The organism is Undibacterium sp. Rencai35W (assembly GCF_049340185.1).
Lineage (GTDB): Bacteria > Pseudomonadota > Gammaproteobacteria > Burkholderiales > Burkholderiaceae_D > Undibacterium.
The window spans coordinates 403,701-461,371 of sequence record NZ_JBMPPC010000004.1 but is presented as its reverse complement, the minus strand read 5'-3'; the positions used below and the strand labels follow the sequence as shown (position 1 = coordinate 461,371).

At 51.4% G+C, this 57,671-nt stretch carries 43 protein-coding genes (2 of these 43 cut by a window edge); 19 read left to right on the top strand and 24 right to left on the bottom strand.

The window, feature by feature from the left end:
• Both ACO0K3_RS11505 and ACO0K3_RS11500 read right to left on the bottom strand, forming a co-directional pair.
• Positions 1-945: the 5' portion of a dicarboxylate/amino acid:cation symporter gene (locus ACO0K3_RS11505; RefSeq protein WP_422984693.1), read on the bottom strand. Its footprint begins 366 nt before the window's first position; 945 of the gene's 1,311 nt are visible here — the first part of the coding sequence; the start codon lies at positions 943-945; the stop codon falls past the left edge of the window.
• 213 nt (positions 946-1,158) lie between these two features.
• A complete protein-coding gene (locus tag ACO0K3_RS11500; RefSeq protein WP_422959289.1) occupies positions 1,159-2,646 on the bottom strand; it encodes a PLP-dependent aminotransferase family protein in 1,488 nt (495 codons plus the stop codon).
• A gap of 221 nt (positions 2,647-2,867) precedes the next feature.
• Between ACO0K3_RS11500 and ACO0K3_RS11495 the strand changes: the two genes are divergently transcribed.
• Both ACO0K3_RS11495 and ACO0K3_RS11490 read left to right on the top strand, forming a co-directional pair.
• Positions 2,868-3,194, top strand: a complete 327-nt coding sequence (locus ACO0K3_RS11495; protein ID WP_422984691.1) for a hypothetical protein — start codon at positions 2,868-2,870, stop codon at positions 3,192-3,194.
• Between the two features lie 213 nt (positions 3,195-3,407).
• Positions 3,408-3,737, top strand: coding sequence for an antibiotic biosynthesis monooxygenase family protein (locus ACO0K3_RS11490; protein WP_422984689.1), 330 nt, complete (start codon positions 3,408-3,410; stop codon positions 3,735-3,737).
• A 55-nt stretch (positions 3,738-3,792) separates the two neighbouring features.
• Here the strand turns inward: ACO0K3_RS11490 and ACO0K3_RS11485 are convergent, their stop codons facing one another.
• From ACO0K3_RS11485 to ACO0K3_RS11470, 4 genes are all read right to left on the bottom strand, one after another.
• Positions 3,793-4,644 (bottom strand): hypothetical protein, encoded by an 852-nt coding sequence (locus ACO0K3_RS11485; RefSeq protein ID WP_422984687.1) that lies wholly within the window; start codon positions 4,642-4,644, stop codon positions 3,793-3,795.
• 230 nt (positions 4,645-4,874) lie between these two features.
• Complete coding sequence (locus tag ACO0K3_RS11480; RefSeq protein ID WP_422984685.1) at positions 4,875-5,498, bottom strand: chromate transporter; 624 nt, start codon at positions 5,496-5,498, stop codon at positions 4,875-4,877.
• Complete coding sequence (locus ACO0K3_RS11475; protein ID WP_422984683.1) at positions 5,499-6,074, bottom strand: chromate transporter; 576 nt, start codon at positions 6,072-6,074, stop codon at positions 5,499-5,501. It abuts the gene before it with no gap.
• A gap of 516 nt (positions 6,075-6,590) precedes the next feature.
• Entirely contained in the window at positions 6,591-7,088 is a 498-nt protein-coding gene (locus tag ACO0K3_RS11470; RefSeq protein WP_422955125.1) for a phage regulatory CII family protein, read from the bottom strand.
• 134 nt (positions 7,089-7,222) lie between these two features.
• On the opposite strand from ACO0K3_RS11470, the gene ACO0K3_RS11465 reads away from it, so the two are divergent.
• The 3 genes from ACO0K3_RS11465 (at position 7,223) to ACO0K3_RS11455 (ending at position 9,845) form a co-directional block, all read left to right on the top strand.
• Positions 7,223-8,143 carry a hypothetical protein gene (locus tag ACO0K3_RS11465; RefSeq protein ID WP_422984681.1) on the top strand — a complete coding sequence of 307 codons (921 nt, stop codon included), beginning with the start codon at positions 7,223-7,225 and terminating at the stop codon, positions 8,141-8,143.
• An 8-nt stretch (positions 8,144-8,151) separates the two neighbouring features.
• Positions 8,152-8,964 carry a DUF2491 family protein gene (locus tag ACO0K3_RS11460; RefSeq protein WP_422984679.1) on the top strand — a complete coding sequence of 271 codons (813 nt, stop codon included), beginning with the start codon at positions 8,152-8,154 and terminating at the stop codon, positions 8,962-8,964.
• 101 nt (positions 8,965-9,065) lie between these two features.
• A complete protein-coding gene (locus tag ACO0K3_RS11455) occupies positions 9,066-9,845 on the top strand; it encodes a hypothetical protein (RefSeq protein WP_422984677.1) in 780 nt (259 codons plus the stop codon).
• Positions 9,846-10,019: 174 nt separating this feature from the next.
• Here ACO0K3_RS11455 and ACO0K3_RS11450 read toward each other — a convergent pair whose 3' ends face one another.
• From ACO0K3_RS11450 to ACO0K3_RS11440, 3 genes are all read right to left on the bottom strand, one after another.
• Positions 10,020-10,946: a methylglyoxal synthase gene (locus tag ACO0K3_RS11450; RefSeq protein WP_422984675.1), complete on the bottom strand. Its 927-nt coding sequence runs from the start codon at positions 10,944-10,946 to the stop codon at positions 10,020-10,022.
• A 49-nt stretch (positions 10,947-10,995) separates the two neighbouring features.
• Positions 10,996-12,303: a bifunctional diguanylate cyclase/phosphodiesterase gene (locus ACO0K3_RS11445; RefSeq protein ID WP_422984673.1), complete on the bottom strand. Its 1,308-nt coding sequence runs from the start codon at positions 12,301-12,303 to the stop codon at positions 10,996-10,998.
• Positions 12,304-12,390: 87 nt separating this feature from the next.
• A complete protein-coding gene (locus tag ACO0K3_RS11440; protein ID WP_422984671.1) occupies positions 12,391-14,124 on the bottom strand; it encodes an HD-GYP domain-containing protein in 1,734 nt (577 codons plus the stop codon).
• Between the two features lie 885 nt (positions 14,125-15,009).
• Here ACO0K3_RS11440 and ACO0K3_RS11435 point away from each other — a divergent pair.
• Positions 15,010-16,038 (top strand): SphA family protein, encoded by a 1,029-nt coding sequence (locus tag ACO0K3_RS11435; protein ID WP_422984669.1) that lies wholly within the window; start codon positions 15,010-15,012, stop codon positions 16,036-16,038.
• A 56-nt stretch (positions 16,039-16,094) separates the two neighbouring features.
• Positions 16,095-16,703 carry a chalcone isomerase family protein gene (locus tag ACO0K3_RS11430; protein WP_422984667.1) on the top strand — a complete coding sequence of 203 codons (609 nt, stop codon included), beginning with the start codon at positions 16,095-16,097 and terminating at the stop codon, positions 16,701-16,703.
• Between the two features lie 248 nt (positions 16,704-16,951).
• Here the strand turns inward: ACO0K3_RS11430 and ACO0K3_RS11425 are convergent, their stop codons facing one another.
• Complete coding sequence (locus tag ACO0K3_RS11425; RefSeq protein ID WP_422984665.1) at positions 16,952-18,910, bottom strand: CocE/NonD family hydrolase; 1,959 nt, start codon at positions 18,908-18,910, stop codon at positions 16,952-16,954.
• A 148-nt stretch (positions 18,911-19,058) separates the two neighbouring features.
• The gene (locus tag ACO0K3_RS11420) at positions 19,059-19,718 is read right to left on the bottom strand and encodes a GGDEF domain-containing protein (RefSeq protein WP_422984663.1); all 660 of its coding nucleotides are present in this window, start codon (positions 19,716-19,718) and stop codon (positions 19,059-19,061) included.
• Positions 19,719-19,850: 132 nt separating this feature from the next.
• On the opposite strand from ACO0K3_RS11420, the gene ACO0K3_RS11415 reads away from it, so the two are divergent.
• Positions 19,851-20,789 carry a 1-aminocyclopropane-1-carboxylate deaminase/D-cysteine desulfhydrase gene (locus tag ACO0K3_RS11415; RefSeq protein WP_422984661.1) on the top strand — a complete coding sequence of 313 codons (939 nt, stop codon included), beginning with the start codon at positions 19,851-19,853 and terminating at the stop codon, positions 20,787-20,789.
• 181 nt (positions 20,790-20,970) lie between these two features.
• Positions 20,971-22,308, top strand: a complete 1,338-nt coding sequence (locus ACO0K3_RS11410) for a glycosyltransferase (RefSeq protein WP_422984659.1) — start codon at positions 20,971-20,973, stop codon at positions 22,306-22,308.
• Between the two features lie 10 nt (positions 22,309-22,318).
• Here the strand turns inward: ACO0K3_RS11410 and ACO0K3_RS11405 are convergent, their stop codons facing one another.
• Positions 22,319-22,684, bottom strand: a complete 366-nt coding sequence (locus tag ACO0K3_RS11405) for a hypothetical protein (protein ID WP_422984657.1) — start codon at positions 22,682-22,684, stop codon at positions 22,319-22,321.
• A gap of 224 nt (positions 22,685-22,908) precedes the next feature.
• Here ACO0K3_RS11405 and ACO0K3_RS11400 point away from each other — a divergent pair, with 224 nt between their 5' ends.
• From ACO0K3_RS11400 to ACO0K3_RS11390, 3 genes are all read left to right on the top strand, one after another.
• A complete protein-coding gene (locus ACO0K3_RS11400) occupies positions 22,909-23,361 on the top strand; it encodes a DUF4399 domain-containing protein (protein WP_422984655.1) in 453 nt (150 codons plus the stop codon).
• 121 nt (positions 23,362-23,482) lie between these two features.
• The gene (locus ACO0K3_RS11395; RefSeq protein WP_422984653.1) at positions 23,483-25,228 is read left to right on the top strand and encodes a diguanylate cyclase domain-containing protein; all 1,746 of its coding nucleotides are present in this window, start codon (positions 23,483-23,485) and stop codon (positions 25,226-25,228) included.
• Between the two features lie 393 nt (positions 25,229-25,621).
• Positions 25,622-28,456: an ATP-binding protein gene (locus ACO0K3_RS11390; RefSeq protein WP_422984651.1), complete on the top strand. Its 2,835-nt coding sequence runs from the start codon at positions 25,622-25,624 to the stop codon at positions 28,454-28,456.
• A gap of 196 nt (positions 28,457-28,652) precedes the next feature.
• On the opposite strand, the gene ACO0K3_RS11385 is transcribed toward ACO0K3_RS11390, so the two are convergent.
• Together ACO0K3_RS11385 and ACO0K3_RS11380 are read right to left on the bottom strand one after the other, a co-directional pair.
• Positions 28,653-30,962, bottom strand: a complete 2,310-nt coding sequence (locus ACO0K3_RS11385) for a DEAD/DEAH box helicase (RefSeq protein ID WP_422984649.1) — start codon at positions 30,960-30,962, stop codon at positions 28,653-28,655.
• Between the two features lie 306 nt (positions 30,963-31,268).
• A complete protein-coding gene (locus tag ACO0K3_RS11380) occupies positions 31,269-33,296 on the bottom strand; it encodes a serine hydrolase domain-containing protein (RefSeq protein ID WP_422984647.1) in 2,028 nt (675 codons plus the stop codon).
• Positions 33,297-33,900: 604 nt separating this feature from the next.
• Between ACO0K3_RS11380 and ACO0K3_RS11375 the strand changes: the two genes are divergently transcribed.
• Positions 33,901-36,276: a phosphoketolase family protein gene (locus tag ACO0K3_RS11375; RefSeq protein WP_422984645.1), complete on the top strand. Its 2,376-nt coding sequence runs from the start codon at positions 33,901-33,903 to the stop codon at positions 36,274-36,276.
• A gap of 20 nt (positions 36,277-36,296) precedes the next feature.
• On the opposite strand, the gene pgm is transcribed toward ACO0K3_RS11375, so the two are convergent.
• From pgm to ACO0K3_RS11345, 6 genes are all read right to left on the bottom strand, one after another.
• Positions 36,297-37,946 carry a phosphoglucomutase (alpha-D-glucose-1,6-bisphosphate-dependent) gene (pgm, locus tag ACO0K3_RS11370; protein WP_422984643.1) on the bottom strand — a complete coding sequence of 550 codons (1,650 nt, stop codon included), beginning with the start codon at positions 37,944-37,946 and terminating at the stop codon, positions 36,297-36,299.
• Entirely contained in the window at positions 37,943-40,096 is a 2,154-nt protein-coding gene (gene tkt / locus ACO0K3_RS11365) for a transketolase (RefSeq protein ID WP_422984641.1), read from the bottom strand. The genes pgm and tkt overlap by 4 nt, the downstream gene beginning before the upstream one ends.
• A 110-nt stretch (positions 40,097-40,206) precedes the next feature.
• Positions 40,207-40,881: an HAD family hydrolase gene (locus ACO0K3_RS11360; RefSeq protein ID WP_422984639.1), complete on the bottom strand. Its 675-nt coding sequence runs from the start codon at positions 40,879-40,881 to the stop codon at positions 40,207-40,209.
• Positions 40,865-41,962, bottom strand: coding sequence for a phosphogluconate dehydrogenase (NAD(+)-dependent, decarboxylating) (gene gnd, locus ACO0K3_RS11355; protein ID WP_422984855.1), 1,098 nt, complete (start codon positions 41,960-41,962; stop codon positions 40,865-40,867). Before gnd ends, ACO0K3_RS11360 begins: the two co-directional genes overlap by 17 nt.
• Before the next feature lie 109 nt (positions 41,963-42,071).
• Entirely contained in the window at positions 42,072-42,575 is a 504-nt protein-coding gene (locus tag ACO0K3_RS11350; RefSeq protein ID WP_422984637.1) for a DUF1269 domain-containing protein, read from the bottom strand.
• A gap of 84 nt (positions 42,576-42,659) precedes the next feature.
• Positions 42,660-43,313, bottom strand: coding sequence for a BON domain-containing protein (locus ACO0K3_RS11345; protein WP_422984635.1), 654 nt, complete (start codon positions 43,311-43,313; stop codon positions 42,660-42,662).
• Between the two features lie 301 nt (positions 43,314-43,614).
• Between ACO0K3_RS11345 and ACO0K3_RS11340 the strand changes: the two genes are divergently transcribed.
• The 5 genes from ACO0K3_RS11340 to ACO0K3_RS11320 all read left to right on the top strand — a co-directional run bounded on the left by ACO0K3_RS11340 (position 43,615) and on the right by ACO0K3_RS11320 (position 50,470).
• Complete coding sequence (locus ACO0K3_RS11340; protein WP_422984633.1) at positions 43,615-44,031, top strand: cupin domain-containing protein; 417 nt, start codon at positions 43,615-43,617, stop codon at positions 44,029-44,031.
• A 482-nt stretch (positions 44,032-44,513) separates the two neighbouring features.
• Complete coding sequence (locus ACO0K3_RS11335; RefSeq protein WP_422984631.1) at positions 44,514-46,193, top strand: M20/M25/M40 family metallo-hydrolase; 1,680 nt, start codon at positions 44,514-44,516, stop codon at positions 46,191-46,193.
• 149 nt (positions 46,194-46,342) lie between these two features.
• The gene (locus tag ACO0K3_RS11330) at positions 46,343-46,585 is read left to right on the top strand and encodes a hypothetical protein (protein WP_422984629.1); all 243 of its coding nucleotides are present in this window, start codon (positions 46,343-46,345) and stop codon (positions 46,583-46,585) included.
• 101 nt (positions 46,586-46,686) lie between these two features.
• Positions 46,687-48,306: a M28 family peptidase gene (locus ACO0K3_RS11325; RefSeq protein ID WP_422984627.1), complete on the top strand. Its 1,620-nt coding sequence runs from the start codon at positions 46,687-46,689 to the stop codon at positions 48,304-48,306.
• A 58-nt stretch (positions 48,307-48,364) separates the two neighbouring features.
• Positions 48,365-50,470: a M13 family metallopeptidase gene (locus tag ACO0K3_RS11320; RefSeq protein WP_422984625.1), complete on the top strand. Its 2,106-nt coding sequence runs from the start codon at positions 48,365-48,367 to the stop codon at positions 50,468-50,470.
• Between the two features lie 442 nt (positions 50,471-50,912).
• Here the strand turns inward: ACO0K3_RS11320 and ACO0K3_RS11315 are convergent, their stop codons facing one another.
• Both ACO0K3_RS11315 and ACO0K3_RS11310 read right to left on the bottom strand, forming a co-directional pair.
• Entirely contained in the window at positions 50,913-54,158 is a 3,246-nt protein-coding gene (locus tag ACO0K3_RS11315; protein WP_422984623.1) for an efflux RND transporter permease subunit, read from the bottom strand.
• Positions 54,159-54,160: 2 nt separating this feature from the next.
• Positions 54,161-55,351 (bottom strand): efflux RND transporter periplasmic adaptor subunit, encoded by a 1,191-nt coding sequence (locus ACO0K3_RS11310; protein WP_422984621.1) that lies wholly within the window; start codon positions 55,349-55,351, stop codon positions 54,161-54,163.
• 284 nt (positions 55,352-55,635) lie between these two features.
• Here ACO0K3_RS11310 and ACO0K3_RS11305 point away from each other — a divergent pair, with 284 nt between their 5' ends.
• Entirely contained in the window at positions 55,636-56,184 is a 549-nt protein-coding gene (locus tag ACO0K3_RS11305) for a GNAT family N-acetyltransferase (protein ID WP_422984619.1), read from the top strand.
• Positions 56,185-56,219: 35 nt separating this feature from the next.
• Here ACO0K3_RS11305 and ACO0K3_RS11300 read toward each other — a convergent pair whose 3' ends face one another.
• Both ACO0K3_RS11300 and ACO0K3_RS11295 read right to left on the bottom strand, forming a co-directional pair.
• The gene (locus tag ACO0K3_RS11300; protein ID WP_422984617.1) at positions 56,220-56,429 is read right to left on the bottom strand and encodes a hypothetical protein; all 210 of its coding nucleotides are present in this window, start codon (positions 56,427-56,429) and stop codon (positions 56,220-56,222) included.
• Between the two features lie 1,147 nt (positions 56,430-57,576).
• Positions 57,577-57,671 carry the 3' portion of a PEP-CTERM sorting domain-containing protein gene (locus tag ACO0K3_RS11295; RefSeq protein ID WP_422984615.1) on the bottom strand. Its footprint extends 556 nt past the window's final position, so only the last 95 of its 651 coding nucleotides appear in the window; its start codon lies beyond the right edge, outside the window; its stop codon occupies positions 57,577-57,579.

Sequence of the window (57,671 nt, the reverse complement as noted above, 5' to 3'; positions counted from 1 at the left end):
TACAGCAGCCATGGTCAGATAAATAGATGTGCCGTCAAGATTGAATGAATACCCTGTTGGAATCACCAGACCGACTACGGATTTTTTTACACCAAGATTTTCCAGCTTGGCGATCATGCCTGGCAAGGCGGATTCTGAGGACGAGGTACCGAGTACGATCAGTAATTCTTCCTTGATGTATTTAACGAATTTCCAGATGCTGAAGCCATGTACTTTTGCAATCGTACCGAGTACAACAAACACAAAAATCAGGCATGTTGTATAGAAAGCCGCCATTAGTTGCGCCAGCGGTAGCAGTGAGGCGATACCGAATTTACCGATCGTATAGGCCATCGCGCCGAAGGCACCGATAGGCGCGACTTTCATGATGTAGCCGACGATCACGAACAGCACATGAGAGAATTTTTCGATCACATCAAATACCAACGTGCCGCGACCACCAAAGCGATGCAGGGCAAAACCGAATAAGACCGCGATCAGCAGGACTTGCAAAATCTCCCCTTTGGCAAAGGCATCCACGAGTGTCGTCGGAATAATCGACATCAGGAAGTCTGTCGTCGTCTGCATCTTGCCAGGCGCCGTATAGCTGGCGATTTCTTTGGTACTCAGGGCTGACGCATCAATATGCATACCAGCGCCAGGCTGCCAGAGGTTGACCACGATCAGGCCGACGATCAGGGCAAGTGTGCTGACGACTTCAAAATACAGTAAAGCCATGCCACCGGTTTTGCCGACTTTTTTCATGTCTTCCATGCCGGCGATGCCGACGACGACTGTGCAGAAAATGATCGGTGCAATCATCATCTTGATCAGCTTGATGAAGCCATCGCCGATCGGCTTCATGGCAGCACCAGATTCTGGATAATAGTGACCCAGCAGCACGCCGATGATGATGGCAGTGATGACCTGGAAATAGAGGGAACGGTACAGCGGCGGTTTTTTCATCTGGTGTCTCCAGTGTTGTTATCGGTTGCCGCTGACAGGGGTTTGTTACAAGCTTGTCGCGACAGTGTGGTCGGGAACGGATCCCTGAACTGCCGCCATTATGAAAACTTCGTGACATCATGCCTATTGTGGGTTTCCACACGTGTTACTGCGGAAACTTCGTATCAGAGCACAAGTGATTGTGCAAACAGATCGTGCAGGTCGTCAGCTGGCTCAGGCGGCGATATGCAGGCTCTGCTGTGCCAGCCTTGTGATGATCTGGCCTAAGCTGCGTAAAGCGCTGTCGAGTTCGTCCGAATAATGCATGCCGCAGTTCAAACGTAAAAAATGGTTAAAACGATTTGAATTGGAATACAACAGACCCGGTGATACCAGTATCCCCTGCTCCAGCGCGGCGTCGAATACCGCTTTGGACGAGAGTTTGTGCGGCATTTCTACCCACACCGAGATGCCGCCGTCCGGCACGGTGAGTCGGGTTCCCTCTGGAAAATAGGCGGCAATCCCTTCAGCTATCCGTTCTCGTTGCTGGGTCAGAATATGACGCAGGCGACGCAGATGTCGGTCGTAGGCGCTGGAGTTGATGAATTCTGCCAGAACAATTTGCGACCACTCTTCGTTGTAGCGGGTTTGTGCATATTTCAACATGCTGACCCGCGCATGCCAGCGTCCGGCGACCATCCAGCCTATGCGCAGGCCGGGAGCAAGAATTTTATGCAACGATGCGCAATAAATGACGTTGCCGGTTTTATCCCAGTGCTTGGCGCTGGTCAGAGCGTTATCGACGTTTGCCAGTGCACTGTAGGAATCATCTTCGATCAGCGGGATATGTTGCGCTTCGCAGAGTTCAACCAGCCGCTGTTTATGGCTGTCCGGCATGATGCTGCCCAGCGGATTTTGCAAATGCGGCACCACCACCACGGCTTTGATGTTGTCGTAAGTCTGCATCGCCAGTTCCAGCGCTTCTATCGAGATACCGGTTTGCGGACTGGTCGGGATTTCCAGTGCCTTCATGCCGAGGCTTTCCAGCACTTGCAACAAACCGTAGAAGGTCGGCGATTCGACCGCAATAATGTCGCCGGCCTGAGCGACGGCGCGCAGCGCCAGATTCAGTGCTTCAATACAACCGAGCGTCACCACCACATCGTCGGGCGCAATGCTGACACCCATACCGAGCGCCCGTTTGGCGAGGGCAGTTTTGAGTTCTTTATTGCCACCGGGAGAGATCGCCTTGGTCAGCAATTGCGGCCGCTGACGCAGCGTACGTATCGCCAGGTTTTTGAGTTCTTCTTGCGGGTACATATCCGGTGCGCCAGTCGCTCTGGCCAGATTTACTTTTATCGGCCTCTGTCCCTGTGCAATGATGGCTGATACCCGCTCGTGTATCCCGACAAACTGTGCTGGATCGATCGGCGCATTGACAACAGGCTCCGCCACCGGCACCAGACTCACGCGGCGTGGTTGACGGACAAAATAACCAGAGCGCGGACGCGCCTCCAGCCAGCCTTCGGTTTCTAACTGGCGACACATTTGCAACGCGGTCGACAGGCTGACATCGTGTAATTGCATGAGCTTGCGCACCGACGGCATACGTTCACCGGTGGCCAGCGTACCGGCCTTGATGGCTGACAGATAATGTGCTGCCAGACGCCGATACAGAGGCAACTCCTGAGCCTGCGTCTGAAATGTGTGGTGTTTGTTCATGCAGTGATCATGCGCCCGGTCATACGGACTGAACAGATACAGTTGATCTAAATGCATACAATAACAGATGCAAAAATCTCTGTTTGCACCGATGCAGTTAGTACTTTCTTGTGCCTGTTATGTTCACACGGCTTTCCCTATTCTGATCATCATCTGTCTCCATCACGCTGACAGACTCATTTACATGATTATTCACATGATTTCCAGAACAGGAGTACCTCATGCACATCACTACCTTGCAGTCCGCACAGTCCTATCAGACCTACTTATTCCAAGGGTCACAACTCCATCTGAACGTCGGTAGCATCGTCATCAAAGAGGCACCTCTCAGTCTGGATGCTTGTGCTTATGTGCCGCAGATTGTTCTGACCGAGGGGGCAACTTATACGGTACAGCGCAGCGGCTGGCTGCAAATCTGTGCGCAAAAACGCTGTGAATTTTTGATCGAATTACCCGAAACAGGCATGAGGGTATTGCTACTGGCACGGATGAAGCAGACTGCGCTCAAAGCTATTGCTGTCGTCACGCGCCGCCTTCGTCTGGGTTAAGTCGCTTGATTGAGTTTGAGGAATTAAGCAATGATGCGGCAACTGGTTCACCTACATGATCTTGTAGGTGTGCTTAGTGCGCGATCAGTAAGAATTCGGTGAGAGTTCAGTCGGAGAACGCGCACTCCTGCATAATGAGTGTAGCAAGGCCAGCAAGATCATTCTCTGCATGACAATCAACATGCAAATCACCGTCTATCCTTGAGGAGAACGATGTACTCCGCATCATTTATCTACGAAGTAAAAGGTCTGGACGATGAATACCATCGTTTGGATCAACTGATCGAAGAAGTCGCCCATACCTTACCGGGTTTTCTCGGTGCCGAAGTCTGGCACTCGCCGGATGGTAAGAGAAATAATGCGATTTATTACTGGAAAGATCTGGATACGCTGAAAGCATTTTCAGAGCATCCCCGGCATATGGAAGCCAAGCGTCAGTATGCCCGCTGGTATGCGGGCTTCCACATAGTGATTTCTGAAGTGATACGGTCTTACGGCGACGCTGCGTTTGGGCATATCACGTCGGATCAGCGGCAGGAGTAACTGTCGTATTGTTTATATGGCGCAACCCGGATATTTTTGATCCGGCCATACTGCCTCAGCGTTCGTTCGGATTACCGAAAAACTCTTTCATCATGAAGTTCTCTAGCTCGGCTGTGTCTTGCGGACGGGCGGACAGGTTGATGACGCGACCAAGGCGGCGTGAATCCCAGCTGAAGTCGCCCTGGTATTCTTCACGGATCAGTAGAATCATGCGGCGGATGATTGCCAGTTCGATATTGCCGCCCAGACCGGCATCGACTTCGATGACTTTTTTGAAGCTGTTTTGCCGGCTCGGTTTCCAGCCCCGGAAAGAGAAGGTCGCCATGCGCGTGCTCTTGCTGAGGATCTGGAACACCCCGCTGGTACCTTCGCGGTTATTCGCTTGTTGCATACTGCGGCGGACATTGGCTTCGGCAACTTCTTGCGGGCTCATGCCGCGTGGTCCCTGGCGTGCAGCTTCATTCTCTTGAGCCGCAGCTTCTTCGGCAGCACGGCGACGTTCGCGGGCGGCGGTCAGCATGCTCATCATGTCCGGCTGCTGAATGGCATCGGGCAGCGGCGTGGGTGTTGGCGGTGCGTCGGCTACGGCTTCTTGCGGTGGTTGCGGTTTGGTGATCGGTTTTGGTTTAACTGCCGGACGTGGTTTAGGCTGTTCTTTTTGCTTTTCGATGTTCGCCATTTTGGTCATCGTATCTTTATCCAGCATCAGTACGATGGCGCTTTCAGGCTGTTCCTTGTCGCCTTCTTTTTTTACTGGCTTGTGGGTCAGGATGAAGTAGAGCAGTAGCGCATGGATCAGCAGCGCGAGCAAAACCGCCAGACCATTGGCTGGGCGGAAACGGATATGCAGATGGATTTCGCCCGGTTCAGCTAATTCCTGTTGATTGCTCTCGACGTAAAACTTCATGTAGTGATAATGCCAGACCTAAGATAAACCCAATTCAGAAGCGGCAAGGATAACCGATTGCCGCCTAAACACATGTAACAAAATTTATCGACAAAATTGCTGATAAAGTTGCCGGTAAAGTTGCCGGTAAAGTCACTGCTAACGGCATCACTACAGTCATCAATAACATCAGCAACTAAGGTAGATGTAGACCGCTAATGAGAAGCTGAACGAGCCCTGATTCGCCTCCATCAAACTAGCCCGAACCAGCCAAGAACCGCGCCCAGTGCCAGCAGCCATAACAGATGCAAACGGGTGCGCCAGACCACCAGGCAGCAGACCGCAGTCAGCAGCCACAAAGGCCAGTCCTTAGCCGGGATATTGTGCGCGGCGGCCATGATCCAGCCAGTTGCCAGCAAGAGTCCGACCACGATCGGTGCCATACCTAATTTGAATGCCCGCACACCGCGCAAATCACGATTCTTATGACCCCAGTTCGCCGCCATGTAGGTCAGCGTTGTGCTCGGTATCATGATGCCGCTCATGGTCACAAGCATGCCGAGCAAGGCGTTCCAGCTATTGCCGGTGTTCATGCCGACATTCCAGCCCATCAAGGCGATGAACAGTACGTTGGGACCGGGTGCAGCCTGCGCCAGCGCAATGGAGGAATTGAATTGCGCATCGGTCAGCCAGTGTTGTTGCGTGACCAGATACCGGTGCATGTCGGGTAAGGTAGAAATCGCTCCGCCTACCGACAGCATCGATAGCATCATGTAATGCAGCAGGAGATTGAACCAGTCGCCTGCTTGCATGCTGAAATGCAAGGCGGGAGCGATTGCGCTGTTTGCCAGACCGGTGATCGCAGGACTACTCATTTATTTCCCCAGGCGTTGATATGCCAGTGTGCAGGCAATGCTGCCCAGACCCAGCAGAACATAGGCCAGCGGCAGATGCAGCAAGGCGACCCCGACGAAGCACAGCGCACATAACAGCACGCAGATCGTCAGTCCGATGGGATTGGATTTGAGCGCCGGAAACAGACGCAGGCCGGACGCGAGAATCAACCCGGCGGTAACAGCGCCCATGCCGCGCAGTGCGCCGGTAACACCCGGATGATCGGCAAACTGCGCATATACCAACGCCAGCAATAAGATGATCAGTAAAGGAATGGTGAGCATGCCTGCCAGCGCCGCCATGGCACCGGCCAGGCCAAAATACCGGTTACCTATCATCATCGACAGATTCACCACATTCGGTCCCGGCATGATCTGCGCGACGGCCCAGTCTTCGATGAACTCTTCGCGGCTTAGCCAGCGTTTTCGTTCGACCAATTCCATCTGCACGATCGCCTGCACTCCGCCAAAGCCTTGCAGCGCGAGTAAGGTGAAAGAAATAAATAAATCGCGGACAGAGGCTGGTTGCGGGCGGGGTACGACGGGATCTGGATTCATAAACTAAGCGTTGACGCTGGAGATAAGACTTAAACCGGAATTTTCCATTTTTTCTTTAGACACGCCCCAAATAAGATTTGAGTGCTAACTGCGCATTGGTGCTTTTGTTGAGGTTCTTGCTTGCTCATAATCAGCCATGAGCGTCCCATTTACGCCAAATTCACCAAATTCACGCCAAAACTATCTTGACAAATGCATCCATCATTTTCTCAAATTCTCATGCACAATTCCGGTTAAAAAAAGCGCAAACTACGACGGCAATGAAGGCAGTAAGATCGAATTTTTACTATACTCCCCCTTATGACTATATAAAACAAGCCTAATCCGCAAGTTTTACGTAGGATTTAAAAATATACTGATATGGAGTATATTTTTATGTAGGAGTAAGAAATAACGATAATCCCTCATTGTAAAGCAGCGTTGACCGGCTCGTCAGACGCGTATTTCTTTTGCAAATCGTTGGGTCCTACATGCCAGGATGCGGACCAGGACAATGCACGCAAGATAAAAACAGTTTTACTTTTTATGGTCTTCCCGCTTGTGGTGCGCACGGATTCTGGCACGCCATTCTCCCAGCGCCGTCAGCGCGCCCTGAAATTCGCGTTCAATCAGGTCGGCTTCTGCTACCGTAATGACCCCATCCATCAAGGCATCGGACACCACCTCGGCGACACTGCCGACCTGGCTCATCACGCGACAGACGGTTTGTGATAAATCGTCGTCGCTGATCTGATCCGGTTCCGGCACCACAAAAGCGGCCATCCCGTGCCGTCCTAGTAAGGCATGCAAGGGTAGCAGCGCATCTTTGACCCCTGCCTGACGACATAGTTCGACGATTTGCGATAACTCTTCAAACGACGGGTAATGCGATTCGATGCCCGGTGCGAGTTTATTTCGCAACACATTCACCGACACTTCCAGGCGCGCAGCCAGCGCTTCTAGCCCGCCGGGATAGGCACGCGCCACTTTATACAGAGCGTCATGCTGATTCATATCCGAGTACTTACGCGTCATGGTGATTTTCCCTTTTTATTACCGATGCGATTTGTCTTTTTGCTCACTATGCTTCGTTTTAACAAATCTTCACACAATGTTTTGAGTGAACAGATTGTACAGAGTTGCAGATAACTTAACCACGGACGCACGCAATGAACTTACTGAAAACCCAGCTCAGCAAAGCGATGATCACCAGCCTGATCGTCCTGATGCCGGTGATCTCGATCAGCCATGTCGCGTATGCCGGTACGGCGAGTCGTTCGAGCGGTTCCTCACATAGTTTTAAAGGTGGATTCTCTTCGCAAAAAAGTGCGATGAGCCGCAGCAGTAATAGCGGCACGATCAGTGGCAGCAACGGCAATGTCGCTACCGACCGCAAAGCGGGCAACAGCAGTTTCGGTAGTTTTGGCTCGTCATCTACGGCAACACCGGCAGCACCGGCCAAATCGACCTCAGCACTGAACCGTGATATGGACAATAGCCGCTCGCAAGCGACTGCGATGAAAAACCTTGATGCCCGCAATGGCAAAAATAATGATGCGGAGCGCAACCTCAGCGTGACGGGCAAGCCTTTAGAGCCGGTACGAACCGGCTTCGGCAACACGACACCCGCAGCGCAATCAGGTGCAGGCGCGAATGCCAACTGGACCGGTAATACAAATGCGGGCGCTGCGGCAACACCAGCTATATCAGCAGTACCGCAGACCATCATCGTCCAGCGTGAACACAGTTCGATGGGCGGTATGTTCATGGGCTTTATGCTGGGTCAGGCCATGAGCCGTCCGCATACCACCGTGAATGTAGATAACCGTCCGCGTGACACGCTACCCATGGACAGCAACAACACCAATCGCAACAGTCAAACCCCCGATGCGACGAATAAAGGAGGCACAGATCAAGCCACAGTTGCCAAAGCTAAACCAGAGGAATCCGAGTCCTTCGGATGGACATTGTTACGCACTACGCTCTGGGTAGCCTTACTAGGCGGGCTGGGTTGGATGATCTACCAATGGAGGCAAGTCAGCAAACGTCGTCAGGAAATTCGCAGTAACTACACTTTAGGAAAGGTATAAACCGCATCATGGCCTGGAAAGATGCCTATCAATATGCCGGAAAATTATTCGGCAAACATAGCAATACCACAGTTGCCAGTGCTGAAAGTCAGCATCAGCAGGCAGCACGTGAAGATGTGAACCTGCCTTTACGCGCCCGCATCGGCGGCGTTGTGAACTTGCAAAAAACACCGTTCATCCGTGCAGTAAGCCAGGGGTCGCTGATCAGTATGCCGGAAGAGAAAGACGCATTGATCCGGGCCATCAGCCGGGTACGTCTGGACATTGCCGGTAGCCTTTACCGCTATTACCTGCTGACCGGTGATCAGGATGATAAAGAGTGTTTTATCCAGTTGTATCAGAACGATGCAGGCGATATTTCTGAGCTCATGTACTACAGCCGCCTGACTCGTCTGATCCCCGAAAGTAGTGAAGATCAGGAAGCCTATTCGGGATCAGCGGGTTACGGCCTGGGTGACCGTAGTTATACCTTATGGCGTGAGCAGCTCACTGGCTTGGCCTGGGATGAGGCCAGTCTGGATAGCATTTTCGGTGATGCCGGTCATCTCGACTACAGCCGTGACGCCGGTGATCCGCTGAGTGATTTCGTCGCACCGTTCCAGGCTCAGGAAAGTCGGATCGACGACGCCAGCGGTCAGCATGGACTGATACAGGACCTGATCTTTATGCCGTATAGCCGTGCACTGGAAGGACAGCGCGAGAGTTTATTAATTAGTACCGAGATCGTCAGAAGTCAGGATGGTGACAGCAATCGCCGTCAGATCCACGTCGATTTCATGATAGGGATTCCAGTAGAACTGGATCGGTTGCTGATCCAATAAACGGCATATCAGCAATCGTTACGTAGCAAGGCAACACAGCAGCAGAGCGGTCAATTTTTACAATACAACGTAGTACCTTTAATTCCTTGAGAGGATACAAAATGAGCAATTTGAATGGTTGGGGCCTGACAGCACGCTTGATCTCCAAACACTTTGGCGTATTAGGCGACAAAGTCTCCGAAGCGATTGCCAATTTCGACCCGGAGACCGCAACAGAAGCAGACCGTGATCGGCTGGCTGACACACTTAGAGAAAGCGCCCAAAAACTCGCGACAGCACGCGCCGCCTTTGACAAAGAACATACCGACGTTGTCAAACTGCGCGAGCTGATCGCCAACGATGAAAAAGCCTCCGGCACTTTGGCCGAACGGCTGGCATCTGGTCAGATTTCGGAAGCAACCGTCAGCTTGTTTTGCGATGAGCTCGAAGCCAACAAATCGCGTTTGCCGTTAGAGTTGCAAGAAGAAATCGACGCACAAGAGTATATGAACGAATTACAAAAAATCGTTGATGCCTTGTCTAAACAATTAGCGGATTTCGATGCGGCAGCAAAGAAAGCCTTACAAAACCTGGCTAGCGCCAAAGCGCAAAAAGATTTGCAGGAATTGCGTGTAGAGCGTCAAGGTCAACTCGCGAATTTGTCTGGAATGAAAGGACAATCAAGCGCGCTGAACGCCCTGACCCGTCGTGCACAAACCGTCAGCAACGAGGCAGCAGGAATGCGCATCGTGGCCGACATCGGTCAGAAGCCACTTGATCAGGCAGCAGAGATTGAGGCTATCCGTAAATCGGTGAGTCAGGCAGATACCGCTGGCGAAACTACCTTGCAACGCTTACAGCGCTTGTCGGGCAAACCTGCTGAGGTCAGTGCAGCAGCCTAGTTGTCTCAGGCGGCATGCCTAGTTGAGTCATTTTCTGAGGTGATTTGAGATTATTGGAGTTTGGTTGAGCTTGGTTAAATGAGGATGCAATTCGTAAAAACGGATTGCATCTTTTTTATATCGTCATTGAGTGTTGCATCATCACTGCCTGCGCTGACGCCTTGGAATGAGTGGTCAGCTCCGAGGGTGAGCGGCGCGTTGGGTCAGCAAGCTGAGCCAGCGATCACTGCCATCGGCATCGCTGATCACGGTGGCGTAGGCAGTTACCGTGCGTGCCGCGCGCTCCAGCAACTGAATATCTGCTTCATGCTGACGGGCGACGTGGGGATCTTCGAGAAACAGGATGCGGCGTATTTGCTTATCCAGTACCAGCTCGGCAATCTGTGCATCACCGCCCAGAGGGCCGGAGAGGAAAGGCTGGACCCAGTGCTTGCCCGCTTCCTGCCCTTTGATTTTTTGTGCGAGCTGATTCAATAGTCCACCCGTAGTACCGGTGGCATAACGATGGGCAAACTGATCGAGTAGCGCAAAGTGTTTTTCGGCGAGCGCCAGCATGCGGTTTTTCATGGCATCGTGGGCGATCAGCGCAATACCTTCGCTGGCAAATGCGAAGCTGGAATCCAGGCTGGAATCTAAGCTAGTATCGACCGGTGCCTGCAGCGCATAGGCCTCAAGCTCCAGCCATTCACGCGCGGCTGCCAGCGTCGATAAAAAGGGTTTGCCATGAATGACGCATTGGCGCTTGAGAGCCAGCGCTTCCGGGAAAATTGAAGAAGGATCGACCGGATCGATCAGATAAATGACCGCATCGACAGCACGTGCCGGGTCACTGTCGACGACGCGCGAGACCAGCTTCATCAAACCGCCTTCGCGGCCATAAGGGAAGCGCTCATGAGCAGGACAGCACTCGAGTAAGCCATGCGAAATAATTGCATCTAAAGTGCGGCCGACGATGATCATTTCTGGCTGCAGGATTTGCAAAGCGGCTTTTGCACCGCGCAATAATTGCACTAAAGCGGAGTCAGGTGCATCCTGATGACCACGATTGGCAATCAGCCCGATGCGCAGGCGGCGTGTAGAACGTGTGAGATCTTGGGTCATAAGACAGAGCTGAAGAAGCGGGAGAAAAAGAGTGAACTGAACTGATCAATTAATCGTCAGTGGCCTGCGCATGAAAGCGTTCACGCCAGCCGAGTATATGTTCGGCGGGCATGGGTTTGGCGAAAAAATAACCTTGCACCTGATCACAGCCCAGAGCATCTAACTCTGCCAGGGTCTCAGCAGTTTCTACTCCCTCAGCAATGACCGGCAAGCCGAAGTTATGCCCCAGATCGATAATACTCTGCACGATCTGTTTGTCCTGCACCGAGCTTGCCATTCCATGCACGAACATACGGTCAATCTTCAACTCATCAATCGGGAAGCGACGCAGATAGGCGAGTGACGAATACCCTGTTCCAAAATCATCAATCGATAAATGGAAACCGAGTTTTTTTAATTCAAATAGCAGGTCGGTACTATGTTCTATGTCGTGGATAAATGCACTTTCGGTAATCTCCAAACCGATTGCCGATGCTGGCACGTCCCAGATATTCAACACGCGTTGCAGGATTTTGGGGAGCTGTTCCAGCTCCAGCAGACGGGTCGATAAATTGACCCAGATCAGTACCTCAAGCCCTGCGGCCTTCCAGGTGCAGTAGTCGCGCATGACATTGTTCAGCACTCTGAGTGTCAGCGATTCAATCATGCCAGTGCGTTCTGCGACATCGATCAGAATATTTGTCGGCACCGTTTGTGGATGATCGCCAGGCCAGCGTACCAGTGCTTCGACAGAAATCATGCGACGTGAGGCCAGATCGACTTTCGGCTGGTACACCACCATCAAGCTATTGGCGTCTAAGACTTCACCCAGCATTTTCGGCAGATCGGCAGCGATGACCTGATTGCTCTCTTCCGTCGCGGCCATCAGGAATTTCAGATTCGCAGCATGCGCATGTTTTTGCGCTGTGTCTGCGGCACGTAATAAAGCAAATGCCGAATGCGTATGCATAGGTGCACAGGCAATGCCGATGCTTGGGGTTAAAAATACGGTGTGTTCATTGACCTTGATCGGTACATTCAATTCGCTGAGCAATCTGTGTACAGCCAGTACAGACAATGCTTCGGACGACAGTTGCGGCAGAATGAACCAGCATTCGTTTTCATTGACAAAGACAAACTTATCTTTACTGCGTAAGACCGGATGGACGCGCAGTAAAAACTGTTGTTTCACTTCCTCCGCATATTCATCAAGCAGGAGTGCAGCAATCCGGTCCGAGCGTTGCAGCGACATGACCAGTACGGCCACTGACGAGGTTTCATGCGCGGCCGTCATTTCTTTTTGTAATTCTGAAAAAAACACACTGACGGATGCGAGTTCAGTCAGGGATACGGCCGGCGTGGTTGCTGAGTTAGACATGCAGAGTGCCTGATGAGGTCGGTTTAGCCTGATTGCGCTTAGATGAAGTTGATCGGATTTGTTGGGCCTGAGGGTTTATCAGAACGATTAAGCCTGATAATAATCGCGGCAAGCCAGACCATACGCACCGTCAGGCAAACCGCGCAATATCTTCATTCTCTCATTTTCTGAGACATTTTCCTGCAACATTAAGTCCATCAGACCAGGTTTTGCCAATAAACTTTTATCTGCCGCAGTGAGCAAAAGTATTTTCGGTTCCAGCCTGCGGATTTTATTGTGCTCAAGCACGATACCTACTTCGCCGGTGGATAGTTCTATCATGCTGCCTACAGGAAAAATCCCGATAGCCTGAACAAATTCTTCGACCAGCGGCGCATGTAATTGTGTCCCCGCCAGTTTGAACAATTCTTTCATCGCATCAAATGCGGAACGTGTAATGTCATAAGGACGTGCCGAGGTCATCGCGGCAAAACTGTCGGCAATCGCCGCCATACGGCCAAAAATACTGATCGCGTTACCCGTCAGACCGTTCGGATAACCGCTACCGTCCAGGCGCTCATGATGTTCGCTGATACCGAGCATGACGTTTTTTGCCAGCGGCTCTTTACTCTCCAGAATATCGATACTTGCACTGACATGAGTTTGCATCAGTGAGTTTTCATCTTCGGAGAGTTTTTCCGGTTTTTCGAGTAGCGCATCAGGTAATTCGAGTTTGCCGATATCGAGTAGCAAACCAATGAAGCCAAGCTCGGTTAATTGCTGACGCGAAAAGCCGAGATGACGACCCAAGGCCATCATATAAATTGCGACTTTCAAACTATGCGCATAGGCATTCGCATTTTCGGATTGCATGCGCACCAGCCACATCAACGCCGATGGATTTGAGATGACACTTTCGGTTAATAACTGGACTGCCGGCTGCACCTCTTCAAGGACAATACTGCGGTCATTGTTGAGATCCGTTGAGAGCTTTTTCAACATCGCATCGGCTTGCGTGATGCCGCTGCGCGCATACTTTAATTCTTCCTCGATCGGCATACTGTCTTTGTACTTGACCAGAGGAATCGAACTCGGCAAATAATCGTGCTTGCGTTTGCGGGCGGGCAATTTGCGGAAATTATTACCCCGCTGAGTTACTTTGCCGTGACTACGTTGCTGACGCCAGTTTTGCCAGCGCTCCATCCAGCTCAAGGGGGCGAAAATCGTATCGCGCGGGTATAAGCTGGCGATCAGGGCGCTGAACTGTGGACTTGATCCTGGCGTTAGCTTACTCGCCCGGTCAGCACGCATATTTTTGCCATGTTTGCTGCCGGACTTTGTATTGTTGTGACGTTCAGAACTGGCATATCGCAGGTAATAGGGTTTTGGCTGCTTAGGACGCTGATTACGGTTTTTGGCGGGTTTTTCAGTGCCGCTGAACAGATTGCTGACCCAGGCAACCAAGGCATTAGTCGCTGGCTCGTTATGGTGTTTTTTCGAGGCTGATTCGGCAGGAGGCCGCTTACGCGCTGTCAGGGCTTCTTTTAGTGGCGCTTTCGGCGGCGATGGCTTGATCGGTTCTGGCGCACCAGATACTTCGTGCACCACGTCCCAGGGCAGATGCAGCAACGATGCAGGATCGCTGCGCCGCGGATCGATCACGACCTCACGCACCAGTGATTGCAGGGTCTGCCAGTCCAGCGTCTCAGTGAGTAAAAAACCTTGCATCATGAAGGGCGAATTTACCCAGGGCCGGTCAAGCTCCGAGATAAACATGCCCAGGCGCAAATCTTCAATACTGACCCGCAACGATTGACATAATTTTCTTTGCTGTTGAATCACGAAGCCGTATCAGTTAGATGGTGAAATATCAGGAATTCTCCAGGCAATTTCGCCTGATGCTGCGCCAATGATAGCGGTAGTTGCTTAAAAAGACTATCGTTGCCAGGCGTCAACAAAAAGCGATTTACAAACACCCGATAAACAGTTGATTTTTGGATTTTTTTTGGGGAATGTTTTAGAAAATTTTTGTCATACCCTGTTCATGCGGATTAAAAAAGTCGTATTTTTTCTGATTACCAGAACTCCCAAAAACAGGGATTTTCTAGACAAACATAAAAAATTGCCATGATTTAGCGCATTTTTGCGATTTATCACAATAGTTTGCATTCTTTTGGGGCGATTAGTAGGGTTAACCAAATTTTGATGGTGCGACCAATATGTCCGGCGCATGGCACACGGTTTACCTAGGGAGAGCCCGATACAAGCGTGTTCAAAAAAACCATGAATATTGCCTTGAACTCAATATCCGTCTGCATATCCGTGCTTGATTCCTGTCCACCAACGGGCTTGCCAGCTTCGGTATTGGCAAAGATCACGCTATCATTACGCCCAAGCAACACACTAAGTTTGTGTGAATTATTTTAAAGACGTTACTTGCATTCGTTATTGCATTAGTCAGTTCTTCCCGAAAACCGGAATGTTGGCCACCGTTTTGATCAGGTGGTCCCCGCTTACTCTGCAATATGGTCGATGCTTATCGACTTCCCAATCGCGCAATCAGACAAACCTGCGTTGAATGGTCTTCTGTCATTTTAGATAGTTCCTCTGCGTTTCGTGTCTTTGCTATTCCTTTTTAATTTACTTGCGGTCGGCCGCAGGCAATGGCGTCAGCTTTGGCTTGCTTCGTTGCTGATGTGTCGATGGCATCAACGTTCTGGAGAAAATATGAAATCTCGCTTTTCAATCGCAGGCCTGGCTACCGGCTCCATGATTGTCGGTATGAGCGCATTCGCGCCCGCTGCATTTGCCGCTGAAAATAACGAAGTCGCCGTGCCTATGGGCATCTGGGGTCTCGATTCCGCTATCCTGCCGCTGTCCGGCGTGTATGGCCAGATCGTTGCACCGAGTTATCGTTCTGATACCGTCAAAGATAGCAATGGCGATGATCTGGTATTCCGTAAACCGGTACCTGGCATTCCCGTTGTGCTGAACGGCTCTGTCAAAGCGAGTATCAAGGTTGATGCGATTATTCCAAAACTCGTCTATGTCAGCGAAGACGCCATCTTGGGCGGTCGTTACGGTGGCTACGTCGCCGTACCTTTACTGAACAAGAAGCGCGATATCACCATCAATATCAATACGCCGTTGCCAGTCGCTTTACAACAAAAAATCAGTACCGATGCGTCCGCCGCCGCCAGCGGTAGCCGCAGTGGCGTGGGCGACGTTGAACTCGCAGGCTTCATCAGCTGGAAGTTTGAAAGTTTGTCTCTGGTTGCCGCCATGAATATCGATGTGCCTACCGGCTCTTTCGATAAAAACAGCCAGGTCAATCTGGGTCTGAATTCTTATTCTTTCCGTCCTCTGGTATCTGCGGCATGGTCTACGGACTCGGGTTTTGATCTGGCGGCATCGCTGGCTTACAACTACAGCACAGCGAACCGCGATACGGATTACAAGTCGGGTCAGTACGTCCATCTCGAATATATCGGTAGCTATCAGTTCTCGAACAATGTCAAAGCAGGTCTGCAAGGATATTACCTGCAACAAGTGACGGACGATCAGGATCCGAACGGCACCAGCGCCTTAACCATCGTGAACGGCAATCGCGCCCGCGTTGCATCGCTTGGTCCTATTGTCAGCTACCAGACTGATGATTTGAAAACGCAGGTGGAATTTAAATATCTGAAGGAATTCTCCGCACGCGCACGTCCTGCAGGCGGCTTCGCCCTGCTGACCTTGAGTCGTTTGTTTTAATCAGCCAGCGTCCGCTGCAACTGGGATCAGTTGCAGCGGGACAGTAAGGACACATCATGACCACATCAAATTACCTCATGCAGACAATGCGTACTGCATGCATCGCCTTATTTTTATCCCTGACAGTTTTGCCAGCAGCGCATGCCGCCAAGGATCCTGTACCAGCGACGCTGGAAGAGACACAACAGCTTGACGGACAAACCCTGTTATTGAATGGCAGCGGCCCGCACGTGATCAAGCGTGTAAAGATTTTTAATATCGGTATCTACACACCGAAACTCAGAACCACGAGCCAGGAATTGTTAGCATCAACCGGTCCTATCCGTATCAAGCTGGTGATGTTGAAAGAAGTCGAAAGCGAATTAATGAGCCGCCGCTTTTTGGCCGACATCCGTTCCAGTACCACCAAGGAAGAGCGTAATCAACTGGTGTATCAGTTGTTGGCGCTGGGTGAAGGTTTTGCGACAATCGGCGACTGGAAAGTCGGCGACGTCATGACGATAGACTGGACTCGCGGCAAGGGTACGGTATTTCGTTCCAACAACAAACAAATCGGTGAAGTCCTGAAAGACGATCTGACCATGCAAGCGATTTTGAAAATCTGGTTAGGTGAAAACGTCGCAGATAATAAACTCAAGCGTTTATTGTTGGGCGATAAGGAATAAAAGAAGCGTCAATGCGAAGCCGCAGGCTGGCTGCGGCTTCCAAGGGTTTTTCGTGTCAGCAGGCGCACTCCGCTTGCGGATTCGTTTTGAGGATTGCAGAAGTTACTTTGCTATCAGCCTGCGATGGAACTGCTTACGCCGGTCTTTCGCTGTGTTTCCGTGTCAAAAAAATCAGGGATGTAATGCTGTTTGATAAAACAGTGTCACATCCCTGATTTGTTTTTAGAGCGCAAAATTTCTACACGGGTCTAGTCATCAAGTGCTGGCAACACCTGTACCTGCAAGGCGCTGGCCTGTCCTTTGATGTGATAAATCTTGTGTGTCGCTTTAATAAAATCGCTGTCTTTGGCGTCAAAAATATTCGGCACATAAGTTTGCGGATTGCGGTCGATGAACGGGAACCAGCTCGATTGTATCTGCACCATAATCCGGTGACCGCGCTGGAAGGTATGCAGCACATCGTTGATGCTGAAATTCACCTTCGTCACCTGATCCGGCACAAAAGGTTTGGGGCTAGAAAAACTCTCGCGGAAGCGCGCCCGGAAAGGTTCTCCCCTGACCAGTGTTTGTTGCGCACCGCGATTAATTTCCCCTTCGGGAGTGGTCATTTCAGCCGGATTCACATCGATGAGTTTCACGACGAAATCCGCATCAGTGCCCGTCGTGCTGACAAACAGATCGGCAGTTAGCGGGCCAGCCAGAGTGACATCGCGTTCGAGTATCTCGGTCTGGTAGCTCACGACATCAGGACGACGTGAAGCAAAACGCTGATCCGCTGCCACATACTGACTGCTCCAGCGGGTCGAAATCTCCGTAGTATAAGGCACAGGTTTCGCCGGATCGCTGATGTATTCGTCAAATGCTGCATTGTCTGACTTGTCGTCTGGCGCGCTAAAATCGAGTTTGCCGTTTGCATGGAAATATAGCGATTTTGGTGCCACATTTTTTGGCGGCCAGGCATCAAAGCCACGCCAGCGATTGGCACCCGTCTCAAACATCCAGGCCTCAGGCAGATTCGGTTTATCGCCGCCTTTGAGATGATATTTGAAGAACGCGAATTCGACAGGCTGATAACTCATTGCGGTCTTAAAACCGAAATTCGCGTCCCCCACTTTGTCTCCGTCGCTACGGGTCCAGCCTCCGTGGGTCCAAGGACCGATCACCAACGTATTGCTGATACCGGGGTTCAGCTTCTCTATGGCTTTGTAGGTTTGCAAAGGACCATACAAATCTTCCGTGTCGTACCAGCCGCCGACAGTTAGCACAGCGGCTTTAATATTTTTTAAATGCGGCAGCAGATTGTGGCTTTGCCAGTAGCTGTCGTAATTCGGATGCTGCGCAATTTCGTTCCAATACGGGATCGCGTTTTTAAAATACTTAGGATTGGCATTTGACAGAGCGCCGAGATCGATAAAAAACTGATAGCCGTCTGGCGTGCCGTAGTCAAACGGCTTGTCCTTGTCGGCATCGGTCGGCACGGGCCTTGGTTTGGCAAAGCCGCTAAAAAAACCGAAGGCCATCTGTAAATTAAAGGCGCCGTTGCGATGCATGTCATCACCACGGAACCAGTCGGCAATCGGTGCCTGTGGTGAGATAGCTTTTAATGCTGGATGCGAATCGATTGCGCCAGCTGAGGTATAAAATCCGGGATAAGAAATACCCCACTGGCCGATTTTTCCATTGTTGTTCGGGATATTTTTAATCAGCCAGTCGATGGTGTCGTAGGTGTCTGTGCTTTCGTCAAAATCGGTTTTGGATTTCTTGTCGATCTGCGGGCGCATATTCACATAATCGCCTTCCGACATCGTGGTGCCACGCACATCCTGAAAGACGAAAATAAACCCTTCTTTTTCGTAGTCCGCAGTCGCTCCCAAAAAGCGTTTGTACTGCGAGCTGCCATACGGACCAACGGAATACGGTGTGCGCTGCATCAGCATCGGATAGCGTTTGCTGGCGCTGGCGTCATTCGGGATATACACGGCAGTGAACAGGTGCTTGCCGTCACGCATAGGGATGCGGTATTCAAACTTGCTGTAATTTTTGCGTACATAGTCGCTGCGCAGTTTGATCTGTTCGCTACGCTCATCGAGTGCCTGTTCACTACTCTGATCGCTTTTCCCTACGATAGTGCCAGCCTGGATCAGCGGCGAGGCAGCGCTCATGACGACGCCCGCAATGATCCATGACAAGCGTGACGCTTTGTTCATGCACTTCTCCCTGTGGTGTTTGCTATGGTATTTATATTGGTTTAAGGCCTGTTGGTAACAAAATCGCAGCTCGATTTCGTTGCCAGCAGGCCTTAGGTCTTCTCGCTGCGCACAAGTTCCGCGCAGTAAAAAATTTAGCGGATCTTGCTCAGAGTTTTTCCGGGTCAAAATCCGGTAAGCCAGGTTCGATCTGGCTGACACTGTCAGGCCCCTTGGCTTGGGCGGCCAGCAGCGCCTGACGGGCCCGGTCTAGCATGGCTTCGGCGCTGTCGCCTTGCGCATTCGTGGTGAGGCCGGTACAAAAAGAAATCTGTACATGCTCGGCGATACCGGTCCAGTCAATTGCTCCATAGGTTTGCTTGAGGCGATTGATTGCTTTGATACTTTGATCGATCCAGGTCGTCGGCATGACGATTACGAACTCGTCAGCATTATTGCGACCGAAGGAGTCGAGAGTGCGCAACAGTAGCTGGGTTTCTTGCGTGAGCCGGCGCAGGATCTGTACCGCGACAGGGCGTCCATAGCGGTCCATCATTTCTTGAAAACCATCGATACGGATAATCGCTACCGAAAAGGTGTGTCCGGTACGGTGTGAGCGGTTTAGTTCAGCATTCAAACTGTCGATCAGTGCATTACGGTTGAGTGCACCGGTCAGCGGGTCGTGTCTGGTCATGCGCTCCAGATGTGCCATTACCGTTTCCAGCAAAGGCAGCACGGCTTCTTTTTCACCGCCGTTTTTGAGCTGATGAATGGCTTGTGATAATTGCAGCTCAGCTTTCCGGTTTGGTGGGGTTTTGTCATTCGACATCGGGTTCTCCAGATACCTTCATTGTCAGACGCCTTGCCGGATGTGAACATGGCATCAAGCGCGTGTCAGGCGATAAGTCAGGTGATAATACGGCTACTCTACCATTTTGATGTTTGCTGTCAGCAATTTTCTATGCAATCCCAGCCGCTTTTTACTTTTTCTGTCTCACCTTGCCAGCAGGTGGTTACCCGGTTTTTTCCGGGGATTGAGCTTTGGGTGAAACGCGATGACTTGCTGCATCCTCAGGTGTCGGGCAATAAATTCCGCAAACTCAAATACCCCTTACAACAACTCGCAGGTCGTTCGCCGACGCTGGTCACCATGGGTGGTGTCTGGTCGAACCATCTGCATGCCACTGCGCATGCGGCGGCGCTGGCTGGCTGGCCCTCTATTGGCCTGGTGCGTGCAGCACCCGAAATGCAGACGGCGACGCTCGATGATTGCCGTGCCCTAGGAATGCAGATCATACCGGTGACCCGGGATGCTTACCGGGTACTGCGTGAGCAAGCAGAGGCATGGCGTTTGCAGCTTGCGCCGCACAGGGCGGCAGATATGCCAGGTGTAGCAGAGGCAGATTATGTGTGGTTGCCCGAAGGTGGCAGCACTGCCGATGCCCTGCACGGAGTGGCGGAGCTGGTGGATGAGGCGATTGCGCAAACCGGCTTTGTTCCGGATAGCATTGTGCTCGCGTGTGGCACCGGCGCGACACTGGCGGGTGTCCTTGCCGGTTTGCGTGGTCGTTCTCAGGTGGTCGGCATTGCCGCTTTAAAAAACGCAGCGTATTTGCACGAGGATATTGCCGGTCTGCTCGGACAGGCAGCGTATCCGGCCTACGATAATTATGCCTTGCTCACCGAGCATCATCACGGCGGCTACGCTAAAGCACCACTGGCATTGCGTGAGTTCTGCCAAGTATTTTCCGCCGAGACGGGGATCGCAATCGAGCCGGTTTACACCGGTAAAGTTTTGTACGCGCTGATGCAACTCTGCCAGAGCGACCAGTGGCGCGGCGGGAAGCGGGTGCTGATGGTGCATACCGGTGGTTTGCAAGGTGCCCGTGGCTTTGAATGATGACGTTTCTTATACTGAATAGGTGTATAGCTTAAAATAGTCCTAATTGCGCACGTCATACAAGGGGATTGAAAAATACTCCCCCTAATCGTTATTAAACTCAATCACTAATTACCCGTAAAACGAATTCTGAAATTCACCAATATTCACCAATATTCACCCTCACTCATCATCGGCATCCATGCAAAAGAGTAAAAAAATCCTGATCCTCGGTTTTGTCTGGGCCGAGCCGGCGTCATCGGCGGCGGGTAGCCGTACTCTGGAATTCATCACATTGTTTCGTGCGCAGGGCTGGCAGGTGGTGTTTGCCTCGGCGGCGGCCTTGTCGGAGCACCGTGCGGATTTATCGGCGCTGGGTGTGGAGGAAAAAAGTATCCAGCTCAATTGCGACAGCTTCGACGTGATGCTGGCGGAATATCAGCCGGATATTGTTTTGTTTGACCGCTTTTTTACCGAAGAGCAGTTCGGCTGGCGGGTAGCGCGGACTTGTCCGCAGGCCTTGCGCGTATTGGATACCCAGGATTTGCACAGCCTGCGCCATGCGCGGCAGTTATTGCTGAAGCAGTCGCAGCAGCCTTGCCATAACGAGATCACGCGTCAGAGTGTGCCGCCGGTGACAGCCAGTCTTGCTGAATTACGTCATGTGATGGCAAGTGAAGATCATAGTCAGCGAGAGATTGCCGCGATTTACCGGTGCGATCTCAGCTTGATGATCTCGGATGTGGAGCAGGCTTTTTTGCAAACCGAATTTGGCGTTCCCGCCTATCTGTTGCATCACTGTGCCCTGATGCTGATCTCTCCGGCTAATGACATGCCGCGCCCGGCGTTTGAGGAGCGCGCGCATTTTCTGACGATCGGTAATTTCCGGCATGCGCCGAACTGGGATTCGGTCTTATGGTTAAAGCATGCGCTCTGGCCCAAATTGCGGCAGCGCCTGCCACAGGCGCAACTGCATGTTGCCGGTTCGTATCCCCCACCCAAGGCCAGCGCCTTGCACAATCCGGCGCAGGGATTTCATGTAATTGGTTGGGTGCCTGATGCCCACGCTGCCATGCGGCAAGCGCGGGTTTGTCTCGCGCCTTTGCGTTTCGGTGCGGGGATCAAAGGCAAATTAGCCGATGCCATGGCATGTGGTACGCCGAGTGTGACGACCACGATCGGGTGTGAAGGCATGACGGGTAACAGCGCTGACCTGCGCTGGGGCGGAGCGATTGCCGATGATGCAGAATATTTTGTGCAGGCGGCGGTCGATTTGTATCAGGACCCAGCTGTATGGCAACAGGCACAGACGCGCGGCGACCAGATTGTGCAGCAGCGCTTTGATCGTCCGCGCATTGCGGCTGAATTACTCAAGGCGCTGGACGATGCCGGGCTGCATTGCGCAGAACGGCGACAAGCGAATTTTGTTGGATTGATGTTGCGCCATCATCAGCACAAGAGCACGCAGTACATGTCGCAATGGATTGCTGAAAAAAACCGGCTGGCAGCGACCGGAGCGACGCCGCCGGAATCCGTCTGAATCCTAGGTTTTAATAGCGGTGCTCATCCACCAGATGCTTGGTAAAACTGTACTTGGTACCGCCCTGTAAAACATCCACCATCTTCTTTGGATTCGCGGCCGAGATAAAAATATCAGCGATACCGTCTTTGACCCGGAACTTGGTTGCTGGGCTCAGGATATTGTTTGCTTTAATACACAAGTGACGAATGGTTTTGGCTTTTTCATTACAGATCAGAAAGTGGCATTCCTTGCGAAAATTCGTCAGCGGAATGTTCAGCCACCAGCCCTCATCGCTGGCGTAGCGCACCACCTTGGAAAATTGCGTATTGCCTTCGTTGAGCAGATTCAATTGCAGTGAGTCGTTGGCAATCTGGATGGCTTCGGATTTATTCATGATGTTCTTCATTCAAGGCGAGATAGACGATATTCGGCAAGGATACAGTGCGTAATTGCAAAACTTAGCAAGATTTATCGTTTTGTAAAGAATTTTGTAAAAAAAAAGCGCAAAATAGCTCGCAAGTGCAACTTGAGTAAAGTCAGACACTTCGAGTTTGCTCATTTCTGGTGCTAGCACCGGGCTCGCTACACTAACTATACTAATTCAGGAGAACCATCATCATGACTGCGTCCCTAACCTTACTATCCTCGCAACCACTGCGTCGTCTGTTCCGTCAGTCCGCTGCCGCGCTGCTAATCAGCAGCTTGTCCGTCATGTCAGCCCTTGCTGCAGAGCGGACTTTTTTTGAGGCACCCGCTGATAATGCAGAAGTGACTTCGCCCTTTAAAGTGAAGTTTGGTCTGGAGGGCATGAAAATCGCGCCGCTTGGCGATATGACAGACAAGACCGGCCATCATCATCTGATCATCGACGGTGTGGCGGTGACACCAGGGACGTCGGTGCCTTTCGATGAAAAACATATGCACTTTGGCAAAGGGCAGACCGAGGTGGAATTATCTCTGCCGCCAGGCAAGCACACGCTGACCCTGCAATTCGGTAACGGTGCGCATCAGTCATATGGTCCCGGCATGAGTAAAACGATTAGCGTCACGGTATTGCCGGCGGCGAAATAAACTCGCAAGGTTCTTTTTTCCGGATCTGTTGTTCCTCAAGATCTGTTCATTGCTCACAGATTTCCCTGAACACGCGAGTGTGCGTGTTCAACCTGTGCGCTCTTTTTTTGGTGGATTTTGAATGACCGCAGCATCCCAATCTAGTACGTCTTTTTCCTTACGCACGGTATTGATTGTTCCGTATGTGGCCTTGGTGCTGGGTTTGGCGATCGTAATCGGCCTATTGTCTTATCGCGCCGGTAGCCGCGCGGTTTTGACGGTGTCCGAGCATTTGTTGCTAGAGACCGTCGGGCGTATCGGCCAGGCGATTGATCGCCATGTGGTCGGTTCAGGCGCGACGCTGGAAGCAGCATTCCCAAATGGCATGGTGGCACCGGAAGCGATTGAATCCGACATGCATAATTTGCGCACGCGCTTCTGGATCGCGACCTCGTTGCATATTGATCCGAATAATTATGTCTACTACGGTAATAAGAACGGTCAGGCAATTGGCTTGTTCCGTCACTCCATGCAGGACGGCGAATTACGCGTCAAGATCAAGCCCGAAGAAATGCGGACCAAATACCGGTTTAACGGCATTGACGGTGAGTTGAAATTTGCCTCCCGTGAGACCAAATTATTCGACCCGCGCGAACGCCCCTGGTACAAGGCCGCCAAAGCCAATCTGAAAGACACCTGGACTTCGGTCTATATCGATTTCGGTACCCAGGATCTGGTCGCCACCCGCGCCCGTCGCGTGCTGGATAGCCGCGGCGAAACCGCAGGCGTCGTTGCAACCGATATGTCCTTGCGCTCGCTGAATGATTTTGTGCGTAAGCTCAAAGTTTCGCCGAACGGTCTGGCTTTTATCATTGAACCGAATGGCAATCTGATTGCCTCATCGGTGACGCAGAATGTAAAACCTTTGCCTGACGGCAGCTATGTACGCATCAGCGCAGCCGATAGCGGCAATGCCTTGCAATCCGCGATTTATACCGAAGTACAACATGCGCTGAGCACCGCCGAAGGACCTTCCGGCGCCAGGACGCTTAGTTTCTATACGGAAGACGGGCAAAAAATTCACGTCGCCTTTGACCGCATTGTCGACAGTGCCGGACTCGAATGGATTAACGTGGTCGCGATGCCGCGCAAAGACTTTATGGGCGGTGTGATTGAGAACGTGATGCTGAACGTGCTGATTAGCGTGATCGCCGCGCTGATCGCTGTTGCGGTTGGTTTCAGGATTCTGAATTGGGTCGCCAATGATCTGAAGCGCCTGTCAGTCGCCGCCGGGATGGTGGGTGACGGTCAGCTTGATGCGCCTGTTGGTATCCACCGGCGTGATGAAATTGGCGAACTCGCCAAGAGTTTTGAGCTCATGCAGCACCGCCTGCAAACAGACCGGCTCACGGGGCTGTCAAACCGTGAGAATTTTGTGCGTCGGCTGGAAAATAAAATTACAGAAGCGAAGCACGATAAACGTGCCCAGCCTTTTGCGATTCTGTTCATCGATTTGAACGGCTTTAAATTCATCAATGATCAATACGGCCATGACATCGGTGATCGTGCGCTGATCGAGATCAGTGAGCGCCTGAAAGCCAATATCCGTGCCGGTGATCTGGTCGCCCGCTATGCGGGGGACGAGTTCGTGGTGATGCTTAACGGCGTCGCTGATCGTGAGGCGCTGGAACCTATCCGTCAGCACATCGAGGACGCTTTGCATGCGCCCTGGCTGGGTGAGGCAACCATGCAGGGACAAAGCGCCCAGCTACTGGGCGGTGCCATCGGTGATGCGTATTTCCCTACGGATGGCGACGACGCGATCAGCTTGCTGAAAGCCGCTGACAGGAATATGTATCTGAATAAATTTGGTGCTCGTAAAACATAATCCGCATGATCCATGCGGGTTGTAGCCTGATTTTGTCTGGTAAGGCGCATATACTGTAGGTCTTCAGAAGTTTCTAAACGAGAATTTCTAAAAACATGACGCGCTTGTTGACCTACGTTTTGGAGTCATCGCTGCTTTTGATTTCATATTGAATCAGCGCGGATTACTCTTTGACGGAACTCCGGCTGAGTTCAGAACGCGCTCTGACCGCACTCTGATCTGAGCGCCGGATAGCGCATGAATACCGTCACACCATCGGCATAGCCCTGATGCATTAATCACGGTACTATTCAACAGATCGCATATTATTTTTGCAGATTTTGTAAATGCACCACATGGTGCTGATTCGACACAATCAGGCTTTGTTACGATATTTTCTCAGGTCAGACTGCTATGGATTTGCTTGTTACCAATGACGTAATTGCTTGCTGGGAGGATGAACTTCCTTTCTTGCAGGGTATTCCGCGTCTGGACAAGATGGTGGCACTGGCGTGGCATTTACGACAGCGTGACGCTCAGCGAGCAGTCTTGCTGGCGGACGATGCTGATGCAATGATGAACTATGTACTGTCTGACGATCAGGCGTTAGCCTATAGCGCGGGTTCTACTGCACGGGCGCGCTTGTTGCTGGTCAGAGCAGAAGCATTATGGCTGTATGCTAAATTCGATGAAGCAGAACGCCTCGCCATACAGGCTTTACAGGCGTTTTCTGCAATTGATGCTGCCCATGCCGGTGAGCGTGAACAAGGTAGTAGTGATGCGCATTATTTGCTGGCCGCCATCGCGCATAACCGTGGTCAGATCACTACTTTGTTTGAACAGTTAGAGCTGGCGATTGCCCATGCACAAATGTGCCGCGATGCTGACCGCGAAGCCATGGCAAATGCGTTTCTGGCAACGCAAATGATCTTTCGCGATTTGCCTAAAGCGATAGAGCGCTGGAATATCCGCTATAAAACCGAACTCGACGATCCGCGACCCATCGTCGCAGCCTGTGCGCAGGAATATTTTTTCTATGTGGGATCCCTGTCGAGTGATTTTGGCAGTGCGATTGCACATGCAATATTGGCCTATGAATTTTGTCTCGACTACGGCGAACTCAGACGCGCCGTGACCTTGCTCAGCAATATCGGCGACGGTTTCAATAGTCTGAACGACCATCAGGCGGCCTTGCAATGGCTGCAAACAGCGCATGATCTGGCGAAACCAAAAGCCTGGCCGGCCAGTGTCGGCGGCACTCTGGTGCAGATGGCAGAAACCATGCGCAGGCTGGGACGTTTTGATGCGGCCAAAGAGTTGCTCACGGATGCGCTGGAGACGCTGGCACCGATGTCAGAGGCCAGGATGTATTTGATGGCCTTGCGTTATCAGGGCGATTTATCCCTCGATCTCGGCGATAACGAACAGGCACTGGCATCTTTTCGCTTATTGCAGGAGAAGGCAGATGCGCGTGATCAGCTGGATTTCAGAATCGGGTCACGGCGCGGACAGGCTCGCGCCTTATCCTTGCTTGGACAGCCTCAAGAGGCGATTAATATTGCGGAACATGCTCTGATGCTGGCCAAGTACAGCAAGGATAATTATCGCCGCATCGATGTCTTGCGCGTGCTGGCAGCGATTCACATGCGCGACAATTTGCCTGCGCCTGCGGACATGAGTGCGCCCAGTGCGCCGTTGCATTATCTCCAGCAAGCCCTGGATTTAGCGGCCAACATCAGTGGCTACAACGTCACCGGTGAACTGCTTGATGAAGTCGCCGATGCGCAGGCCGCGATTGGCCATTTTGAAGAGGCATTTAACCTCAGTCGTCTGGCAATCAGTTCACGCGAAAAAATTCACACCCAGGAAGCCACCAACCGCGCCACCGCCATGCAGATCAGTCATCAGACCGAGCGCATGCGGGCCGAGGGCGAACATTTACGTGAACTCGCCAACGCAGAAGCACAAAGGGCGGAAGTCTTGCAGCAATCGAGTGCCATTCTGGAGCGTCTTGGTCAGGTCGGTCAGGAGATTACCGGCAGTCTGGATGCGAATGCGGTATTCCAGGCACTCAACCGCCACGTCCAGGGTTTGCTGCATGTCACGGCATTCGTGATCTATCTGATGGATGCTGACCAGCAAAGCATGACCTCTGCCTACGGGGTAGAAAACGGTGAACCGATTGCGCCGGATACGGTGTATATGTCCAGTATGGTCTCGTACTCGGTGCGCTGCATTAAGCAACGAAGTGATATTTTGGTCGAAATATCACCGGAAACTGAAATTCCTGAACTGATTCCCGGCACGGAACCGGTATTAAGTACCCTGTTTGCTCCGCTGATGAGCGCTGATACGGTGCTTGGCGTGATGACCATCCAGTCCTCACGCGAGCATGCGTATGGTGAACGAGAGCGCATGATTTTTCGTACGCTGTGTGCTTACGGGGCGATTGCTCTCGCCAATGCCGATGCCTATCAGCGCCTGACCCAGACGCAGGAGCATTTGGTCGCACAGGAAAAACTCGCGGCCTTAGGCTCACTGGTTGCCGGTGTTGCGCATGAGCTGAATACGCCGATCGGTAACTGTCTGCTGGTCGCCTCTACCTTGCAGGACAGTACCAACACGCTGGTACAAAAACTCGCCCAGCAAAGCCTGCGTCGCTCGGATTTAAGTCAGTTTTGTGAAGAAGCCAAGCTCTCTGCCGATATCATGATGCGTGGCTTGAGCAGTGCCGCGACGCTGGTCAGCAGCTTTAAACAGGTTGCGGTTGACCGCACTTCAGAACATCGCCGTCCGTTTGAATTGCATCAGGTCGTACACGACATTATTGCGACTTTGAATATACGGATTGCGCATGCCGGACATATGGTGATGCAGGACATTCCTATGGGCATCCGTATGGATAGTTATCCCGGCTCGCTGGGACAGGTGATTACCAATTTGATTGAGAATGCGATTCTGCATGCATTCGACCTGCGCGGTCCCGGCAAACTCAGGATCAGCGCCATCCGTCCTGAACCTCATCGTGTGCTGATTCAGTTTGCGGATAACGGTGTCGGCATTCCTGAAGAAAATCTGAAACGCATCTTTGACCCGTTTTTTACAACCAAACTCGGGCAAGGCGGCAGCGGACTTGGCCTGAACATTTGCTACAACATCGTCACATCGATCCTGCACGGACAAATCACGGTCAAAAGTGTACTCGGTGAAGGCACCAGTTTTTATCTGGATTTACCACTGGAAGTATGACGCCGTTGCTGGCAGCGACACTTTAGTATTTTTCCCGTAGAACTGACATCTAACTGCCTCGGTTGCCTAATCTGGTTGCCTAACTCACCTGACCGCATAACCGAATGAATGTGACAGTACGGTAGCTTGTACTGTCATTAGTTATTGTTATTGATCACCGGCTTGCCGGAACTATTTCGCCTCACTACTTCCTTGATTACTTAGCGCTTTTCCGGTGCGGTTTTGCTGCGTCGGGTTTGCGGTCGCTCTTATACTTTGCGGCCGGTTTGCTACGCGGTTTTTCTGCTGCGAATGCCGGTTTTTTCGGTGCTGAGTTGGTGAACTCCGATGGTTTCTCAGCAGATTCGCTGATATCAAGCTGCTTGCCTGCCACCCAGACCGTTTTCAATTGTTTTAACAATTCTTTCGGCATGCCTTGTGGCAGATCGAGCAAACTGTAGTGATCAAAAATCTCGATACGACCGATGTGTTTGGCTTCCAGACCAGCTTCATTAGCAATCGCGCCGACAATATTGGACGGCGTCACGGCGTGGGTACGACCGACCTCAATACGATAACTTTGGGTCGGTGCAATCGCTTTCGCAGGGCGGTCTTTTTTTGATTTAGCCGGACGCTCTGCGGCATCGTTGTGCTTGTCAGCAAAGCCGTCGTCACGTGGATCCGCCTGTACAGCGCGCTCTACGGTGCTATCGAGTTTGCTGCCCCGTGGTTTGACGGCGCGCTCGGGTGCCGCCGCTGGTGCACTTCTGGTCGCAGGCGCTTTACCAGCGGCACCGTCTGCATGAATGCGCAACTGCTGGCCTGCAACACGGACAGACTGCAATTGATCCAGCGTGGATTGCGGTAAGTCCTGCGGCAAATCGAGAACGCTATAGTCATCATAGATTTCGATGCGACCGATATTTTTTGAATCGAGATTCGCTTCGTTCGCAATTGCACCGACGATATTGCCCGGCTTCACACCGTGGGCATAGCCGACTTCGATACGGAAGGTACGCATGCCAGGATCGGCATCGCGGATGATGCGTTCTTTTGGCTCATAGCCGGGGCGCGGACCACGCTCACTACGTTCAAATCTGTCGCCACGGTCACCCCTGTCATTGCGCTCACCACGCTCAGGGCGGTCAAACTTCGTCCGGGCTGCGCGTTCTTTGTCCCAGCTATCGTCACTGGCTACTTTTTTATTCTTATCGAGCAGCAGAGGTTCGTTACCACGTGCCATTTTTGCTAAGGCGGCCGCGATTTCTATTGCCGGAATATTGTTTTCCTGTTCGTAGTCTTCGATGACTGACTGGAATAATTCGAGTTCGCCGAGGGCGATCGTTGCGGTAATCTGCTCTTTAAAGCGTGCAATTCTGACGTCATTGACTGCCTGAATTGTTGGTAATTCCAATGGCGAAATAGGCTGGCGTGTAGAGCGTTCGATGGCCTTGAGCAAATTCTTTTCACGCGGCGTGATAAACAAAATCGCCTCACCGCTACGACCGGCGCGGCCAGTACGACCAATGCGGTGGGTATAGCTTTCCGGATCATGCGGTACATCGTAGTTGACCACATGGCTGATACGCTCTACGTCCAGACCACGGGCAGCAACGTCGGTCGCTACCAGAATATCGATCTTGCCGTCTTTGAGTTGTTGTATCGTGCGTTCACGTTGCTGTTGCTGGACGTCGCCGTTGATCGCTGCGACAGAGAAGCCTCTTGCTTCGAGTTTGCTGGCGAGTTCTTCGGTGCCGAGTTTGGTCCGCGAAAAAATAATCATCCCGTCGAAGGTTTCCGCTTCCAGAATCCGCGTCAGTGCATCAAGCTTATGCATACCGCTGACCAGCCAATAGCGCTGACGGATATTATCCGCAGTACCGGTTTTGGCAGCGACGGTAATTTCAGCAGGCTTATTCAGATAGGTCTGGGCAATCCGTTTGATCACGGATGGCATGGTTGCCGAGAACAAGGCAGTCTGGCGCGTTTCAGGTGTCTCTTGCAAAATCCGTTCGACGTCGTCGATAAAACCCATGCGCAGCATTTCGTCGGCTTCGTCCAGTACCAGTGTCTTGAGCTTGGATAAGTCGAGCGAACCTTTATCCAGATGGTCAATAACACGACCTGGCGTACCTACCACGACGTGCACACCGCGACGCAACGCGGATAATTGCGGACCGTAGCTCTGGCCGCCGTAAATAGGCAAGACATGAAAGCCGGGAATATGTGTCGCATAACGCTGAAAGGCTTCTGCAACCTGAATTGCGAGTTCGCGGGTCGGTGCCAACACCAGTGCTTGTGGCGAGGTTTGCTTGATATCGATACGCGACAAAATCGGCAAAGCAAAGGCTGCGGTTTTTCCGGTACCGGTTTGCGCTTGTCCCAGTACGTCACGATTCGCGAGCAAAGGCGGGATGGTCGCCGCCTGGATCGGTGACGGTGCCTCGTAGCCAACTTCCTTGAGGGCGCGCAATAGGGGCTCGCTCAGGTGTAAATCGGAAAATAAGGGGATCGGGGTATCAGGCATGGCGTTCTCAGCAATTCACGTTAGGGCTCGTATCGCAAATGCGAAACAATATGGCGCGTAGTTTACTCTCTTGCGCTGCTAAAGGGCTGAGAATATGCCTGAGAAGATGGCTTTCTACGCGGAAAACACGCTTAAATCGGGCTGAAACAGGCTATTCGACAGCAATAAGGTCTTTTTGCCAGTTCAGATTGAACAATAAAAAAGCCCGGGAAATTAACCCCCGAGCTGCTTTTTTAATTTTTATAAGTCCAGATAAGACCGAACAAATTTGGCTAAAAAATTGACGTCGCCATCTACTAATCCGGATTAGCTACCTTCGCTAAACACATATTCGTGCTGACCGTCACGCGTGATCAGGACACGCTTGCCCTGACGTTCACCGACCACCATTTCAAAGCCAAGCCGGGTCGGTTCCGTCGTAATGAAGGAGGTGCTGCCATCATCGTTTTTGCGGGAGGCAACGACACTTTTCCATTCCCCAAAATCAAAGACGGTATCGCGTCCTTTTTTACTCACGATGAGTTCGCCGAGTTCAGGGCTTTGATAACGTTTTGCCAGTTTGCTGACAGGTTGTGTTGCTGCAGGCATCACAAGACGATCACGGAACTGAGCCAACCCGGCTTTGGTGGTTGCGACGGCAGCCTTAATGTCGGCGGTGGCTTCGGGTGTGCCATCAAAAACGATTTCCATAAAACGGCGCATGAACGGACGTAATAAACGACCACCTTCATCCGAGTTCGTCAGAAGAGCCACACCGATACCGCTGTCAGGCAATAAGTAAAAGTTACTCTTGAAGCCAAACATGCTACCGCCATGGAAGATCACCGGTACGCCCCAGGCGACTTCGGTCTCCAGTCCCATGCCGTAGGTCGCGTTCTCACCAACATTGACTTGCGGCTGACGGCGTGCCAGCACATTGTCAGCAGAAATATATTGTTTACCGCCCTCGACTTTGCCCGTATCTGCTTCAAATTTGACGTAGCGGATAAAGTCATGCGCCGTGATCCAGACGCCGCCAGCCGGACGATGCGGCATGATGGAATAATTCATCTCCATACCAGCCAGTATGGTCTTGCCTTTGATATCCATGCCGTGCGGACTGGCGTGATTGCCTTTGAGCGCTTTTGCCATGTCAAAGGTTGTGGATGACATGCCTAGCGGATCAAAAATCCGTTTTTGCATCGCCAGATCATAGGCCGCACCCAATGGCATTTCCGGGTACGCGAGGTGGCCGCCGATATAGCCGGCGGCTGATGCCATCAAATTATTATATTGAAAAATATCGCCAAAACCGCTGGTTGGTTTATTCGTGGCGAGCAATGCCAGTGAGCTTTCTGGTGTCGCATTTTTGTATTCAAATAGCCATTCCAGATCTTGTCGTGGCAATCCGGTACAGGCGCAGATCAGATGTTTGAATAAGACTTTTTGCGTAGTCTCTGCATCACCGAGTTTAAACCCCGGATACAACTGCGTAACGGGCTGATCCCATTTCAATTTACCTTCATCCGCCAGACTCGACAGCATCAGGGTACTCATGCCCTTGGTGTTCGATGCAGCCATAAACAGGGTATTGGCATCCACTGGTGCGGGCTTACCTAATTCGCGTACCCCGACGCCGCCTTCATAGACTACTTTGCCGCCATCGAGTACGGCGAACGAGGCACCTGGCACACCTAGCTGTTTCATGGAATCGCTGAGAAAGCTGCGCAACAAGGCAACTCGTGATGCATCCATATGATGTGGCGTGCGACCGGCAAACGACTCGCGGGTATAGCCAGCAGGACGTACGCTCTGGACAATCAGTGAAATCGCTGCGCCGCGTTTTTCAAAAGTCTGCTCTGACCCGTCCAACAGCACGACGCTCCATTGTTTGCCGCGACGATGCGCGATTGCCTCGATCACGATACGCTCATTAGGGGATGTTTCGTAGTCACTGACTTTGCGTTCTTCCCAACCATCTTTGGCGGCCCGGTTAGTGACCAGGTTGACCGGATGTTTCTCGCCAGGTTTATATTGCAGCCAGGCCGCCTTGACGGCCGCCGCAGCATTCTCCGCCTCCAGATCAATCAGTGCGACGTGGGTATCGGCTTCAGGCGCATCGAGTACCAGCATATTGCTGTCGCGCCGCACACTCCAGTCGCGCGGTCCGGTGACTTGCGTACCGATTTGTGTGACTAGCCCCAGATCCTGTTCGAGCTTACCGATATGTACCTGACTGGGCGCGGCTTTGCCGCTGGCGCTTGCGACGACCTCCGCCGCAAAGCTGAACTGAGCAGGAAGGGTGAGGGCAATGGAAGATGCCAGCAATAATCTGGATAAACACTTACGTTTCATCAAAGTCTCCTGGTGTGTATTTGATTCAATTTAGGCGGATATTGCTTTTCGGAAAAAGTTAAGGGTTTATGGCTGATGCTTGGTCATTTTTTACTCTGACAAGCGCAAAAACACTTGAGGAAATTAGTGGAGTAGTCGGTACTACGGAGGTAGTGGACATATACGTCTACCCAACTAAATGCAAAATGATAAATTACCAGAATGTTAAAATTAAAGCAATTAATTCACCACACCTGAACAGACTTCTCTGGTGGGGATTCTTAGCTGTATTGCTTAGCTACATTGCTTAGTGATGGTAATCAGGGATATGGACAAATGAATGAGCATTTCTTCCGTTTCATCTCTATTAATCACTACTTAAACGCCGGCTTCCAGATGATTTTGTCGCACTGTTCAATACTATTTAGCCGTACTTTGATATGCGTCATGCCTGCAGCATAAGCGAGGTTGGTGACAGTCTTGATCGATGCCTTACTATCTACAAAATAGACTTACAAAAAGCGTACGGCATCGAACAGAGTGAACACGCACTAGTGATTATCCTTTGTCAGGCGCGAGTCGTTGTTGATCAACGGCGTCATTCTTCATTGAAGGAATTATTCTGATGAAACATCATACGATCCCACTCAGCGAGGTCAGTCTGGCACCCGGTCTGCTGGTTAAAATGCACGCCTACTGGCAAGCTGCAAACTACTTGTCAGCAGGTCAGATTTATCTCTACGATAATCCTCTCCTGAAGCAGCCGTTAACTCTGGAACACATTAAACCAAGATTGCTTGGTCACTGGGGAACAACGCCGGGATTGAACTTTATTTATGTTCACCTGAATCGCCTGATCAAAGAGCGTGATCTGAATATTTTGTATGTAACCGGCCCCGGGCATGGAGGTCCGGGTCTAGTAGCAAATACCTACCTGGAGGGCACCTATAGCGAGGTCTATCCGGAAATTACGCAAGATGAAGAGGGGATGAAGCGCCTCTTCAAACAATTTTCTTTCCCGGGCGGCATACCCAGTCACGTCGCCCCTGAGACGCCTGGGTCTGTGCATGAGGGCGGGGAGCTGGGCTACTCTTTGTCCCATGCCTTCGGTGCCGCATTTGATAACCCTGATTTGTTAGTGGCCTGTGTGGTGGGTGATGGCGAAGCGGAGACAGGACCGCTGGCGACGAGCTGGCATTCGAATAAATTTCTAAATCCTGTCTGTGACGGCGCGGTACTCCCGATTCTGCATTTGAATGGTTATAAAATTGCCGGCCCTACAATTTTGGCGAGAATTCCACACGATGAGCTTGACGCCTTATTCCGTGGCTATGGCTATACGCCGTATTTTGTGGAGGGAGACGATCCTGCCGACATGCATCAAAAGATGGCGGCGATCCTCGATCATATCGCCGACGAGATCAAGTCTATCCAGACCGACGCCCGCCAACATGGATTCAGGCAACGACCTTCCTGGCCGATGATTATTCTGCGTTCACCTAAAGGTTGGACAGGACCAAAATTTGTTGACGGTAAGCCTGTCGAAGGCACATTTCGCTCGCATCAAGTGCCGATGGGCGACATGAGCCGTCCTGGACATGTAGACATCTTAGAGGCATGGATGCAAAGTTACCGGCCTCAGGAACTATTTGATCAGCACGGTAAATTACGTGCTGATCTGGCTGCGCTGGCACCGAGCGGGTCGCGTCGTATGGGCGCGAATCCTCACGCAAACGGAGGCTTGTTATTGCAGGATCTGGTTATGCCGGACTATCGTGATTATGCTGTGACGGTGCCGCGTCCGGGAGCGGTGAGTATTGAGTCAACTGGTGTACAGGCTCAGTTTATCCGCGACATCATCGCTCGAAACCCGCACAACTTTCGTGTATTCAGTCCTGACGAAACCTCATCGAACCGCTGGGGAGCTGTATTTGAAGTGACGAATCGCTGCTCAACGGCAGAACATATTGCCATTGATGACCATATAGCACCTGATGGCAGGGTGATGGAAGTACTCAGTGAACATCAATGTGAAGGCTGGCTGGAAGGCTACCTGCTGAGCGGACGCCATGGATTTTTTTCGTGTTACGAAGCATTCATCCATATTATCGATTCGATGTTTAACCAGCACGCTAAATGGCTCAAGGCAGCAAATCGCATTCCCTGGCGTGCGCCCGTCGCTTCTCTGAATTATCTTCTTTCCTCCCATGTCTGGCGCCAGGATCATAACGGTGCCAGTCACCAGGATCCTGGTTTTATTGACCATGTCATCAATAAAAAAGCCGAGGTGATCCGTGTGTATTTACCACCAGATGCGAATACATTATTGTCAGTTACGGATCATTGTCTGCGTAGCCGCAACTACGTGAACGTGATCGTCGCGGGCAAACAGCCTGAAGCGCAATGGCTCACGATGGATGCGGCGATTACTCACTGTAATGCGGGCATTGGCGTCTGGGATTGGGCGAGTAATGACGCCGGTGCAGAGCCAGATCTGGTGATGGCTTGTGCCGGTGATGTGCCAACCTTAGAGACTTTGGCCGCAGTGCAGTTACTGCGTGAACATCATCCAGAGTTAAAAATACGAGTGGTGAATGTCGTCGATCTGATGAAACTACAGCCGGAAAGTGAACATCCGCATGGATTAAGTGACGTTGAATTTGATGCCTTGTTTACGAAAGACAAGCCCATTATCTTTGCTTACCATGGCTACCCCACCCTGATACACAGACTGACCTACCGTCGTACCAATCATCAGAATCTGCATGTACGCGGGTTCAAGGAAGAGGGTACGACGACGACGCCATTTGATATGGTGGTACTCAACGACTTAGACCGTTTTCATCTGATGGGAGCTGCGCTTGAGCGCATATCTTCAATGAACCGCGATTTGTCTGCGACGCATCGCTTTATTCAGGAAAAACTGGCGGAACACGAGAGATATATCTGCGAACATGGGGAAGACATGCCTGAGATCCGGGACTGGACATGGACCTTGTAAATAGTAAGTAGCGCCAGAAATCAGGAACTTTTTAGTGCCTGATCGACTATCTGTTGCGCATCCTCCAGAATGCGCTCCAGATGTTCTTCCCCGCGAAAACTCTCTGCATAAATTTTATAGAGATCTTCTGTTCCCGATGGTCTTGCCGCAAACCAGCCATGCTCGGTAATGACCTTCACTCCACTGATTGCAGCCTCATTGCCCGGCGCCCGTGTCAGGATGCTGAGGATAGACTCACCTGCCAGTTCTGCCGATGTAATTTGCGCTGATGTAATCCTGCTGATTTTCGCTTTCTCTGCACTGGTCGCGTTCACCTGAAGACGTGTTTCCACCGGGTCACCATAACGATGGCTCAGGTTGCGGTAATGAAAGCCAGGATCATGCCCGGTCTGTGCAGTGATTTCCGCGGCTAGTAATGCCGCCGTGATGCCATCCTTGTCTGTGGTCCAGACTGAACCGTCACGTCTGGAAAAGCTGGCACCTGCACTTTCTTCCCCGGCAAAACTGAGCGTCCCCTGCATGAGGCCCGGTGAGAACCATTTAAACCCTGTAGGCATATCCAGCACTGGCTGTCCTAGCTCTGCGGCGATCCGGCGGATCATATCGCTGGACACGATCGTTTTGCCAATACCAGCAGATTTTTTCCAATAGGGACGGTGTTGAAACAGATAGTCGATCATGACACACAGATAGTGATTCGGCGGCATCAGGCCGACGCTGCGTGTCACGATGCCATGCCGGTCATGATCAGGGTCGCAGGCGACGGCGATATCGAAATCATTGCGACGACTCGCCAGTACCTGCATGGCAAAAGGAGAGGACGGGTCCATGCGGATTTTACCGTCGCTATCGACCGGGACAAAGCGAAAACTCGCATCCACCGACGGGTTGACGACCGTAATATCCAGCTTGTAGCGCTCTGCAATCGCAGGCCAGTAGGCGACTCCCGCCCCGCCTAGCGGATCGACGCCAATATGCAGGTGTGCGCTACGGATACTCTCCATATCAATGACCGTAATCAGCTCATTCACATAAGCTGACATAAAGTCATAACAGTGAGTCGTCTTTGCTCGCAAGGCGGTTTCAAATGGGACACGCTGCACACCACTTAAACTCGATTGCAGGTAGGCGTTCGCGCGTTGTTCTATCCATTGCGTCACCTCGGTATCTGCTGGCCCGCCGTTTGGAGTGTTGTACTTGATGCCGCCATATTCCGGCGGATTATGTGAGGGCGTGATGATGATGCCGTCCGCTAATCCTCGTTCTTTGCCACGATTGTAATTGAGGATCGCCAGCGATACTGCAGGGGTCGGCGTGAATGCGCCATTCCCTGCGACCATGACATCGATGCCGTTTGCCGCCAGTACCTCTAAAACACTGGTGTATGCAGCTTGTGATAAAGCATGTGTATCGATACCGAGATAAAGAGGACCATCAATCCAGCGGCGTTGCCGATACTGGCATATTGCCTGAGTAATCGCCAGGATATGCGATTCGTTAAAGCTCTTATCAAGTGATGTACCGCGATGCCCCGAGGTGCCAAACTGAATGCTTTGTGCCGGGTTTAAGGGATCAGGCATCTCGCTGTAATAGGCCGCCATCAGACTGGCAATATCCAGCAGCATTTCCGGCGGAGCCAGTTTGCCAGCGAGCGGGCTGATAGCCGTCATGGTGTAGTCGCCTGCGTCGTCTGAACTGTTAGCGGAGCCGGTATGATCGCCGATGCCAGGTGCCGTGCTATTTGCATTTTTGCGGCGGTAACAATATGGCTCGCTTCGAAACCGAAAAAATGACTTACTACTGCGCCAGGAGCAGACAGACCAAAGCTATGCATGCCGAGCATACTGCCATAAGAACCCGTATAACGTTCCCAGCCGAACATGGACGCTTGTTCGACCGAGACACGCGCCAAAATGAGTGGTGGCAAAATTTGATCACGGTATGCAGCGTCCTGCGACTCAAATAATTCCCAGCTCGGCATGCTGACTATACGGGCTTTGATTCCTTCCGCACACAACTGCTCATAAGCCGTAACGCAAAGAGCAATTTCGCTGCCTGTTGCGAGCAAAATCACGTCGGGTATATCTTCTGAGCCAGCGAGTATGTACGCGCCGCGTGCAACACCAGCGGCACTCGCATAGATCGTGCGATCAAGGACGGGCAGTGTTTGCCTGCTCAGAATCAGGCAGGTAGCCTTGTTTTTGGATTGCATGATGACACGCCAGGCTTCAATGACTTCATTCGCGTCAGCTGGACGTAGTACCAGCATGCCAGGCATGGCGCGCAACGATGCCAGATGTTCTACTGGCTGGTGGGTCGGGCCGTCTTCGCCCATGCTGATCGAGTCATGGGTAAAAATTGCAATGAGTGGCAATTCCATCATTGCACTTAGCCTGAGCGCTGCACGACAATAGTCAGAGAACACCAGAAAACTCGCAACGTAAGGGCGCAATCTGGACAGGCTCAAGCCGTTCCCGATCGCCACCATCGCATGCTCCCTGACACCAAAGTGAATGTTACGGCCTCGATAGTTATTTGACGCTGCTGATTCTTCTGCTGGTTCGGAGGACGGTGCCTGAAAGTCGCCGGCGAAGTCGAATTGTAATTCTGTCTTTGTAGAAGGCGCTAAATCGGCCGCACCACCCAGCAACCATGGTACGTACCGGGCAATTTGATTCAGTACTTTGCCCGACGCATCTCGGGTAGATAAACCCTTCGCATCGGCCGGGAATGCGGTGATGCCCTCATCCCACCCGTCGGGTAGAGTGCGTTCTTGCATTTGATGAATCTGGTTTGCTAAATCTGGATATTGCTGCTGGTAGCTGTTGAAAAGGTTTGTCCATATTGCATGCGCTTGGTTACCCCGTTTGCCGAATTGCGCAGCAAAGTGAGCAACCACGCCTCTGGGCACATCGAAATGTTTATCCGGATTGCAGCCATAAAATTGTTTTGCCAGACGCAGTTCTCCCTCGCCAAGTGGTTCGCCATGCGCCTCCCGGGTATCTTGCTTATGCGGCGCGCCATAACCGATGTGACTATGCGTAATAATGAGTGTCGGCTTATGGTCAGTATCCAGGAACTCTTGATACGCAGTGCGTAACGACATCGTATCGTTGACGTCATCGACACAAATTACGTGCCAGCCATAAGCGATAAAGCGTGCGGCTACGTTTTCAGTAAAGCTCAACTCAGTTGAACCTTCAATACTTATGTGGTTGCTGTCATAGATCCAGCACAAATGAGATAGTTGCAAATGCCCGGCCAAAGAGGCTGCTTCGCTGCTGACGCCTTCCATCATGTCACCATCGCCACAGAGCGCATAGACGTTGTGATCAAATAAGGGTAGTTCAGGGCGGTTATAGGTTGCTGCTAGCCACCGTTCTGCCATCGCCATACCAACGCTGGTCGCAAGTCCCTGCCCTAACGGGCCGGTCGTTGTCTCCACGCCGGTAGTCCAGCCATGCTCAGGATGGCCCGTGCAATGACTACCCGCCTGACGAAAATTCATTAAATCATCCAGAGTCACCGCCAGATGATCACCTGCGGGATAGGCATAGCCCTGCGCCTTGATCCCGCTGAGATAAATCAGGCTATATAACAAGGCACAGGCATGACCCGCAGATAACACAAACCGGTCCCGGTTGGGCCAGCTTGCGTCGGCCGGATCGTAACGTAAAAATTCTTGCCACAAACAATATACGGTCGGTGCCGCTCCCATTGGTGTGCCAGGATGGCCCGACCGGGCTTTTTGAACGGCATCCATCGATAAGGTTCTTAGCGTATTAATGCAAAGTTGATCGAGCTCAGGTGCATCTTGCATGTCAGTCCTTATGGTAGTTTTTCTGAATCAGATCGAGCCAGGTTGCACTTGAGTGCGGTTGAGCTTGACTAAATATCGGGACAGAAATTTGCGGTACTTTTTTGCCCCAGTCATAAGTCAGTCAGTGAAGAAAAATCATGTCTGATCAGATCGGCAATATGCTCTATCGTGATATCGGGCGGGTTGTATCTTTCCTGATTTTTGGGATCCAGAGCGTAATGTCCTTGCTTGGGAAAAACCGTTGTTACCCGTTCCTGCCAGCCCGCCTTCATTGCCGTTAATATGCGTAACTTGTCATCGACCATCACATAATGATCTGCGGGATATTGTGTGCTGATCGCCTCCAGCATCTGCTCTTTATGGATATAGATCAGAACACGGCCATCAACGGCTTGCCATAAGCCTGAGTGCTTGATTTTATGCGGTTGAAATATCACATCGCCGTCTGTGAGTATGACGGTGGTACCCCATTGTCCAAGATGCTCGATCAGCGCAAAGGCACCGGGATAGACTAAGTCCATCAATGGATAATCCAGTAAAAAATCTGCCATCTGATATAGGTGAGGATTGGTTTGATCTGTCAGCCGATATCGTTGCATTGCTCCCAGATAGTCGACATAGCCTAATTCTTCACGCAAGTCTTCCAGTATCGTGCGATAGCGATCTTGATTTTCTATGCCAAACTCTTGTGCGAGATGGCACATCAGGTCAGAGCGCAGGCGGTCGTTGTCAAGCAAGGTATTATCTACATCCAATAAAAAAACCAGCTTAGGAGGAAGTGCCATGAGCGGCCTCGTTCGGTGGATTTTTTGGTGCTTCCTGATGACCGCCAAACTGATGTCGCATAGCCGACAGTACGCGGTTCGCAAAGTCTGCCTCGCCACGCGAACTAAACCGTTCGTATAGCGCAGCACTTAAAACTGGAGTAGGAATTGCTTCCTCAATAGCGGCCATGACCGCCCAGCGCCCCTCGCCTGAATCTGACACGATACCGCCATAACTGGACAACGCCGGATCTGTGTGCAGTGCTTCAGCGGTCAGATCGAGTAGCCAGGATCCGATGACACTGCCTCGTCGCCAGACCTCCGCAATGTCGGGCAAATTGAAATCGTATTGGTAGAACTCAGGGTTACGGAGCGGTGTAACCTCAGCGCTTTTGGGGTCGCTCAAGGTATGGTTGGTAATATCGTGACTTTCATCAGGGTTTCTGCCGCCGATATTGGCATGTCGCAGAATATTAAAACCCTCGGCATATGCTGCCATCAAACCGTATTCGATGCCGTTGTGGACCATTTTGACAAAGTGTCCGGCACCGTTGACACCGCAATGCAGATAACCCTGTTCAGCAGAATTGCCCGTTGCACCGCGCTGTGCACGCTGGTGTGATATTGATGCAGCCTGATCGCCGGGCGCCAGTGCCAGAAAAATAGGATCCAGCTGCTGCACGATACCACGCTCACCGCCGATCATCAGGCAATAACCCCGCTCCAGTCCAAATACTCCCCCGCTGGTACCCACATCAACGTAGTGAATCCCGCGGGATTTCAGCGCAATACTACGGCGGATATCGTCCCGGTAATAGGAGTTACCGCCATCAATGATAATGTCGCCGATATCGAGTAAGAGCATGAGTTCTGTTAACTCGTTTTCGACAAGTGCTGACGGTAGCATGAGCCAGATAATTCGTGGCTGAACTAACTGGTCAATCAAGGTTGTCAATGATTGCGCACCACTTGCACCCTGTTGCACGAGTTCTTCTACAGCCTTTGCATGGATGTCATAGACCACGCAGGTATGGCGATGCTGCATCAGGCGCAATGCCATGTTGCTCCCCATTCGTCCCAGACCGATCATGCCGACTTGCATATAAGACTTTCTAATTTCAGATTTAATCAGATCCAGACCGAGACAGAGAAATGACGGGCGGTAGTTATCACCCGCCATGTCTTTGCCGGATTCAACACCCTGTCGTCACTTATTCGTCCTTCCATGCTTTTGAGTTCAAAAGCACTTCATGCGCTTTTGCGGCATCTTCGGTATTACCATGAACAATCAAGACATACTTATCCACCTTCAAGGCTGTTTCATATTTCATGACCTGATCCTTGGTTACACCCACTTCCATGAGTGCTGCGCCGAGTGCAGAGATACCGCCTACCACCACAGCACCTTCAAGCGCACCGACCAGCGCAGCGACGAAGGGACCCGCCATGGCAACCACGCCCAGTCCCGGTAAGAAGAACACCGCTGGTGCCATCAGCAGTCCCCAGATGCCACCCCAAAATGCCCCGGTTCCGCCCCAGGCCTTGACTCGATCACCCATGGTATAAAACCCAAGGGGATGTTCTTCGCTGTGATAGCCCTTGCCCACCAAGGACAATTTTTTGACATCAAATCCCGAACGGGCGAGTTGTTGGATAGCCTCTTCGGCTTCGACATGGGTATTGAAAATATAAAGTGGTGCGCGATCGTTTGACATAACTATTCCTTTGCTGGGGGACAGGCAATATGCCATTCACCATGTGCCAGGTATTTTTCGGCGCATGGACGAATGATGAAAAATTTAGAAAGAGATAGCGATGTTGTCGACGACCTTATTTACACCGGGAGTTCCCCAGGCCGCATGTTTGGCCAGGTCCCGTTCCGCCCAACTCTGGACAGTGCCAGTGAGGGTGACTTCACTCCCATTGACGCCAACGGCAATTTTCTGTGCGTCGGCATGGGCGCGACGTCGCAACGCGGCTTCGATATCGGACTTTACAGCGCGTAATGAGACCTTAGGTTTGACAACGATGTGGTCACTGACACCCGTGACACCCATCAGATGGCGTACCCGGCCAGTGACCGCTTCACGCTGGTATTCCCAATCAACTTCTCCGCTGAGTGTGATATAGCCACCTTCCACCATGACTTTGACGGATTCACTGGGGATATACGTCATCCAGTCGAGGGCGTTTTCCGCAGTTCGGGCGATATCGCTGTCATTACGCTTGCTGTCGCCGGGTAACTTGACATCGATTTCTACTGCTAGAGCTTTGACCCCGTTGACACGCTGCGCTGCGCGCTCTGCATCCCACTTTTCGGCAAAACTGCTGACATGGCCCGCTAGCGTTACTACGCCGTCATTGACCTCTACACCGATTTGCGCGGCATCAACGGAGGGTTCCCAGTCGAGCTCTGCGAGTATGTCTTGTTGCAATTGCGTATCCGATTTCATGATCAGCTTTCCGGTAAGGATGAAGGAAAAATCATCCTGCGCTTGCCACTCAAGCTGGTCTGTGCGGTATGCCGCTTAGCTTTGCCGTGAAGGCTGCCATGATCAGCCGATGCGACTTGACACAGATTAGAATTGAGAGTCAGATCATGAAGTTATTGAGGATTGTTTGAGCAATATCAACAATAATGTCAACAATAAGCAGATGCGCAAAAACTCAGTAAATTGTTGAATAAAAAGCGCAGAGACAGACGGGCTGATAAGCCGGCATTCAATACAGAATTTTTTCAACCAAGGAGACAAGATGAATCAAGTAAAAAAACAGCTTTTGCTAAGCGCGTTTGCCGCATTGGGTTTGTGTTTCGCCAGTGCCGTCTCAGCGCAAAGCACCGGTCTGACCCGTACGTTGGTCACCAAGGCCGACGTGTCTGTGCCCGGGCGGGAAGCTGTCATCGCAAGGGTTGAGGTTGCACCGGGTGGCGTTTCTGGCTGGCATACCCATCCCGGCGACGAGATTAGTTACGTCAATGAGGGCGAGACCGAACTGATGGTCGCCGGTCAGGCTACCCGCGTTGTCAAAGCGGGCGAAGGCTTTGTGATACCCGCCGGTGTCGCTCATAACGCCAGAAATGCTGGCACGGTAGCAGCCAAGCTGACCGGTGTGTACGTCGTTGAAAAAGGTCAGCCGCTGGCAAGCCCTGCCGCCCCACCGGCGAAATAGGCATCGTCAGTACGCCTTCCGTGTGGCAACAGACCAGCGGGAGGCAATCAGGCTGAACATCCGGGAATACCGCGACCTTCACGCGGTAGTTCAAAATGTAAAACAGGCAGGCCCAGCGCCCAGTCATTCCGCGGCTCTCAGGACAGAGCGGCTGGAGAGCCGCATGAACAGTGCGTGTTGGCGGAGGTAATTTTTAAAATGCGGCACGATCATTATGATCCGGCTTGACACCTCCAACAAATTTCTCATAAGCAAGGAACAAAATCAGATAAGGCGCGTCTAATCGCGTTACGCCAAGATGCGAGCGAATAATCATCACAAATCGCACTGGCGGAGGATACGTTCTGAAGAAGTCAAAGCAAAAATTAAAACTCAGAATCAAAACTCAGAATCGAACATAAAACACCAACATAAAACACCAACATAAAAATTCAGCAGCCTTATCCCACCATCTTATTTATCCTGTTTAAAGGAATTTTCCGATGCGATTGCTATACGTAGTAATGGGTTCACTATTGATTGCTTCCACCTTGTCAGTTCATGTAGCTCATGCAGCTCAGGCTGCGGAGGAGCGTGCCGACCTCGATCTGGTCACGAAATTACGCGATGAAGAGATGAGCCGCTCTAAGGTTATGGAGACGCTGGGCGTGCTCACCGATGAACTGGGGCCGCGTCTGACCGGATCGCCAGGATTAAAAAAAGCGGGCGACTGGGCGAAGACCCGACTGTCGGACTGGGGTTTGCAGAATGTGCATACCGAGAGCTTTGCACCGTTCGGCCGCAGCTGGGCTTTGGAACATGCAACTTTGCGTATGGTGGTACCGGATAAGCTCGATATCGTGGCGATTCCTAAAGCCTGGACGCCTGGTACCGATGGCGCGCACAAGGGCAGGCTGGTATATGCCAAATTAGCGGCGGAAGAGGATCTGGCGAAATGGAAGGGTAAGCTGGCAGGCGCAATCGTCATGCTGGATGAACCGCAGGCGAGCAAACTACATAGTAAGGCTGATGCGACTCGCTATACGGATGAGCAATTGGATGAACTGGTCAAAATCGATCTGGATGCGGCACCGTCGCGGCGTGCTGAGTTGGCGATGATCGTCAAGCAGTTAGAATTTCGTAAAAAACTCATGCCCTTCCTGATGGAAGAAAAAGTGCTGGCGACCCTGAACTGGTCGCGTGGCGAAGACGGTACGATCTTTGTTCAGGGCGGCGGTTCCTACAAAAAGGATGACGTCACCGGCCCCGCCAATCTGGTCGTGATGGCGGAGAGTTATAACCGGCTATATCGTCTGGTTGAGAAGAAAAAAGATGTCGAGCTGGAAGTCGATGTCAAGGTCAGTTTTACTGATGAAGATCCGGCCGCGGCCATCAGCGTATTGGCTGAAATTCCGGGCACCGATAAGAAAGATGAAATTGTGATGCTCGGCGGGCATCTTGATTCATGGCATGGCGCAACCGGTGCAACAGACAATGCGGCTGGCGTCGCAGTGGCGATGGAAGCCGTGCGGATGTTGAAGGCGATCGGCTTCAAGCCACGTCGGACGATCCGCATCGCTTTATGGGGTGGTGAAGAACAAGGGCTGCTGGGATCGCGAGCCTATGTCAGCCAGTGGATCGCGGCACGACCTGAACCGACCGATCCTAAAGAAAAAGAGATGCCTTCTTTTTTACGCAAACCAAGCGGACCATTGAGCATTAAACCGATGCACGGAAAAATTTCAGCCTACTTCAATCTTGATAATGGCGGTGGCAAGATACGTGGTGTGTATGGCGAAAATAATGCTGCGGTCAAACCGATTTTTGATGCTTGGTTAGCGCCGTTTCATGACCTGGGTGCGACTACCACGACCTTACGTAAAACGGGCAGCACGGATCACGTGAGTTTCGATGCGGTGGGGGTGCCGGGATTTCAGTTTATCCAGGATGAGATGGACTATATGACACGGACGCATCATACAAATATGGATGTCTACGATAAAGTCCAGAAGGGTGACCTGATGCAGGCATCTCTGATTATGGCAAGCTTCGTCGCGCATACAGCGAACCGCAATGATTTATTGCCACGCAAGCCTATGCCGCACGATCCGCCTAAGGATACCGGGAAAGACACTGCTAAAGAATCAGACAAAGAAGTCGCGAAAGAGGCCGCTAAATCGTAGTTGACGCGATCTTGAGTAAGTCCGTGTAGTGATTAGATAAAGCCGGTTTAGTCAGTAAGTTTAGCAAGTAATCTTAGTAACTAAGGCGCAAGTCCTGTCAAAGCGTATTGCACGACAGGACTTGGTTCATTTTTGAAAGGACGAAATCGATGAGTAATTACCAGCCAGTCAATTGTGAATTCCATGATGTATTGGAATCTCTCGCGACCAGACGAAAACGCATCGTTGTCCACTACCGAACAGATGATGGCAGTCTGCACACCGCGGAATCGGTAATTACCGATGTCTTTGCACAATCCGGTGCCGATTGGCTGTCGCTGGACGGCGTAACGACGGTACGACTCGATCATATTCACATTGTGGATGGTATTGCCAGGACTGACTTTGATTAAATACGTCATCTGAATCAACGATCTGTATCTGATGAATGTCATCCCATCAAATCTCAGCAAAGCGTCGCCTTAACCGTTCCCTATAGATTCATCATACATCCATGAAAAAACGCACTTTTTCTGTCCTTAACACTGTCGCTTTCAGTTGCTTGCTCGCTGCGGGTTTGCCTGCACATGCAGAGACTGCCAATCCACTGGTCGAAGAGGCGCCATTGCGGGCGCATCTGGCCTTGTTATCTTCTGATCTGTTTGAAGGTCGTGGCACAGGGCAGCGCGGCGGCGATCTGACTGTCGCATACCTTGAGACTCAGGCAATGGCGCTCGGGCTGCAAGCCGCGAATGGCAAGGATTTTAAGCAGGCAGTCAAGATCGCCGGGGTCAAGGCACAGCCATTGCTGAGCACATTGCATATCAACGTCAATGGCCGATCACTCAATCTGACCTTTGGTGATGACTGGATCTGGAACGCGGGAGATGGCAAGGCGCAGCGGCAATTTGATCATCCGTTGGTTTTTGTCGGCTATGGCATTACGGCACCGGAAGAACAATGGGACGATTACAAAGGGGTAGATGTCAAAGACAAGATCCTGGTGATGATGGTCAATGATCCGCAACCCACCGCCGAACAGCCGGAGCGCTTTGGTGGTAAGGCACTGACTTATTACGGACGCTGGACTTACAAATATGAAGAAGCCAAGCGGCGCGGTGCCGCCGGTGTCTTGCTGATACACACAGATGCCTCGGCAGGCTACGGCTGGTCCGTCGTAAAAAACGGAGGCGTGAGCGAACACTTTCAACTAGCATCAAGCGAAGGCGGCACCGGTCTGCAAGGCTGGATCACCGAGACCTCGGCGCGTACGCTATTTGCGGTAACTGGCAAGGATCTGGATAGCCTGCGTGCAGCGGCTGAACGTCCTGATTTCGTCCCTGTCGTTTTACCCGCATTCGTCAGGGGCGAGGCAAAATCGACCGTTCGCCAGTTAGTACAATTTAACGTGGCAGGCATCGTCCCTGGCACTGACCCGGTGTTAAAAAATGAACTCGTAATTTACAGTGCACACTGGGATCACCTCGGCAAACAAGAGGGCAGCGGCGATGTGATTTATAACGGCGCGATTGATAACGGTTCTGGCACTGCGGCATTATTGGCTATGGCAAAGGCGAGCGTGGCAAAACCTGCCAGACGTAGCCAGATGTTTTTGTGGGTCGCTGCCGAAGAGCAGGGCTTGCTGGGTAGTGCCGCATATGCAGCGAATCCGCTCTGGCCGCTGGCAAAAACAGCGGCGAACCTGAATCTCGATACATTGAATTTTGTCGGGCCTACCCGAGATATCAGCGCTCAGGGCAGCGAGCGAACCGAGCTGGTGACAATCGCGACGAAAGTTGCCAAAGAGATGTCGATACAAATCGCGCCGGCCAGAATTGATACGGCCGGCGGTTATTTCCGCAGTGATCATTTTAATTTTGCCAAAGCGGGTGTCCCGGCTTTTTCGATCGGGAGTGGTCGTGACTATTTATATGACCCGCAAGCGTCTACAGAAAAAGCTCGTGCTTACGGCAAACGTTATCACCAGGTGACTGATGAATATGATCCCACCTGGGATTTATCCGGCATGGTGCAGCAGGCGCAATTTACCTTAAATCTGGGACGAGAAATTGCCAATGCAGCGACGATGCCGCTCTGGAAAAAAGACGACCCGTTTGCTAAGTCCCGGCAATAGCGATAGTGAGGATAGTGAGTAATCCACAAGAACATATTTACATGAACGGAAAAATACGATGACATTCAATAATACTCAATTGCACCTCAAGCCATTGGCACTCGCCTGTCTACACATGGTGCTCGCACTGCCTCTCTATGCATCCATTACAGCGCAAGCGCATGCAAATGATGCCAAGTCTATCGTGTTAAATAGTACAGCCAGTACGAGTGCGACGATTGACGCTGGGATGGATAAATCGATATTGCCGGGTGAGGATTTCAACCGCTACGTGAACGGTAACTGGGAAAAAACAGCGACAATCCCGGACGATAAAATGAGCGTAGGTGTATTTGATACCTTGATCGAAGACACGGATATCAAGGTTGCTAAATTGATCGAAGCAACCACCAAGGCAGCACCCGGCACTGCTGCACGCAAGATTGGTGATTTTTATCAGGCCTATCTAAATATGGAGCATATCAATCAGCTCGGTTTATCACCGTTACAAAGTCAGCTTGATCATATTGCGGCTTTGACTGATAAGACGGCACTCGCAACGTATCTGGGGCAACACTTGCGAGCCGATGTCGATCCGATCAATGCAACGCATGTGCATACTGAGAATTTATTTGGTCTCTGGGTGTCGCAGGGATTTCATGATCACACGACGTATACCGCTTACCTGTTGCAAGGCGGTCTGGGTCTGTCGGATCGTGAATACTATGTCTCTAAAAATTCCAAAATGGTGGAGTTACGAAGCAAGTACCTCGCTCATATTGCCGCGATCCTGAAACTCGCGAATACTCCCGATCCTGACAATGCGGCGAAGCGTATTTTTGCTCTGGAAACTAGAATCGCTCAAAGTCATGCAACACGTGAAGCAACCTCAGATGTGCTGAAGGCGGATAACACCTGGAGTCAGGCTGATTTTGCGAAAAAAGCACGCGGACTTGACTGGAGCGCCTATTTTTCTGCCGCCGGATTGCAAGCGCAATCATCTTTCATCATCTGGCATCCGGGCGCACTGAAAGGCAGTGCAGCGCTAGTCGCGAACACGCCACTGGATACCTGGAAAGAGTACCTGCGTTTTCATGCTATCAATCAGCGGACTGGTGTATTACCGCAAGCATTTTCGGACCAGCAATTTGCTCTGCGCAGTGCATTCACCGGAGCGAAAAAACCTTTGCCGCGCTGGCGTGATGCAGTGGATGCGACGAATTACGCATTAGGCGAAGAGGTGGGCAAACTCTATGTGGAACAAAATTTTTCTGCCGAGGCAAAGCAACGGATCCGTTCCATGGTCACGAATTTACTGGATGCATTTAGTGAGCGTGTAACCGCATTGACCTGGATGTCGCCAAAGACCAAAGCAGAGGCGCTGGAAAAAATTAAACATACCTACGTCGGTGTTGGATACCCGGATAAATGGCGTGACTACAGCGGCTTACAAGTCAGTACAGCCGATGCCTTTGGCAACACGGAAAGAGCCAGTGCGTTTTTTTATCAGGAGGCTTTAGCAAAACTCGGCAAACCGGTTGATGTCATTGAGTGGTGTATGAATCCGCAATTGGTCAATGCCGTGAATATGCCGCTACAAAATGCCATCAACTTTCCTGCGGCATTTTTGCAGTCACCGAACTTTGATTTACAAGCTAGTGATGCCGCGAATTATGGCGCCATCGGTGCAACAATCGGTCACGAAATTAGCCATAGTTTTGACAATTCCGGTGCGATGTTCGATTCAAAAGGGGAGCTACGTAACTGGTGGAGCAAGTCTGATCTGGCGCACTTTAATCAATCCTCCAAAGCACTAGTAGCGCAATTCTCCGCATACAAACCTTTTCCTGACCTGGCGGTCAACGGGCAGCAAACCTTGGGTGAAAATATTGCTGATCTTGCCGGTCTGATGGCTGCTTTTGACGCCTATCGCAGTGCGATGAAACAAAAAGGACAAGTCGTTACTAAAGAAACAGACCAGGAATTTTTTCTGTCCTTCGCCAGGACCTACCGCGGCAAAATGCGTGATGAAACGCTACGCAGTATTATCGTCACCAACGAGCATGCACCCGAACAATTCCGCTTGTTAACGGTCAGAAATCTCGATGCTTGGTATCCGGCATTCAATGTGCAGCCGGGACAAAAACAGTATCTGGCACCGAAAGACCGTGTGCGGGTCTGGTAGTTGATTTGTTTGTTTTAATTTGTGCTGTTACTACCTAACCCAAGTGGATTTGCAAGGGTTTATACCAGCTGTTTGTATGCTGTTTAATATACCTTCTGTGCCTATGTTGTGGCAGCCCGTTGATTGTGAAAAAGTGCTGAGTCAGTTGTTCTGATTCGGCACTTTTTTGTTTCGATGTTTTGTTTGTCCTGAGGACTGTTTTTAATAAAAATCCTGAACTCAATTACTCAATTACTCAATTACTCAATTACTCAATTACTCAATTACTCAATTACTCAATTACTCAATTACTCAATTACTCAATTACTCAATTACTCAATTACTCAATTACTCAATTACTCAATTTTTTCTGGTAATAAAAAAGCCTGCATAGTGTGTACTACGCAGGCTAAAAAATGCTGAGTTTGGTCACATGATCCAGCCCCAGCACAGGGAGGAAAATCTATACGTGATCAGCCCTCATCGTATCTGGGATCGGCTGTGTTAGTTTGCGACGACGACCCTTCAGCAGCGATACTAATTTTTTCAGGCTACGGTAGATCAGGCGCAAGAATGTCAGTGTGAACAGCGCTTCCAGTATGGTCATTGTGAACCCTAATACAGCGTTGTAGCGTTCCATCCGTGCACGCATCTTGATCATCATACGGTCGCGGGCGATCTCGATGCTGTCGTAAAAAGTGGGTACGATCAGCAGCGTCAGAATTGTTGAGGTGATCGTGCCACCGATAATCGCGATAGCTAGCGGACGGTAGAATTCGCCGCCTTCGCCGAGGCCTAAAGCAACAGGCATCATGCCGGCAATCAGCGCAAAGGTTGTCATCAGGATAGGGCGCAAACGTACACGGCCTGCCTGCATTAACGCATCTTCACGGTTCATCCCTTCAGATTCATTCTTACGTGCTGCATCGAGTAACAGAATCGCATTTTTCGCAACCAGCCCCATCAGCATGATGATGCCGATGAAGCTCATCAGGTTCAGTGTACTGCCTGTTACCAGCAGCGCCAGTACCACGCCGATTAACGACAAAGGCAGGGACAGCATGACGCCCAGAGGTGCAGTAAAAGAGCCGAACTGAATAACCAAAATCAGGTACATCAAGCCGATACCAGACAACAGTGCAATTAGCATGGCGCCGAATACTTCCTCCTGATCCTGACCTGAACCACCCAGTGACAAGCCATAACCTGGCGGGTAGTTAAAGGATTTAGCTAGCTTCATTGCGTCTTCAATGACTTCGCCGTTGGAGCGACCCTGTGCGTTTGCGGAGACAGTAATCGTACGCTTGCCGTTGGCATGCTCAATACCGGATGGTCCCTTGCCCATACTGATGGTGGCAATCTGGTCGAGCGGGATCATTTGGTTGGTACCTGTCACAGCGATCGGTAAGCGTTCGATGTTTTCTTTACTGACCCGGTCATCCGGATGCAGACGTACAGCAACGTCACGGGTTTCACCGGTAGGGTCGACCCAGTCACCGACTTCAATACCGGCGAAAGCAACCCGCAAAGCCTGTGCTGCATCATTGGACGAAATACCCATAGAATTGGCGAGGCCGCGGTTGAGTTCGATCTTCAGTTCTTTTTTTGGATCTTGTTCAGACAAACCGATGTCCACAGCTCCCGGTACTTGCCTTAATTTATCCATGTAGGCACTGGTGATTTCTAATAACTTGCGCGAATCAGGACCGGTGAAATCAATCTGGACCGGCTTACGTGCACCGTTATTCAGATCGTCAAGAACGACATATTCTGCACCGACCAGTGTCCTTACTTTTTCGCGTAATTCGACGGCGATTTCTTTGGCGGTACGTTTGCGCTCGGTCCGCTTGCCGATATCGACATAGATACGGCCACCGGCAGGATTGATGTTGCTATTGGTATCCTTGGTCTCTGGCAGTGTGCGGGCAATCGCAGCAGCACGTTCCATTTTCAGGCGAGCATATTCCAGTGAAGACGACGCCGGAGTGCGTACCTCGATCATCAGGTTGCCCGAGTCTGCCGTTGGCAAGAAGCTGGTACCGCCCCACTTTACTTGCAATCCCAGCGCACCGATCAGACTGATCAGGGCAATCGCGCCCATCCAGCGGCGATGATGTAAGGCCCATGCAATCACATGACCGTAGCGGTCTGACTGATGATCAAACCAGTCATTGAAACGGGCGAGAACTTTACTGATACCTTTTTTCGGCGCGGTGTGATGATCGGCAGGATCACCCCAGTAAGCGGATAACATAGGATCGAGCGTGAATGAAATTCCTAGACTGACCAGCACAGAGCAAGTCACCGTCAGTGCGAAAGGGCGGAACCATTCACCGGGCATACCTGGCATAAACGCGACCGGAATAAAGACAGCAATGATAGAGAAGGTGGTTGCTGCTACCGCCAGACCTATTTCTGCTGTCCCTTCAAGCGCTGCCGTGCGACGGTCAGAGCCACGTTGCATATGACGTACGATGTTTTCCCTGACGACAATCGCGTCATCGATCAGCACGCCAATTGCGAGTGATAAGCCCAGCAAAGTCATAAAGTTCAGCGTAAAACCGCATAGCCAGACGGCGATGAAGGCAGCGATCACGGAAGTCGGCAAACTCAGTGCCGTAATCAAAGTAGAGCGCCAGGAATTCAGGAACGCATACACCACAAAAATCGTTAAACCTGCGCCGAGAATCAGGGATTCGATGACGTTGTTCAGGCTATTCTGCGCGTCCTTACCGCCGTCACGAGTAATTTCGAGCTTCGTACCAAGTTGTTCTTTTTCCAGATCCTTGTTGATCTCTTTCACCGCCTCGCGTACTGACTTGGCGACGCTGACTGTGCTGGCATCGCGGGAACGTGTAATCTGAATCCCGACATTCGGTTTACCGCTGCGGATACTTAAGCCGTTCACATCGGCAAAGCCATCTTCAATGGTCGCTACTTGTGCCAAGCGCACAATCTGATCACCGTTGCGTTTGACGACGATACCCTGAAATTCTTCCGGCGACTCGATCCGGCCCACCAGACGTATGCTTTCTTCATCCAGCGTGCCGCGTACTTTACCGACCGGTGCATTGGTATTTTGTGCGCGCAATGCGCCGACTACGTCGCTGACGGAGACATTGAACTCGCGTAATTTTTCTGCACGTAACAAGACGGATAATTCGCGTTTCAATGAGCCGTTGACGATGACCGTGGCAACGCCGCTGATGCCGCGCAAGCGGTCGGCGAGTTTGTCCTCTGCCAGACGCGAAATCTCTGCATGCGTTTGCTTGCCCGATGACAGTGCCATATTAATGATTGGCTGCGCGGACGGATCCCAGCGCTGGATGATGGGTTCACGCATCTCGCTCGGCAACTTGTAGCGCACGCTGGAGATGACATTGCGTACTTCATCTGTTGCTTCGATCATGTTTTTCTTGAACGAAAACATCACGTCAAATTGTGCCGTACCTTCACTGGCGCTGGCATAGACTTCAGTTGCGCCGGAGACGCTTTGCAGAGATTTCTCGATACGGTTGATGATTTCGCGTTCGACGGTGTCTGGCGATGCGCCGGGATAAGCGATGATGACGGACAAGCCTGGTACTTCCACATCGGGATTCTGGTTGACGCGCAATTTGGTCAGTGCCAGCAGTCCCAGCGCCATCAGGGCGACGATCAGGACGATGGTCGCGGTCGGCCTTTTAATACTGAAATCGGATAAGAACATGATTATTTCCCTTGCGCTGAAGTGGCGGCGGCGAGTGTGACTTTAGCGGCAGCCATTTCTATGGTCTGTCCATCCTTAAAGCTGGAGCTAGGGCTGCGCATGATGATGTCGCCAGCGGTCAGACCGCTACGGATTTCATAATTGCCGGTGCGCTGATCGCGTTTGCCGATTTGCAGATCGACACGGCTCAGGGTTTTGCCATTGACCTTCCATGCATAGGATTTGTCACCTGCCTTGACTAAGGCGGCTTCTGGTACCATCAGAGCGCTGACAGTTGCGGCTTCGATATTTCCTTCGGCATACAGGCCAGAGACGCGTGGCTGGTTAGCGTCAGCAAAACTGACCAGCACCTCGACCTGACGTGTCACGTCATTCGCTGCGGGATCAACGCGAGTGACCTTGCCGCGGAATTCTTGTCCTGCGTAGCCATTGATGCGGAAGCTGACAGGCTGACCGACCTTGACCATCGCAATTTTGTCTGTCGAAACCCGGCCTGCAAAACGCATACTGGTCGGATCAATCACTTTCACCAGCTCTTTGCCGATAGAGGCGGTATCTCCGGCAGATACCTTGCGTTCGCTGACGACGCCGTCAAATGGAGCGCGTACCACTGTGCGTTGCAATTGCTGACGTGCCACAACGGCGCGCGCTTTGGACGCCGATAGCTCGCTCTGTGCGCTGTTACGGCGAACCTCGGCATCATCGAGTGCCTGCATTGAAGTCATGCCGGACGCACGTAAGGTCTTGAGCCTTTGCAGAGCGCGATCTGCCTGATCTAGTGCGGAGGCGGCATTGCGGGCATTGTCCTCAGCGGAGCTGAGATTGTCGCGGATCGATGTTTCATCGATCTTGACCAGAATATCGCCTCGTTTTACTACGTCGCCGTTTTCTTTCAGGACCTGTAATACGACGGCAGAAACTTCCGCGCGCAGATCAGCTTTGCGCTCCGGCTGGACTGATCCGGTAATGACCGGCCCTGATGCCAGCGCATTGCTTTGCACGGTCATGACGTCTTCTGGTGCAATGGTCAGTTTGGCGATCGGTGTCGCAGATTTTTTGTCTCCCGTTGCGCTGGCGCTGGCAGTTCCGCTTGCAGCGGTGCTGGCACTCGCTTTGTCGGCATCTTTATTTTCTTTACTGCAGGCGGCCAGGGCAGACGCAATGGCGAGGACGAGTAGTGTTTTACGTAACATGATGAATCCCTGTGCAGGTGAATGAGGGGAAATGGGTTAGCTTAACCAGATGGCGCAGTATCGGCCTGTATCAGACTAGCTTCAACCGCATAAGTTTCGAATTGCAGTTTTTGTGGGATGAAATGCGGTTTTGGCGACATGAAATGCAAAGCCAGGCTCTTGAAAAGATGCGTTCCGACCTCAGACTCGCGATGCTTCCTATGAAATCCCGGATCGGATCAGCTCTTGGTGAGATACCCGCTCTTGTACTATCCTGTGGTTTTACAAAAAATAATCGAGCAGCTATGAGTCTAGATATTCCGTTTTCCCAGGATGACATCCAGTTCCGTGATGCGGTGATCAGTGATGCCGAGCAGATCGCAGTGCTGGTCAACAGTGCTTATCGCGGTGATAGCAGTCGCCAGGGGTGGACGACCGAAGCGGATCTGTTACAGGGTGCCAGAATATATGCAGCCGAGGTTCGTGAGCTGATTCTGGCCGAGGCGTCTTTTATCTTGCTGTGTGTGCAGAATGGGATCACGATCGGCTGTGTCCATTTACAAAAAACCGATGGTGCCGCTTATCTGGGAATGTTCGTCGTGCAGCCGACTTTGCAAGGCAATGGCATTGGCAAGCAGTTTATGCAGATTGCTGAGGCTAGAGCACAGCAACGCTGGGGTATAGACAAAATCTGGATGACCGTGATCAGCGTCCGGCAAGAGTTGATTGCCTACTATGAACGCAGAGGCTATGCACGTACTGGCCGTTTCAAGCCTTTTCCCTCTGATAACGGCAAAGAAATGATGCTGGTTGAAAATCTGCAATTCGAAGAAATGGAAAAAATCCTGACCTGAACAGCAGGCAAGGCAAGCTAAAGCCGCAGACCAGATCAGTCGCGATAGAAATACAGCACCGCGCATAAAGCGGCGCCAACTGCATAGAGTAAGCGGGTATCGCTGCCGGTCAGGTAGGGATAAAACATCAGAGCGATACCCGTCCATTTGGCTTTGCTGCGCTCAGTCTTTTTCCCATACCGGTAGGCGGCAAAACCAATAATGCCGAATAAGATCGCACCGGCGAGATAAGCCGGTGTTGGCATAAGTGCTTCTAACAGCGAGTGTAATTGTGCTTCTTCCATATACTGGCAAGGCTCTCATCATTGACGATTAACAGGCGATGCTACTCTAAGCTGCGCCCCTGTGCTGTAAAGAAAAGGATAGAAGAGATTTCATTTTGTAATGCCTAAGCAAGATAAGCCTCTCAAGCCAATATCGCGCCAGAAGCCGCATAAATACAGCGGTTTGGATTTTTAATTGATTAGCTACTTTTTCTTCAGCTGCTACCGTAGCTACTGCGACCAGAGTAGCCACCTGCATCACTGCCGTCGCAGGATGAACTATCTGACTCGATACTAAAAAAGGTATAACCTCCCTAGTCCGTTGAGCACGGCCATGTACGGCGTAGCTGGATTCACTGGCCAAACCTGCCGCGAACATATTATCGGGATCAAAGCTCGCAGGGTAGTTTGTTATGCCCTCGGTTTTTCCATGTTCGTTGAGTTGCTAAAAACCGATTTTACCGGCATTAATCCGATAGCCAAATTCCCCCGGCATTTTTAAGCGTCGGTCCAGAGTGAATAATGCTGGTATCGTAGTGCTTCATTGGTAATGAGCGCTCTCTATGTCTCGCTGCTACCAGAGTTGCCGCGATAGCCTGACTCACTGTATCCGCCATGGTCATGGCCTCTACATGCGGGATGATTCGTCCGAAATGTTTTAGACAAAATTGGACCAGACCTGTTGGCGACAGGGCTTCCTAGGCATGGCATACCGAGTCGTTACTTTTGACGGCAACGCAAAGCCTGGTCGCTGTAACGGAACCAAAAACATCATCAAACCTTCTGCCGCGCGTACAAAAAAATGGCATCAACAGGGATGCCAGGAAATCCTTGATGAGAGGTCGTTTGCCAATATACAAATAAGTTGTCGGGAATGTTTTGTAAAGCTCGACGATGTAACGAGTAGCGAATGATAGCTTGACTGCCCAGCATGATCATTTTGTTTGAAACGGTATTGAGCATCTTATGCACTTTTATCTTGAGAGCGAAATATGACAATCTAATGGCAATTCGATGCCAAGGTGCATAATGAGTTTTACTTAGCTATGCTATTTATTAGCGATACATATCAAATATAGAGAGAAATGGCGAAAAAAAACCGGAAAAAATCCGGTTTTTTTAAATTACTTTACATAGATTTTTTTCGACGAATCAAGGTCAGTGCCGCTAAACCTAACCCAAGCATTGCAATCGAACTTGGTTCAGGGACATTACTAGCAGCCC

Bases quoted from the DNA above. Each gene is read 5' to 3' on its own strand.
- ACO0K3_RS11335 (WP_422984631.1), top strand. From the start codon at position 44,514: ATGCGATTGCTATACGTAGTAATGGGTTCACTATTGATTGCTTCCACC.
- ACO0K3_RS11345 (WP_422984635.1), bottom strand. From the start codon at position 43,313: ATGAAATCGGATACGCAATTGCAACAAGACATACTCGCAGAGCTCGAC.
- ACO0K3_RS11325 (WP_422984627.1), top strand. From the start codon at position 46,687: ATGAAAAAACGCACTTTTTCTGTCCTTAACACTGTCGCTTTCAGTTGC.
- ACO0K3_RS11445 (WP_422984673.1), bottom strand. From the start codon at position 12,303: ATGTCTAACTCAGCAACCACGCCGGCCGTATCCCTGACTGAACTCGCA.
- ACO0K3_RS11390 (WP_422984651.1), top strand. From the start codon at position 25,622: ATGGATTTGCTTGTTACCAATGACGTAATTGCTTGCTGGGAGGATGAA.
- ACO0K3_RS11455 (WP_422984677.1), top strand. From the start codon at position 9,066: ATGAGCAATTTGAATGGTTGGGGCCTGACAGCACGCTTGATCTCCAAA.
- ACO0K3_RS11380 (WP_422984647.1), bottom strand. From the start codon at position 33,296: ATGAAACGTAAGTGTTTATCCAGATTATTGCTGGCATCTTCCATTGCC.
- ACO0K3_RS11415 (WP_422984661.1), top strand. From the start codon at position 19,851: ATGCAATCCCAGCCGCTTTTTACTTTTTCTGTCTCACCTTGCCAGCAG.
- ACO0K3_RS11450 (WP_422984675.1), bottom strand. From the start codon at position 10,946: ATGACCCAAGATCTCACACGTTCTACACGCCGCCTGCGCATCGGGCTG.
- tkt (WP_422984641.1), bottom strand. From the start codon at position 40,096: ATGCAAGATGCACCTGAGCTCGATCAACTTTGCATTAATACGCTAAGA.
- pgm (WP_422984643.1), bottom strand. From the start codon at position 37,946: ATGACGGCTATCAGCCCGCTCGCTGGCAAACTGGCTCCGCCGGAAATG.
- ACO0K3_RS11340 (WP_422984633.1), top strand. From the start codon at position 43,615: ATGAATCAAGTAAAAAAACAGCTTTTGCTAAGCGCGTTTGCCGCATTG.
- ACO0K3_RS11305 (WP_422984619.1), top strand. From the start codon at position 55,636: ATGAGTCTAGATATTCCGTTTTCCCAGGATGACATCCAGTTCCGTGAT.
- ACO0K3_RS11395 (WP_422984653.1), top strand. From the start codon at position 23,483: ATGACCGCAGCATCCCAATCTAGTACGTCTTTTTCCTTACGCACGGTA.
- ACO0K3_RS11300 (WP_422984617.1), bottom strand. From the start codon at position 56,429: ATGCCAACACCGGCTTATCTCGCCGGTGCGATCTTATTCGGCATTATT.
- ACO0K3_RS11330 (WP_422984629.1), top strand. From the start codon at position 46,343: ATGAGTAATTACCAGCCAGTCAATTGTGAATTCCATGATGTATTGGAA.
- ACO0K3_RS11500 (WP_422959289.1), bottom strand. From the start codon at position 2,646: ATGAACAAACACCACACATTTCAGACGCAGGCTCAGGAGTTGCCTCTG.
- ACO0K3_RS11425 (WP_422984665.1), bottom strand. From the start codon at position 18,910: ATGAACAAAGCGTCACGCTTGTCATGGATCATTGCGGGCGTCGTCATG.
- ACO0K3_RS11405 (WP_422984657.1), bottom strand. From the start codon at position 22,684: ATGAATAAATCCGAAGCCATCCAGATTGCCAACGACTCACTGCAATTG.
- ACO0K3_RS11350 (WP_422984637.1), bottom strand. From the start codon at position 42,575: ATGTCAAACGATCGCGCACCACTTTATATTTTCAATACCCATGTCGAA.
- ACO0K3_RS11375 (WP_422984645.1), top strand. From the start codon at position 33,901: ATGAAACATCATACGATCCCACTCAGCGAGGTCAGTCTGGCACCCGGT.
- ACO0K3_RS11485 (WP_422984687.1), bottom strand. From the start codon at position 4,644: ATGAAGTTTTACGTCGAGAGCAATCAACAGGAATTAGCTGAACCGGGC.
- ACO0K3_RS11475 (WP_422984683.1), bottom strand. From the start codon at position 6,074: ATGAATCCAGATCCCGTCGTACCCCGCCCGCAACCAGCCTCTGTCCGC.
- ACO0K3_RS11480 (WP_422984685.1), bottom strand. From the start codon at position 5,498: ATGAGTAGTCCTGCGATCACCGGTCTGGCAAACAGCGCAATCGCTCCC.
- ACO0K3_RS11420 (WP_422984663.1), bottom strand. From the start codon at position 19,718: ATGTCGAATGACAAAACCCCACCAAACCGGAAAGCTGAGCTGCAATTA.
- ACO0K3_RS11495 (WP_422984691.1), top strand. From the start codon at position 2,868: ATGCACATCACTACCTTGCAGTCCGCACAGTCCTATCAGACCTACTTA.
- ACO0K3_RS11400 (WP_422984655.1), top strand. From the start codon at position 22,909: ATGACTGCGTCCCTAACCTTACTATCCTCGCAACCACTGCGTCGTCTG.
- ACO0K3_RS11460 (WP_422984679.1), top strand. From the start codon at position 8,152: ATGGCCTGGAAAGATGCCTATCAATATGCCGGAAAATTATTCGGCAAA.
- ACO0K3_RS11465 (WP_422984681.1), top strand. From the start codon at position 7,223: ATGAACTTACTGAAAACCCAGCTCAGCAAAGCGATGATCACCAGCCTG.
- ACO0K3_RS11490 (WP_422984689.1), top strand. From the start codon at position 3,408: ATGTACTCCGCATCATTTATCTACGAAGTAAAAGGTCTGGACGATGAA.
- ACO0K3_RS11385 (WP_422984649.1), bottom strand. From the start codon at position 30,962: ATGCCTGATACCCCGATCCCCTTATTTTCCGATTTACACCTGAGCGAG.
- ACO0K3_RS11410 (WP_422984659.1), top strand. From the start codon at position 20,971: ATGCAAAAGAGTAAAAAAATCCTGATCCTCGGTTTTGTCTGGGCCGAG.
- ACO0K3_RS11315 (WP_422984623.1), bottom strand. From the start codon at position 54,158: ATGTTCTTATCCGATTTCAGTATTAAAAGGCCGACCGCGACCATCGTC.
- ACO0K3_RS11310 (WP_422984621.1), bottom strand. From the start codon at position 55,351: ATGTTACGTAAAACACTACTCGTCCTCGCCATTGCGTCTGCCCTGGCC.
- gnd (WP_422984855.1), bottom strand. From the start codon at position 41,962: ATGCAAGTCGGCATGATCGGTCTGGGACGAATGGGGAGCAACATGGCA.
- ACO0K3_RS11435 (WP_422984669.1), top strand. From the start codon at position 15,010: ATGAAATCTCGCTTTTCAATCGCAGGCCTGGCTACCGGCTCCATGATT.
- ACO0K3_RS11360 (WP_422984639.1), bottom strand. From the start codon at position 40,881: ATGGCACTTCCTCCTAAGCTGGTTTTTTTATTGGATGTAGATAATACC.
- ACO0K3_RS11320 (WP_422984625.1), top strand. From the start codon at position 48,365: ATGACATTCAATAATACTCAATTGCACCTCAAGCCATTGGCACTCGCC.
- ACO0K3_RS11470 (WP_422955125.1), bottom strand. From the start codon at position 7,088: ATGACGCGTAAGTACTCGGATATGAATCAGCATGACGCTCTGTATAAA.
- ACO0K3_RS11430 (WP_422984667.1), top strand. From the start codon at position 16,095: ATGACCACATCAAATTACCTCATGCAGACAATGCGTACTGCATGCATC.